General features: G+C 68.2%; 47 protein-coding genes and 2 tRNA genes (1 of these 49 only partly in view). 30 read left to right on the top strand and 19 right to left on the bottom strand.

Annotated elements, in window-relative coordinates:
- Positions 1–352: 352 nt before the first annotated feature.
- The gene (gene mutS, locus AC3DE2_RS08020; protein WP_488425773.1) at positions 353–2,947 is read right to left on the bottom strand and encodes a DNA mismatch repair protein MutS; all 2,595 of its coding nucleotides are present in this window, start codon (positions 2,945–2,947) and stop codon (positions 353–355) included.
- Positions 2,948–3,227: 280 nt separating this feature from the next.
- Positions 3,228–4,583 carry a retropepsin-like aspartic protease family protein gene (locus AC3DE2_RS08015; RefSeq protein ID WP_488425737.1) on the bottom strand — a complete coding sequence of 452 codons (1,356 nt, stop codon included), beginning with the start codon at positions 4,581–4,583 and terminating at the stop codon, positions 3,228–3,230.
- 47 nt (positions 4,584–4,630) lie between these two features.
- Between AC3DE2_RS08015 and AC3DE2_RS08010 the strand changes: the two genes are divergently transcribed.
- From AC3DE2_RS08010 to AC3DE2_RS07945, 14 genes are all read left to right on the top strand, one after another.
- The gene (locus AC3DE2_RS08010; protein WP_488425774.1) at positions 4,631–5,149 is read left to right on the top strand and encodes a hypothetical protein; all 519 of its coding nucleotides are present in this window, start codon (positions 4,631–4,633) and stop codon (positions 5,147–5,149) included.
- A gap of 9 nt (positions 5,150–5,158) precedes the next feature.
- On the top strand, positions 5,159–5,377 hold the full coding sequence (locus AC3DE2_RS08005; RefSeq protein ID WP_295376159.1) for a helix-turn-helix domain-containing protein: 219 nt from the start codon (positions 5,159–5,161) through the stop codon (positions 5,375–5,377).
- A 257-nt stretch (positions 5,378–5,634) separates the two neighbouring features.
- Positions 5,635–8,223, top strand: coding sequence for a TonB-dependent receptor (locus AC3DE2_RS08000; protein WP_488425736.1), 2,589 nt, complete (start codon positions 5,635–5,637; stop codon positions 8,221–8,223).
- A gap of 116 nt (positions 8,224–8,339) precedes the next feature.
- Positions 8,340–8,846, top strand: a complete 507-nt coding sequence (locus AC3DE2_RS07995) for a CinA family protein (RefSeq protein ID WP_488425735.1) — start codon at positions 8,340–8,342, stop codon at positions 8,844–8,846.
- A 31-nt stretch (positions 8,847–8,877) separates the two neighbouring features.
- Positions 8,878–10,563: a 2-polyprenylphenol 6-hydroxylase gene (gene ubiB / locus AC3DE2_RS07990; protein WP_295375515.1), complete on the top strand. Its 1,686-nt coding sequence runs from the start codon at positions 8,878–8,880 to the stop codon at positions 10,561–10,563.
- A 114-nt stretch (positions 10,564–10,677) separates the two neighbouring features.
- Positions 10,678–11,319, top strand: a complete 642-nt coding sequence (lexA, locus tag AC3DE2_RS07985) for a transcriptional repressor LexA (RefSeq protein ID WP_488425734.1) — start codon at positions 10,678–10,680, stop codon at positions 11,317–11,319.
- A gap of 168 nt (positions 11,320–11,487) precedes the next feature.
- A complete protein-coding gene (gene recA, locus AC3DE2_RS07980; RefSeq protein WP_295375519.1) occupies positions 11,488–12,525 on the top strand; it encodes a recombinase RecA in 1,038 nt (345 codons plus the stop codon).
- Positions 12,526–12,587: 62 nt separating this feature from the next.
- Positions 12,588–13,085, top strand: a complete 498-nt coding sequence (gene recX, locus AC3DE2_RS07975; protein WP_488425733.1) for a recombination regulator RecX — start codon at positions 12,588–12,590, stop codon at positions 13,083–13,085.
- A gap of 107 nt (positions 13,086–13,192) precedes the next feature.
- Entirely contained in the window at positions 13,193–15,841 is a 2,649-nt protein-coding gene (alaS, locus tag AC3DE2_RS07970) for an alanine--tRNA ligase (RefSeq protein WP_488425731.1), read from the top strand.
- A 147-nt stretch (positions 15,842–15,988) separates the two neighbouring features.
- Positions 15,989–16,198, top strand: a complete 210-nt coding sequence (gene csrA / locus AC3DE2_RS07965) for a carbon storage regulator CsrA (RefSeq protein WP_141453448.1) — start codon at positions 15,989–15,991, stop codon at positions 16,196–16,198.
- A 75-nt stretch (positions 16,199–16,273) separates the two neighbouring features.
- Positions 16,274–16,366, top strand: a tRNA-Ser gene (locus AC3DE2_RS07960).
- Between the two features lie 336 nt (positions 16,367–16,702).
- A complete protein-coding gene (locus AC3DE2_RS07955) occupies positions 16,703–17,089 on the top strand; it encodes a BlaI/MecI/CopY family transcriptional regulator (protein ID WP_488425730.1) in 387 nt (128 codons plus the stop codon).
- 2 nt (positions 17,090–17,091) lie between these two features.
- Positions 17,092–18,780 carry a M56 family metallopeptidase gene (locus tag AC3DE2_RS07950; protein ID WP_488425728.1) on the top strand — a complete coding sequence of 563 codons (1,689 nt, stop codon included), beginning with the start codon at positions 17,092–17,094 and terminating at the stop codon, positions 18,778–18,780.
- A gap of 248 nt (positions 18,781–19,028) precedes the next feature.
- Entirely contained in the window at positions 19,029–19,589 is a 561-nt protein-coding gene (locus AC3DE2_RS07945; protein ID WP_295375528.1) for a pilin, read from the top strand.
- A gap of 171 nt (positions 19,590–19,760) precedes the next feature.
- Here the strand turns inward: AC3DE2_RS07945 and AC3DE2_RS07940 are convergent.
- Positions 19,761–19,837 (bottom strand) — tRNA-Arg (locus AC3DE2_RS07940).
- A 246-nt stretch (positions 19,838–20,083) separates the two neighbouring features.
- On the opposite strand from AC3DE2_RS07940, the gene AC3DE2_RS07935 reads away from it, so the two are divergent.
- A complete protein-coding gene (locus tag AC3DE2_RS07935) occupies positions 20,084–21,640 on the top strand; it encodes a right-handed parallel beta-helix repeat-containing protein (RefSeq protein WP_295375530.1) in 1,557 nt (518 codons plus the stop codon).
- A 363-nt stretch (positions 21,641–22,003) separates the two neighbouring features.
- Positions 22,004–23,401: a TIGR03013 family XrtA/PEP-CTERM system glycosyltransferase gene (locus AC3DE2_RS07930; RefSeq protein ID WP_295375532.1), complete on the top strand. Its 1,398-nt coding sequence runs from the start codon at positions 22,004–22,006 to the stop codon at positions 23,399–23,401.
- A gap of 28 nt (positions 23,402–23,429) precedes the next feature.
- Here the strand turns inward: AC3DE2_RS07930 and AC3DE2_RS07925 are convergent, their stop codons facing one another.
- Entirely contained in the window at positions 23,430–24,344 is a 915-nt protein-coding gene (locus AC3DE2_RS07925) for a glycosyltransferase (protein WP_295375534.1), read from the bottom strand.
- Here AC3DE2_RS07925 and AC3DE2_RS07920 point away from each other — a divergent pair.
- A complete protein-coding gene (locus tag AC3DE2_RS07920) occupies positions 24,343–25,365 on the top strand; it encodes a polysaccharide deacetylase family protein (protein ID WP_488425727.1) in 1,023 nt (340 codons plus the stop codon). The two genes, AC3DE2_RS07925 and AC3DE2_RS07920, sit on opposite strands and share 2 nt — an antisense overlap.
- A gap of 16 nt (positions 25,366–25,381) precedes the next feature.
- Here AC3DE2_RS07920 and AC3DE2_RS07915 read toward each other — a convergent pair whose 3' ends face one another.
- Genes AC3DE2_RS07915 through AC3DE2_RS07900 form a run of 4 tightly spaced genes read right to left on the bottom strand, consistent with a single transcriptional unit; the run spans position 25,382 to position 29,182 of the window.
- Positions 25,382–26,434 (bottom strand): GNAT family N-acetyltransferase, encoded by a 1,053-nt coding sequence (locus tag AC3DE2_RS07915; RefSeq protein WP_295375537.1) that lies wholly within the window; start codon positions 26,432–26,434, stop codon positions 25,382–25,384.
- 3 nt (positions 26,435–26,437) lie between these two features.
- A complete protein-coding gene (nadE, locus tag AC3DE2_RS07910) occupies positions 26,438–27,418 on the bottom strand; it encodes an NAD(+) synthase (protein ID WP_488425726.1) in 981 nt (326 codons plus the stop codon).
- Positions 27,415–28,923 carry a class I adenylate-forming enzyme family protein gene (locus tag AC3DE2_RS07905; protein WP_488425725.1) on the bottom strand — a complete coding sequence of 503 codons (1,509 nt, stop codon included), beginning with the start codon at positions 28,921–28,923 and terminating at the stop codon, positions 27,415–27,417. The genes nadE and AC3DE2_RS07905 overlap by 4 nt, the downstream gene beginning before the upstream one ends.
- 10 nt (positions 28,924–28,933) lie before the next feature.
- Positions 28,934–29,182, bottom strand: coding sequence for an acyl carrier protein (locus AC3DE2_RS07900; protein WP_295375542.1), 249 nt, complete (start codon positions 29,180–29,182; stop codon positions 28,934–28,936).
- A gap of 139 nt (positions 29,183–29,321) precedes the next feature.
- On the opposite strand from AC3DE2_RS07900, the gene AC3DE2_RS07895 reads away from it, so the two are divergent.
- On the top strand, positions 29,322–30,512 hold the full coding sequence (locus AC3DE2_RS07895; RefSeq protein ID WP_488425724.1) for a PQQ-dependent sugar dehydrogenase: 1,191 nt from the start codon (positions 29,322–29,324) through the stop codon (positions 30,510–30,512).
- Here the strand turns inward: AC3DE2_RS07895 and AC3DE2_RS07890 are convergent.
- Genes AC3DE2_RS07890 through AC3DE2_RS07880 form a run of 3 tightly spaced genes read right to left on the bottom strand, consistent with a single transcriptional unit; the run spans position 30,509 to position 34,702 of the window.
- A complete protein-coding gene (locus AC3DE2_RS07890; RefSeq protein ID WP_488425723.1) occupies positions 30,509–31,450 on the bottom strand; it encodes a methyltransferase domain-containing protein in 942 nt (313 codons plus the stop codon). The genes AC3DE2_RS07895 and AC3DE2_RS07890 overlap by 4 nt on opposite strands.
- A 48-nt stretch (positions 31,451–31,498) precedes the next feature.
- The gene (asnB, locus tag AC3DE2_RS07885; protein WP_488425722.1) at positions 31,499–33,493 is read right to left on the bottom strand and encodes an asparagine synthase (glutamine-hydrolyzing); all 1,995 of its coding nucleotides are present in this window, start codon (positions 33,491–33,493) and stop codon (positions 31,499–31,501) included.
- 24 nt (positions 33,494–33,517) lie between these two features.
- Positions 33,518–34,702, bottom strand: a complete 1,185-nt coding sequence (locus tag AC3DE2_RS07880; RefSeq protein ID WP_488425721.1) for a glycosyltransferase — start codon at positions 34,700–34,702, stop codon at positions 33,518–33,520.
- A gap of 94 nt (positions 34,703–34,796) precedes the next feature.
- Between AC3DE2_RS07880 and AC3DE2_RS07875 the strand changes: the two genes are divergently transcribed.
- From AC3DE2_RS07875 to AC3DE2_RS07865, 3 genes are all read left to right on the top strand, one after another.
- Positions 34,797–35,828 (top strand): acyltransferase family protein, encoded by a 1,032-nt coding sequence (locus AC3DE2_RS07875; RefSeq protein ID WP_295375551.1) that lies wholly within the window; start codon positions 34,797–34,799, stop codon positions 35,826–35,828.
- A 43-nt stretch (positions 35,829–35,871) separates the two neighbouring features.
- Positions 35,872–37,344 carry an oligosaccharide flippase family protein gene (locus AC3DE2_RS07870; protein ID WP_488425720.1) on the top strand — a complete coding sequence of 491 codons (1,473 nt, stop codon included), beginning with the start codon at positions 35,872–35,874 and terminating at the stop codon, positions 37,342–37,344.
- Between the two features lie 78 nt (positions 37,345–37,422).
- The gene (locus tag AC3DE2_RS07865; RefSeq protein WP_488425719.1) at positions 37,423–38,055 is read left to right on the top strand and encodes a GNAT family N-acetyltransferase; all 633 of its coding nucleotides are present in this window, start codon (positions 37,423–37,425) and stop codon (positions 38,053–38,055) included.
- A gap of 15 nt (positions 38,056–38,070) precedes the next feature.
- On the opposite strand, the gene AC3DE2_RS07860 is transcribed toward AC3DE2_RS07865, so the two are convergent.
- The 6 genes from AC3DE2_RS07860 to AC3DE2_RS07835 all read right to left on the bottom strand — a co-directional run bounded on the left by AC3DE2_RS07860 (position 38,071) and on the right by AC3DE2_RS07835 (position 45,077).
- A complete protein-coding gene (locus tag AC3DE2_RS07860) occupies positions 38,071–39,171 on the bottom strand; it encodes a GNAT family N-acetyltransferase (protein WP_488425718.1) in 1,101 nt (366 codons plus the stop codon).
- Entirely contained in the window at positions 39,168–40,340 is a 1,173-nt protein-coding gene (locus AC3DE2_RS07855) for a GNAT family N-acetyltransferase (protein WP_295375558.1), read from the bottom strand. The genes AC3DE2_RS07860 and AC3DE2_RS07855 overlap by 4 nt, the downstream gene beginning before the upstream one ends.
- Before the next feature lie 90 nt (positions 40,341–40,430).
- Positions 40,431–42,491 carry an NAD-dependent epimerase/dehydratase family protein gene (locus AC3DE2_RS07850; protein ID WP_488425717.1) on the bottom strand — a complete coding sequence of 687 codons (2,061 nt, stop codon included), beginning with the start codon at positions 42,489–42,491 and terminating at the stop codon, positions 40,431–40,433.
- A gap of 17 nt (positions 42,492–42,508) precedes the next feature.
- Positions 42,509–43,696 (bottom strand): glycosyltransferase, encoded by a 1,188-nt coding sequence (locus AC3DE2_RS07845; protein ID WP_488425716.1) that lies wholly within the window; start codon positions 43,694–43,696, stop codon positions 42,509–42,511.
- A complete protein-coding gene (locus AC3DE2_RS07840; RefSeq protein WP_295375564.1) occupies positions 43,689–44,300 on the bottom strand; it encodes a class I SAM-dependent methyltransferase in 612 nt (203 codons plus the stop codon). The genes AC3DE2_RS07845 and AC3DE2_RS07840 overlap by 8 nt, the downstream gene beginning before the upstream one ends.
- 27 nt (positions 44,301–44,327) lie before the next feature.
- Positions 44,328–45,077, bottom strand: a complete 750-nt coding sequence (locus AC3DE2_RS07835; RefSeq protein ID WP_295375565.1) for a hypothetical protein — start codon at positions 45,075–45,077, stop codon at positions 44,328–44,330.
- Between the two features lie 168 nt (positions 45,078–45,245).
- On the opposite strand from AC3DE2_RS07835, the gene AC3DE2_RS07830 reads away from it, so the two are divergent.
- From AC3DE2_RS07830 to AC3DE2_RS07790, 9 genes are all read left to right on the top strand, one after another.
- Positions 45,246–46,328 carry a polysaccharide deacetylase family protein gene (locus AC3DE2_RS07830; protein WP_295375566.1) on the top strand — a complete coding sequence of 361 codons (1,083 nt, stop codon included), beginning with the start codon at positions 45,246–45,248 and terminating at the stop codon, positions 46,326–46,328.
- A 22-nt stretch (positions 46,329–46,350) separates the two neighbouring features.
- Positions 46,351–47,646 (top strand): O-antigen ligase family protein, encoded by a 1,296-nt coding sequence (locus AC3DE2_RS07825; RefSeq protein WP_295375567.1) that lies wholly within the window; start codon positions 46,351–46,353, stop codon positions 47,644–47,646.
- Positions 47,643–49,196: a lipopolysaccharide biosynthesis protein gene (locus tag AC3DE2_RS07820; protein WP_488425715.1), complete on the top strand. Its 1,554-nt coding sequence runs from the start codon at positions 47,643–47,645 to the stop codon at positions 49,194–49,196. Before AC3DE2_RS07825 ends, AC3DE2_RS07820 begins: the two co-directional genes overlap by 4 nt.
- A complete protein-coding gene (locus AC3DE2_RS07815) occupies positions 49,193–50,533 on the top strand; it encodes a phenylacetate--CoA ligase family protein (protein WP_488425714.1) in 1,341 nt (446 codons plus the stop codon). Before AC3DE2_RS07820 ends, AC3DE2_RS07815 begins: the two co-directional genes overlap by 4 nt.
- Complete coding sequence (locus AC3DE2_RS07810) at positions 50,530–51,684, top strand: glycosyltransferase (RefSeq protein WP_488425713.1); 1,155 nt, start codon at positions 50,530–50,532, stop codon at positions 51,682–51,684. Before AC3DE2_RS07815 ends, AC3DE2_RS07810 begins: the two co-directional genes overlap by 4 nt.
- A gap of 100 nt (positions 51,685–51,784) precedes the next feature.
- Positions 51,785–52,423, top strand: a complete 639-nt coding sequence (locus tag AC3DE2_RS07805) for a polysaccharide deacetylase family protein (RefSeq protein WP_295375575.1) — start codon at positions 51,785–51,787, stop codon at positions 52,421–52,423.
- A gap of 95 nt (positions 52,424–52,518) precedes the next feature.
- Positions 52,519–53,724 (top strand): hypothetical protein, encoded by a 1,206-nt coding sequence (locus AC3DE2_RS07800; RefSeq protein WP_488425712.1) that lies wholly within the window; start codon positions 52,519–52,521, stop codon positions 53,722–53,724.
- A complete protein-coding gene (locus AC3DE2_RS07795) occupies positions 53,721–54,512 on the top strand; it encodes a glycosyltransferase family 2 protein (RefSeq protein WP_488425711.1) in 792 nt (263 codons plus the stop codon). Before AC3DE2_RS07800 ends, AC3DE2_RS07795 begins: the two co-directional genes overlap by 4 nt.
- A 7-nt stretch (positions 54,513–54,519) precedes the next feature.
- Positions 54,520–55,419 carry a glycosyltransferase family 2 protein gene (locus AC3DE2_RS07790; protein WP_488425710.1) on the top strand — a complete coding sequence of 300 codons (900 nt, stop codon included), beginning with the start codon at positions 54,520–54,522 and terminating at the stop codon, positions 55,417–55,419.
- Positions 55,420–55,449: 30 nt separating this feature from the next.
- Here AC3DE2_RS07790 and AC3DE2_RS07785 read toward each other — a convergent pair whose 3' ends face one another.
- Both AC3DE2_RS07785 and AC3DE2_RS07780 read right to left on the bottom strand, forming a co-directional pair.
- On the bottom strand, positions 55,450–57,408 hold the full coding sequence (locus AC3DE2_RS07785; protein WP_488425709.1) for a hypothetical protein: 1,959 nt from the start codon (positions 57,406–57,408) through the stop codon (positions 55,450–55,452).
- A gap of 244 nt (positions 57,409–57,652) precedes the next feature.
- Positions 57,653–57,671, bottom strand: partial view of a heparinase II/III family protein gene (locus tag AC3DE2_RS07780; RefSeq protein WP_488425708.1) — the 3' end only. 1,853 nt of this gene lie beyond the right edge of the window; only the last 19 of its 1,872 coding nucleotides appear in the window; its start codon lies off the right edge, out of view; the stop codon is at positions 57,653–57,655.

Genomic DNA, 57,671 nt, shown 5'->3' with positions numbered 1-57,671 from the left:
TGCGAGGGGGAACGCCGGCGTCGCGGCCGGAGCGGTACGCATCGGTCAGCGTTGTCGTCGCTGTGCCGCCACGGAGGCGCAGGTTGAGCGGGAGAGCACGGACGTGTTCATGGCTGGCGTTTCCGTTGGCGATGAAGAAGACACGGCCAGACTAGGCAGGCTCGGCGATTAAGCAAAATCGTTTGTGACGAACAATCCGATAGCACGTCTCAATGGTGCGGCGCGCAAACAAGCGGCCCCGGCGGGCCCACGATACCGGGCTCGCGTTACGCCGATGTTGTCGCTGACGACACGGATGCGCGAAGGCGGGCCCGCCGCGATTTCCGCAGCGGGGCAGGGCATCGTGAATGTCTCAGAGCAGGCTCTTGAGCCGATACAGCGCTTCCAGCGCCTGTTTGGGCGTGAGTTCGTCGGGATCCAGTGCGGCAAGTGCTTCCTGGGCCGCCGAGGGGGCCGGGGCAAACAGGCCGATCTGCTGCGGGGCATCCAGCGCCTGCGGGGCCATCGCCGAGGCGTGGCTTTCGCGGCCGCGTTGTTCCAGTTCGGCAAGGCGTCTGCGCGCCTGTGCGACGGTGGAGCGGGGCAGGCCCGCCAGTGCGGCCACCTGCAGGCCGAAGCTGCGATCGGCGGGGCCATCCTTGACCGCGTGCATGAACACCAAGGTGTCGCCACGCTCGCGGTCGTGATGTTCCACCGCGTCCAGGTGGACGTTGGCGATGCCGCTTTCGCCGCCGTCGGCGGAGGCATCCGCCAGGGCGGTGAGTTCGAAGTAGTGCGTTGCGAACAGGGTGTAGCAGCGGTTCTGGCTAGCCAGGTGGCGGGCGACCGCGTCGGCCAGGGCCAGGCCGTCGTAGGTGGAGGTGCCGCGGCCGATTTCGTCCATCAGCACCAGCGACTGCGCGGTGGCGTGATGGAGGATGTAACTGGTCTCGGCCATCTCGACCATGAAGGTCGATTGCCCGCGTGCCAGGTCGTCGCCGGCGCCGATGCGGGTGAGGATGCGATCGATCGGGCCGATTTGCGCGCGCGACGCCGGGACGAAGCTGCCGATATGGGCGAGCAGCACGATCAGCGCGTTCTGGCGCATGTAGGTCGATTTGCCGCCCATGTTGGGGCCGGTGATGATCAGCATCCGGCGCTGTTCATCCAGAGCCAGGTCATTGGGCTCGAATGGTTCGGCGCGGACGGCTTCCACCACCGGATGGCGCCCGCGCTCGATGCGCAGGCCGGGTTCGTCGGCCAGGGTCGGCCGCGACCAGTCCAGTGCCTGCGCGCGTTCGGCGAAGCCGGCCAGCACGTCCAGTTCGCTGAGCGCGCCGGCGCAGCGCTTGAGTGGCTCCAGGTTCTGGTTGAGCGAATCCAGCAGGCCCTCGTACAGCGCCTTCTCGCGCGCCAGCGAGCGCTCGCGCGCCGACAGTACCTTGTCCTCGAAATTCTTCAATTCCTCGGTGATGTAGCGCTCCGCGTTGGTCAGGGTCTGCCGCCGGGTGTAGTGGACCGGCGCGCGATCCGACTGGCCCTTGCTGATCTCGATGTAGTAGCCGTGCACGCGGTTGTAGCCGACCTTGAGGGTGGCGATGCCGCTGTTTTCCCGCTCGCGCGCCTCCAGATCGACCAGGAACTGATCGGCATGGCTGCTCAGGCGACGCAGTTCGTCCAGGTCGGCATCGAACCCGTCGGCGATCACGCCGCCGTCGACCAGCTTGAGCGCCGGATGCGGCGCGACCGCGCGGACCAGCAGCGCGGCGGTGTCGTCGTGTTCACCCAGCTCGGCCGCCAGCTCGGACAGGCGTGGTGATGCGGCCAGGTCCGGCGAACCGGAGGCGGTGCCTGACAGCGTCTGGCGGATATCTGGCAGCAGCGCGAGGGCGTCGCGCAGGGTCGACAGGTCGCGGGGACGCGCCGAGCGCAGGGCGACGCGGGTGAGGATGCGCTCCATGTCACCCAGTGCGCGGAAGCGTTCGCGCAGTGCGGTGTCCAGGCCGTTGCCGATCAGGCTGTCCACGGCCTGGTGGCGCTCGCCGACCACGCGGCGATCACGCAGCGGGCGATGCAGCCAGCGCCGGAGGAGGCGGCCGCCCATCGGGGTGATGGTGGTGTCGAGCACGCCCAGCAGGGTGTTGCCGGTGTCGCCATCGACTCGGCTGTCCAGCTCCAGATGGCGCCGGGTCGCCGCGTTCATGGCGATGGCATCGCCGGCCGATTCGGTGCGGATGGCGCCCAGGTGCGGCAGACGCTGTTTCTGGGTTTCCTCGACGTAGCCGAGCAGGGCGGCGGCGGCGCCGGTCGCCAGCGGCAACTGCTCGATGCCGAAGCCGTTGAGATCGCGGACCTGGAAGAATTGCAGCAGTTGCCGGCGGCCGTTGCCGGCATCGAACAGCCAAGGCGCGCGCCGGCGCAGGCCGTGGCGTCCGTGCAGGAAATCCGGCCAGCCGTCCTCGTCCGGCAGCAGGATCTCCGCCGGCTCCAGGCGCGCGAGTTCCGCCTCCAGGCCGTCCTCGCCCTCGACCTCGTTGACGACGAAACGCCCGCCGGCCAGATCCGCCCAGGCCAGGCCATAGCCCTTGCGGCCGCGCGCAATCGCCATCAGCAGGGTGTCGCGGCGCTCGTTGAGCAGGGCCTCGTCGGTGACGGTGCCGGGCGTGACCACCCGCACGACCTTGCGTTCGACCAGGCCCTTGGTCTGGGCCGGATCGCCGATCTGCTCGCAGATGGCCACCGACTCGCCCATCGCCACCAGCCGGGCCAGGTAGCTCTCGTAGGCGTGGTGCGGCACGCCCGCCATCGGAATGGGGGCGCCCGCCGAATTGCCGCGCTGGGTCAGGGTGATGTCCAGCAGTCGCGCGGCCTTGCGGGCATCGTCGTAGAACAGTTCGTAGAAGTCCCCCATCCGGAAGAACAGCAACAGGTCCGGATACTCCGCCTTGGCGGCGAAGAACTGCCTCATCAGCGGGGTGTGCTCCGCGGCCGCCTGTTCCTGCCTGCGCTTCTGGGTCGAATCGGTGTCTTGCAAGTCTGTCTTCTTCCGGAGGTGGGCGGACCGCGGCCGGTTTCCCTGATGAAATCTAGCGTCGCGCTGCGGTTGCCATGATACGGGCGGCGGTATCGAGTTGCGATGTCGCCGCCCGATGCGCGTTCGCCTGGACCGGCGTGCCTGCTTTCCGCCAGCGCAGGGAAGGCGACCGGCCGACATTCCTTTGCGGAGCCCGCAAGGCGGGCGCGCGCGCTCAGGGGACCGGTACGATCTCGCCCAGTTCCAGGCGCATCCGTTCGAAATCCACGCACCAGTAGCTGAAACGACCCAGCACGTCGCCACCGAGAACGCCGAATTGCCGCGTTTCCACGTCCTCGCTTTCATCCAGGCCGATCGCGATCTGCTCCAGCGGGATCGTCTTTCCATCCAGATCCAGCGTCGCGTCCGGGAGCACCGCCGAGCGTCGCGAAGTGGCGCCGCCGGCGCTGGCAAAGTGCTCCTGCCGGGTGGGCAGGCCGCGGATCAGTTCCGGATGGCGTCGGGCGAACAGCGGCGACAGGGAAGACGAAGAGGCGCCGCTGTCCAGGTGCAGCGCAACCGGCTGTCCGTTCACGTGCGCGCTGACGAACAGGTCGCTGCCGATGACCCGCAGGTTGCCCGGCGCTGCCCCCGTCCCAGGCGCGGCCGGCTCCGGCGCCAGTTGACCATCGCGTTGGAAACGGATCCGGCGCAGTTCGCGCAATACCGGGAAGCCCAGGATCGCCTCGATGCGATAGCCGCCGGGAACGGAAAATTCCAACCCGGCATCGTCAAGGACCAGGAAGACGACGTTGCGGATCCGCAAGCCGGCAAACGCCAGTTCGTCGGCGATACCGATCAGGGTAGGGACCTCGTTGCGGCTCGCGCTGCCGACGCTGACTTCGCTGTCCAGCAGGCGCAGTCCCAATCGGCTGGCGGTCGTGCGCGAAACCACGGACAGGTTGGCGCCGGTATCCAGGACCATTTCCTGCGTCCTGCCATTGACCCGGACATCCGCGCGCCTCAGGCCCACCTTGTCGCGCCGGGTCTGCGCCGGCGACGGCTCGAACGAAGCCACCTGCTGGCGCTGGACACTCGCCAACGGCCGGGCGATCCCGTGCATGCGCGCGGCATCGGCGGCATCCTGCGGATGCGCGGCCGCCGCGGGGTCCTGTTCCAGCAGGGCCCGTTGCCGGGACGTGGCCTCGGCCGCCGCCGCGTAGTCGCCTTCGGCGAAGGCGACGTCAGCCAGCATCGACCAGGCCCTTGCCTGCCGGGCTGCATCCTGCGTTTGCTCCGCCAATTGAGCGGCCAGCACCTCGCGTGCCCGCGCCGTGTCCAGCCGCGACGCGGCGATTCTGGCCTGGGCCAGCGCCCGCCAGCGGGGATCGCGGATGCCGGGAAGGGCCTGCTCCAGGCTGAAGACATCTCCTTTGCCCGCGTCCTCGAGCAGGTGCGCGGGGCCGCGTGGCCCCGCCGGCGGCGCATGCGGCGTGGCATGCGCCATCGGCCACGCCAGCAACAGCCCCAGCGACAACAGCGGGCAAAGGAGCCGGCGGACGACGCTCGGCGTGGGTGGGGATGGTTTCATGTTAGTATCCTTCGAGAGAAATAAATTTCTGTAAAACAGAAATTAATATGAATAAAACAGAAAATACAAGTGCATTATTGCGGCACGCGCGCTGGCTGCGCCGGGGGGTGCTGGCGAGCGCGGTGGCCTGCCTGGTGGTGACTGCCTTGGCGCTGCTGTGGCCGACGCCCTTTCCGGGCGTGGCGGCCACCCTCGATGAAGGCGGGCTTCCATGGGAATGGGCGGCGCTGACCGCCGCGCTGCTGGCCGTCCTGACCAGTTGGGCACTGCTGGAACTCGCGCGCATGCTGGGGCGGTTGCAGTCGTCCGCGCTGTTCTCCAGCGCGGTGACCCGGCATTTCCGCCGGTTCGCATCGCGGCTGCTGGCGGTGGGTCTCCTCAATGCGCTGCTGCCGCCGCTGCTCCAGGCCGCGCTGGCATGGCACGCCGCGCGCCCGGGACCGCTGCGGCTGGACTTCGGCGGCGGCGACCTGCTCGTGCTGCTGATGGGGGCCACCTTCTTTCTGGTGGCGCGGCTGTTCGATGAAGCCGCGCGCCTGGAAGAAGACAGTCATTCCATTGTCTGAAGGACCCCGATGGCGATAGTCGTCCGCCTTGACGTGATGCTGGCCTTGCGCAAGGTGCGCTCCAAGGATCTGGCGGCCCATGTCGGCATCACCGAAGCCAATCTTTCCCTGCTCAAGTCGGGAAAGGTCCGCGGCATCCGTTTCGAAACCCTCGCGGCGATCTGCGACTACCTGCAATGCCAGCCCGGCGATCTGCTGGCCTACCTGCCGGACGAGCCGGAAGGCTGAGCACGCCGCGGCGATTGTTCCGCATGCCCGCGTCCCACGCGTAAGCCCTGTTTTTCAGCACGATCGTTCGCTTCCGTCCGTGCTCGACGGGCGTCGCGCGTATCGACGCGTTGCAGAATGCTTCCGCGCCGAGAGGAGTGCTAGCTTCGCCTCCACAGAGGGGCGCGCAAGCGCCGCATGATTGTCCATACAAGGTGGATGCCGTATCGAAGTCGTCTGAACGTCAACGTCCGACATGACCCGGGGGAGGGGAACACATGATCGTCGCCAAACCGCAGCAACGCGCGCTCGCGCTCGCCGTTTTCGCCGCACTTTCCGCCAATCTGCAGGCACAGGAAGCCACGCCGTCCCAGACCCAGCCCGATGAGGAGGCGACCACGCTGGCGACCATGACGGTCACCGCGCAGAAGCGCGAGGAGGCCATGCAGGACGTGCCGATCATGCTGACCGCGCTGCCGGAGCAGTTGCTGCAGGATGCGGGTGTTTCCGACATCAAGGACGTGCAATTGCTGGTGCCTGGCCTGCATGTCAGTTCGACCACCAACGAGTCGCAGACCACCGCGCGCATCCGCGGCGTCGGCACCAATGGCGACAACGCCGGCCTGGAATCGGCGGTGGGCGTGGTGATTGACGGCGTGTACCGCCCGCGCACCGGCGTGGGGTTCGGCGACCTGGGCGAACTGGAACGCATCGAGGTGCTGAAGGGTCCGCAGGGAACGGTCTTCGGCAAGAACACCTCCGCCGGCGTCATCAACGTCATCACCCGCCGTCCCAGCTACACACAGAGCGCGGAAGGTGAACTGACCTTCGGCAATTACGGCGAGTTCGGCATTTCCGGTGCCTACAACGACGCCATCAGCGATCACGCCGCCTTCCGCATCTACGCGGCCAAACGTACCCGCGACGGCGTTACCGACGTCAATACGGGAACGGGCCCGCGCACCAGCCGCGAGGACAGCGATCGCGACTTCCGTACCCTGCGCGCGCAGTTGCTGTGGGAACCGAACGACGATCTGGACTTCACTTTCATCGCCGACTACACCCGCCGCGACGAGAACTGTTGCGTGGGCGTGACCACCGTGCGTGGCCTGACCGCCAACATCCTCGATGCGCTGGCCGGGGGCGCCGGGCGCGCGATCATCCCGGTGGCGGACCCGGAGCGGCGCCTGGCCTACAGCAACCGCGGCACTGAACAGAGCGTGCTGGACAAGGGGTTCTCCACCCAGATTGACTGGAACACGCCCTGGTTCAACGGGGCGACGCTGACCTCGATAACCGCCGCGCGCGACTGGCAGTCGGTCAACGCGCTGGACTTCGACTTCAGCGGCGCGGATCTGCTGTACCGCCGCAACAACTTCGACGACTCATCGACCAAGTTCAAGACCTTCAGCCAGGAACTGCGCCTGACCGGCAGCACCGACAAACTGGACTGGATGCTGGGATTCTTCTACTCGGACGAGGACCTGGAGCGCCACGACCAGTACATGATCGGCCGGCACTACGAGACCTACCTGTCCACCGCGCTGCTGAGCCTGTTCGCGCGCCAGCTGGCGCCGCTGGGCATCACCGTCAATACCACCAATCCGTTCCTGTTCGCGTCGCAGGCCACCGGGCGGCCGCTCGGCACCGTCTTCCCGGGTGACACCGAAGGCGCGCACGACACCTACAACCAGAACGCCAGGACCGCCGCGTTGTTCACCAACAACACCTGGCACGCCACCGACCAGCTGGCGATCACGCTCGGGCTGCGCTACACCCACGAAAAGAAGGAGCTGGATTCGGTCTACACCAATCCCAATGGCAGCCTGGGTTGCGCCACCGCGCTCGGCAACCCGGCACAGGTGGTGGGCGCGTTGATGGCGCGCGGCATCCCGCAGCCCGTGGCGCAGCAGCTTGCACCGACCGCGATCGGCTACATGTGCCTGCCGTGGGCCAACATCGCCCACAACGGCCGCCATACGAAGCAGGACCGCTCCGAGAGTGAATGGTCGGGCACGCTCAAGTTTGCCTACCGCTGGAACGATCACCTGATGACCTACCTGTCCGGCGCGCGTGGCTACAAGGGCGGCGGCTTCAACCTGGATCGCGTGCAGTCGAACACGGGCCTGTCCAGCGGCACCGCCGGCATCCTGCCGGTCAGGGATACCTCGTTCCCGGGGGAGTTCGTCGACAGCTACGAGCTGGGCGCCAAGTCCACCTGGCTGGACGGCAACCTGCTGCTCAACGGCACCCTGTTCTACCAGGAGTTCACCGACTTCCAGCTCAACAGCTTCCTCGGCACCAGCTACGTCGTGCGCTCGATTCCCGAGGTCACGTCCAAGGGCATCGACGCGGAAGTGCTGTGGCAGACCGGGCTGGACGGGCTGATGCTGCAGGCCGGCCTGACCTACGCCGACACGCGCTATGGCGACGACAAGCCCACCTCGGAATTCGTCGCACCCGGCGGCACCCTGTACAAACTGCCGGGCAACCACATCAGCTTCGCGCCGCTGTGGTCGGGTTCGGCGTCGCTGACCTACCAGTGGGACTTCGGCAACAGCCTGATTGGCCGCTTCAACATCGGCGCCAAGTACATCTCCGAGCACAACACCGGTTCGGACATGGACATCGAGAAGATCCAGGAGGGCTACACCCTGGTCAACGCCCGGGTCGGATTCGGCGCGAAGAACAAGCGCTGGATGGTGGAGCTGTGGGGGCAGAACCTGACCGACGAGACCTACCAGCAGGTCGGCTTCGACGCCCCGCTGCAGAATTTCTCGCCGACGCCGGGGGATCCCACCAACTCGTTCAACGCGTTCCTGGGCGCGCCGCGCACCTATGGCGTGACCTTCCGCGTGACGTACTGAGCGAAGGCGACGCAGTGCGCGCACCCGCCCGGTCCCGGGCCGGGGCGCGCCGACCGCGAGCAGACAGGGGCGCCGAATTCGGCTAAAACGGTGGCTCCTTCCCCCGAGCCTTGCCGATGTCGACCGTGGCCGCTGCAACTCCTACCGACGCCGAACTGCGCGAGCAGGCCGAACGGATCGGCGCCCGCCTGCGCGCCGAACACGATCACCTGGTGACCGCGGAAAGCTGTACCGGCGGCTGGATCGCCAAGACGGTGACCGACATCGCCGGCTCCTCGGACTGGTTCGACAGCGGCATGGTGGCCTACAGCTACGAAGCCAAGCAGGCGTTGCTGGGCGTGCGCCCGCAAACCCTGGAAACCCATGGCGCGGTCAGCCGCGAGACGGTCATCGAGATGGTGTCCGGCGCGCTGGTCAACTCCGGCGCGAGCGTGGCGGTCGCGGTGACCGGCATCGCCGGCCCCGGCGGCGGCAGCGAAGGCAAGCCCGTGGGCACGGTCTGGATCGGCTGGAAACGCCGCGGCGGCTATGCCCGCGCGGAAGTGTTCCTGTTCGACGGCGACCGCGACGCGGTCAGGCGGCAGACGGTGGCGACCGCGCTGAGCGGACTGGAAAAGCTGTGATGCGACCGACCGGCGGGAAAGGGCGACGCTGATGTGGGAGACCCTGGGAGCGGTGCGCGATCTGGGGCGGTTGCAGGAAATCGCCTCGGTCCTGATCCGCAACGGTTTTGGCGACATGGTCCGGCGCATCGGCCTGGCCGGAGCGCTGGAGCGGGCCGGCAGGCTCCTGCACTGGCAGCATGCGGAAGACGCGCTGCGGATGGAGCCGCCGGAACGACTGCGGCGCGCGCTGGAAACGCTGGGACCAACCTTCGTCAAACTCGGCCAGGTGCTGGCCACCCGCATCGACCTGCTGCCGCCGGAATGGATCGCGGAGTTGAGCCGGCTGCAGAACGCGGTGCCGGCGGTGCCCTACGAGGTGATCCGCCCACAGCTGATCGAGGATCTCGGCGACCTCCCGGAAAACATCTTTGCCCGGCTGGATCCGGAACCGTTGGCCGCCGCCTCGCTGGCGCAGGCGCATCGCGCCTGGCTGGAGGACGGTCGCGCGGTGGTGCTCAAGGTGCGCCGCCCCGGAATCCGCGAAGTGGTCGAGGCGGACCTGCGCCTGCTGGCGCGACTGGCCGACATCATCCAGACGCAGGTGCCGGATCTGCGTCGTTACCATCCCGTCGGCATCGCCCAGCAATTCGCCGCGTCGTTGCGCGCGGAACTGGATTTCGCCGGCGAATGCCGCAATGCCGAGCGCATCGCCCTCAATTTCCAGGATCATCCCGAGGTGATGATCCCCGCGGTGCACTGGCAATGGACCAGCGAGCGCCTGAGCGTGCAGGACTGGGTGGACGGCATCCCCGGCTGCGATCTGGCGGCGGTGGACGCGGCCGGACTGGATCGCCATGCGCTGGCCCGCACCGGCGCGGCGATCGTGCTGAAGATGGTGCTGGTGGACGGGTTGTTCCATGCCGATCCGCATCCGGGGAACATCTTCTACCTGCGGGACGGGCGCATCGGCCTGATCGATTTCGGCATGGTCGGCTGGGTGTCCGAACAACGACGCTTCCAGGTCGCGCGATTGCTCAACGGGCTGGTCGGCGAGGATCCCGAGGCCGTCACCGACATCCTGCTGGACTGGACCGAAGGCGACGCGTCGGTCGACGAGACCCGCCTGCAGGCCGACGTCGGGGTGTTCACCGATCGCTATCGCGGCGTGCCACTGAAACAGCTGCGCATGGGCGCCATGCTCACCGACGTGGCCGCGCTGCTGCGCCGGCACGGCCTGAGCCTGCCGCCGGACCTGGCCCTGATGATCAAGGCGTTCCTGACCCTGGAAGGCCTGGGCCGGCAACTGGATCCGGACTTCGACATGGCCAGCGAGGCGCGTCCCTACCTGGAACGCGCGATCCTGGAGCGCTACTCGCCACGCGCGGTCGCCCGGCGCGGCCGCCGCAGCCTGTCCGGGGCCCTCGATCTGGTCGGCGACATGCCGCGCGATCTGCGCCGCCTGCTGCAGGCCGCGCGCCGGGGCCGCCTGCGCGGGCAACTCGACATCACCTCGCTGAAGGCCTTTGGCGACCAGCTCAACAGCGCCGCCAACCGGCTCACCATCGGCGTGGTCACCGCCGCGTTGATCATCGGCTCGTCCATCGTGATGAACAGCGTGGGCGGCGGCACCTCCAACCGCTGGCTGATGGCGATGGGCGTGCTGGGCTTCGTGTTCGCGGCCATGACCGGGGTCTGGATCGTGCTGTCGATCTGGCGGAGCGGGCGCAAGCGCTGAGCCGCCGGGGCGCCGTCATCCCTCCGGCCGGCGGAGACGGCAGGACGGCGAGGGAAGCGCGCCGCGGGAACCTGGGCTTGTCAAGCGGGTTTGTTAGTAGTAATACTACTAACCATGGACCTGACCGATACCCAGCAAGCCATCCTCGCCCTGATTGCCGAGCGCATCGAAACCGAGGGCGTGCCGCCCTCACAGACCGAGATCGCCCGCGCGCTGGGATTCAAGGGCGTGCGTGCGGCGCAATACCACCTGGAGGCCCTGGAACAGGCCGGCGCCATCGAGCGGCTGCCGGGCCGTGCCCGGGGAATCCGGTTGCTGAGGGCACCGGTGCAGGCCCAGCCCGAGCTGGGATTCCCGCCCGCCAACGAGGACGGACTGCGCCTACCGGTGCTCGGGCAGGTGGCGGCCGGCGCGCCGATTGGTGCCGATGCCGGCCATCACGATTACGTCCTGCTGGATCGGGCTTTCTTCGCCCCGGCGCCGGATTACCTGCTGCGGGTCAAGGGCGATTCGATGCGGGACGAAGGTATCTTCGATGGCGACCTGATCGGGGTACACCGCACCCGCGACGCGCGTTCCGGGCAGATCGTGGTGGCCCGGATCGACGAGGAGATCACGGTCAAGCTGCTGAAGGTCGGCAAGGACCGGATCCGGCTCCTGCCACGCAACCCGGACTATTCCCCGATCGAAGTCCAACCCGACCAGGATTTCGCCATCGAAGGCCTGTACTGCGGCCTGGTGAGGCCCAACCGGTGACGCGCCCACACGTTCGCGCGGGTTTGTCCGACGCCATGGTGTCGGATTTCCTGATGGTCCATCCGCGGTCGCCGGCCTTAATTTCTGATTTCCCGGGACAGTCGCAGCCTGTGCGATCCGCCCCCGCTAGCCTTGCATTCAACGATTGATTCTTCTGAGGAACCGATGATGGACGAGAACAAGAAGCGCGCCCTTTCCGTGGCCCTGACCCAGATCGAGCGCCAGTTCGGCAAGGGCTCGGTGATGCGCATGGGCGATCGCGTGATCGAGCCCGTGGAAGTGGTGCCGACCGGCTCGCTGATGCTGGACATCGCCCTCGGCATCGGCGGCCTGCCGAAGGGTCGCGTGGTGGAAATCTACGGGCCGGAATCCTCGGGCAAGACCACCCTGACCCTGCAGGCCATCGCGGAGTGCCAGAAGCAGGGCGGCACGGCGGCCTTCATCGACGCGGAGCACGCACTGGACCCGATTTACGCCGCCAAGCTGGGCGTCAACGTGGACGATCTGCTGGTGTCGCAGCCGGATACCGGCGAGCAGGCGCTGGAAATCGCCGACATGCTGGTGCGTTCGGGCTCCATCGACATCGTCGTCATCGACTCGGTCGCCGCGCTGACCCCGAAGGCGGAAATCGAAGGCGAGATGGGCGACCAGCTGCCGGGCCTGCAGGCCCGCCTGATGAGCCAGGCCCTGCGCAAGCTGACGGGCAACATCAAGCGTTCGAACACCCTGGTGGTCTTCATCAACCAGCTGCGCATGAAGATCGGCGTGATGATGCCGGGCCAGAGCCCGGAAACGACCACCGGCGGCAACGCCCTGAAGTTCTATGCCTCCGTGCGCCTGGACATCCGCCGCATTGGCGCGATCAAGAAAGGCGATGAAATCATCGGCAACCAGACCAAGATCAAGGTCGTCAAGAACAAGCTGGCGCCTCCATTCAAGCAGGTCGTCACCGAGATTCTCTACGGCGAAGGCATCAGCCGCGAAGGCGAGCTGATCGACATGGGCGTGGAGGCCAAGCTGGTCGAGAAGGCCGGGGCCTGGTACAGCTACGGCAGCGAGCGCATCGGTCAGGGCAAGGACAACTCGCGGACCTTCCTGCGCGAGAACCCGCAGATCGCGGCCAAGCTGGAAGGCGAACTGCGCGAGAAATTCCAGCCGGCCGAAGCCTCGCGTAACGAGGGCGAGGACGCGGACCAGGATGACTGAGTCATTCGGCAGGGAGAACGGTCCGGAACGGGTGCCGGTCTCCCGGCTTGGCGGATGGAATGATGAGCAGGGATGAGGAACCGGGTACGCCGCCGCGACGGCGGCGAGTCCGGGCCGAGCAGACCCCGGTCCAGCGGGCGCTGGGTCTGCTGACCCGCCGGGAACACTCGCGGCGGGAACTGGAACGCAAGCTGGCCTCCCGTGGCGTCGCTCCGGAAGAGGCCAGGACGGCGGTGGAGCGGCTGGCCGGAGAAGGCTGGCAGGACGACCGCCGGTTTGCCGAATCGCTGGTCCGCAGCCGGGCCGGCAACGGCTATGGGCCGCTCCGCATTCGTGCGGAGCTGGCTACCCATGGGCTGGATCGCGAAACCATCGCGGCGGCCATGGACACTTTTGATGGCGACTGGACCGAAACGGCGTGCGACCTCGTCCGCCGCCGTTTCGGTCCGGGCGGCTTGATTGACCTGGCGGGGCGGCGCAAGGCCGCCGACTTCCTGATCCGGCGGGGATTTGACGGCGGCAGTGTCAGCGCCGCGACCCGGCTGGACCGGGAGGACTGAACCCGGCGGGCCTGTTAATCTAAGGCATTGGGTTGCTTCGGCCGGCCCGCGCCCGCATCTGTGGGGGACGCGGCGTCCGGATGCGCCCGTCAGCCAATGCCAGCCAGATGACCAGTTCCCCCAAAATCAGCACCCGCCAGATCCGCCAGGACTTCCTCGATTTCTTCCACAGCAAGGGCCATACGATCGTGCCGTCGGCGCCACTGGTGCCGGGCAATGATCCGACCCTGCTGTTCACCAACTCGGGCATGGTCCAGTTCAAGGACGTGTTCCTGGGCGCGGAGAAACGCAGCTACGTGCGCGCCGCCGATGTGCAGCGCTGCCTGCGCGCGGGCGGCAAGCACAACGATCTGGATTCGGTGGGCTACACCGCGCGCCACCACACCTTCTTCGAGATGCTGGGCAACTGGTCGTTCGGCGACTACTTCAAGAAGGAAGCCATCGCCTGGGCCTGGGAACTGCTGACCGGCGTCTGGAAGCTGCCGAAGGAACGTTTGCTGGTCACGGTCTATCACACCGATGACGAAGCCTTCGAAATCTGGAACAAGGACATCGGCATCCCGGTCGAGCGGATCGTCCGCATCGGCGACAACAAGGGAGCGCCGTTCGCGTCCGACAATTTCTGGCAGATGGCCGACACCGGCCCCTGTGGTCCCTGCACGGAAATCTTCTATGACCACGGCGATCACATCGCCGGTGGTCCGCCGGGCTCGCCCGACGAGGACGGCGATCGTTTCATCGAGATCTGGAACCTGGTGTTCATGCAGTTCGACCGCCAGCCCGACGGCACCCTGGTGCCGCTGCCGGCGCCCTGCGTGGATACCGGCATGGGCCTGGAGCGCCTGACCGCGATCCTGCAGCACGTTCATAGCAACTACGAAATCGATCTGTTCCAGGCGCTGATCGAAAAGGCCGCCGAACTGACCGCCACGCCGGATCGCGAGAACAAGTCGCTGCGCGTCATCGCCGACCATATCCGCGCCTGCAGCTTCCTGATCGTGGACGGCGTGCTGCCTTCCAACGAAGGACGCGGCTATGTGCTGCGCCGGATCATCCGCCGCGCCCTGCGCCATGGCTGGATGCTGGGCGTGCGCCAGCCGTTCTTCCACAGGATGGTGGGCACGCTGTCCGAGCTGATGGGCGAGGCCTATCCCGAGTTGCCGGCCGCGCGCGAACTGGTCGAGCGCGCATTGAAGGCCGAAGAGGAGCGTTTCGCCGAGACGCTGGATTCGGGCATGCGCATTTTCGACGACATCGCGTCGCGCGCGCAGGGCGTGATACCGGGTGTTGAAGCTTTCCGCCTTTATGACACCTACGGATTCCCGGTGGACCTGACCGCGGATATCGCCCGCGAGCGTGGCCTGACCGTGGACATGGCCGGCTTCGAGGCGGCGATGGAGCAACAGCGCGAAACCGCGCGCGCCGCCGGCAAGTTCGCTTCCAGTGCCAGCCTGCCGGCCGATCTGGTGGCGCAGTTGCAGCCCACCGGATTCCTTGGCTACGAGCAACTGGACGCGTCCGATCTGCGCATCGTGGCCTTGTTGAAGGACGGCCGCCCGGCCGAGTCGGTCAACCTTGGCGACGAAGCGGTGATGCTCCTGGATCGCACACCCTTCTATGCCGAGTCCGGTGGCCAGGTCGGCGACGTGGGGCGCCTCGCCGGAGCGGATTCCGAATTCGCCGTATCCGACACGCAGAAACTCGCCGGCCAGTTCCATGGTCATGTGGGCCGGGTGACCCGCGGCACCCTCAAGGTGGGTGATCGCATCGCCGCGTCGGTCGACGCGGCGCGGCGCGCCGCGACCATCCTCAACCATTCGGCGACCCACCTGCTGCACGCCGCGCTGCGCGAAGTGCTGGGCACCCATGTCCAGCAGAAGGGCTCGCTGGTGGCACCGGACCGCCTGCGTTTCGACTTCTCCCATTTCCAGGCGATTACCGCGCAGGAACTGGCCGAGGTCGAGCGCAGGGTGAATGCCCAGGTGCGGGCCAATCATCAGGCCGAAGTCCACCACATGGGCATGCAGGAGGCGCTGGATTTCGGAGCCATGGCGCTGTTCGGCGAGAAGTACGGCGAGCACGTCCGCGTGCTGCGCATGGGTGACTACTCGACCGAACTGTGCGGCGGCACCCATGTGGGCCGGACCGGCGACATCGGGCTGTTCAAGATCGTCAGCGAAGGCGGCGTCTCGGCGGGCGTGCGCCGGATCGAAGCGGTGACCGGGCAGGGCGCGCTGGATCATGTCGACGCGGAGGAGCGTCGACTGGAGCAGGCGGCCGAGTTGCTGGGTGGCAACGCCCACGACGTGGTCGAGAAGATCCGTGCCCTCACCGAACGGCAGAAGAAGCTCGAGCGTGAAGTGGAGACCCTCAAGGCCAAGGCGGCCTCGGGCGCCACCGCCGATCTGGCGGGCTCGGCGCAGGACGTCAACGGCGTCCGTGTGCTGGCCTCGCGGCTGGAAGGCTTCGACGCCAAGGCACTGCGCGACGCCATCGACCGGCTCAAGCAGCAACTGGGCGACGCGGTGATCGTCCTGGCCGGCACCAGCGACGGCAAGGCCGCCCTGGTGGCGGGGGTAAGCGGCGCCGCCGCCGGCAAGGTCAAGGCGGGGGAACTTCTGTCCCACGTCGCCGGTCAGATCGGCGGCAAGGGCGGTGGCCGTCCGGATCTCGCCCAGGGTGGTGGCGAGGACGGGCCCGCCCTTGTGTCTGCCCTCAAGGGCGTGAACGACTGGGTCGCCCAACGCCTGCAATGAGCCCGCCCGGCCGCGCCCGCGCTTGCGGGCGCGTGCTCCGGCCCGTACCATGATTCACGACGATGAACCTATCTGGAAGCTTCCTCGCGTCCAGCGATGCAGGAACGCTGCCCCGGCTTTAATCTTGCCGGATTCAGGAGAAGAAACATGCTGATTTTGACCCGCCGAGTCGGCGAAACCTTGATGATCGGTGATTCGGTCACGGTGACTGTGCTCGGCGTGAAGGGCAACCAGGTGCGCATCGGTATCACCGCGCCGAAGGACGTTGCCGTGCACCGCGAAGAGATCTACCAGCGCATCCAGCGCGGTGAGGAAGCGGGTTCCGCTTCCCACAACGACGATTCGTCCTCGAGCTGATTTCCGTTTGCCGCCGAACCGGTCTGCCGTTATCCTATGCGGCCGCCGTCGTTTGATTGCGGCGGAACATTTCCCGGAGTGATGCCCGAGAGGCCGAAGGGGCTCCCCTGCTAAGGGAGTATAGGGTCAAAAGCCTTATCGAGGGTTCGAATCCCTCTCACTCCGCCAGTTGTACCAGAACCCCGCTTCGGCGGGGTTTTTGGTTTTTTTTCCGCCGGTGAACACGATGCGTTGCCGCAGGAACGCTGCCGACGTGCGGAGACGACACAAGCGCGCAGGGGCGACTACCGGTTGGCAGGTCGCCCGTCATCATGTCCGTTGCAATCGCGATTTGCCGTGCGCGGGCAGGCAAGCTCGGGACCTGTCCGTTACCGCGCCCCTCTGATGAATCCCGGCGCATGCCCGGACGGCGGAGCATGGGCTACCCCTGCCATTGGTCAGGCTTGACTACAGGTGTAGTCAGATCTAGTTTGACTACATCTGTAGTCACCCGGGAGGGGAACGATGGCACGCAAGAGCATCGGGGACCAGGAATTGGCCCTGCTCCAGTACGTGGGGCAGCAGGGTGACGCCTCGGTCGGGGAGGTCGCCGCGGGTTTCGGCGAGGCGCAGGGCCTGGCGCGCTCGACCGTGCTGACCATGATGGAGCGGCTGCGGGCCAAGGGCTACCTGAAGCGGCGCCATGCCGGCGGGGTCTACCGCTATTCGGCCACCACCGGCGAGGACGACGTGGTGCAGGGCGCGGTGGCGACCTTCGTGGAGAAGACCCTGCGGGGTTCGGTCAGCCCCTTCGTGGCCTGGATGTCCAAGCGTGGCGAGGTCAGTGACGAGGAACTGGCCGAACTGGAAGCGTTGGTCGCGCGCCTGCAGTCCAAGCGGCAGGAGGAGTGACCATGGACGCGCTTATTTCGGCGTTGCTGGAACGCGTGGTCGCGACCAGTGTCCAGACAACGGTCCTGGTGGCCATGGTTTGGGGTCTCTGCCGCTGGGTGCCGCGGATGCCGCTGGCGACCCAATGCTGGCTATGGTGGCTGGTGGCCCTGCAGTCGCTGTCGGGATTGATCGCGCCACCGCTGGAATTGCCGTGGCTGGCACCGGCGGCTCCCTTGGTCGAGCGCCTTCCGGCCGCGGCCGGGCTGGCGGCGGCACCCGCCGCGATGGCCGTTCCGGCCTCGACCTTCGAGTTGTCGTGGCAGACCGGACTGGCAGTTCTGTGGCTGTCCGGCGTACTGGTGGTCGCCAGCGCGACGCTGCGGGACTGGCGGCGCAGCCGCGAACTCCTGAAGCAGGCCGCCCCGTGCACCAATGGCGCGCTGGTGCGGGCAATGGCGCTGGCCGCCGAGGCGCATGGACTTCGCGGCGCACCGCGCCTGCGTGTCTCCGATCGCATCGCGTCACCGCAATTGGTGGGGCCGTGGCGCCCGGTCCTGCTGCTGCCGGCGGGACGGGTGCTGGACGGCGATGACCTGGACATGGCGCTGACCCATGAGCTGGTGCATCTGCACAGACGCGATCTGTGGTGGGGCTGGGTGCCGACCCTGGCCCGCCACCTGTTCTTCTTCCATCCCCTCATCCACCTGGCGGTGCGCGAATACGGCATCGCCCGCGAAGCCGCCTGCGACGCGGTGGTGGTGGCGGGTGACCGTCGTTGCCGACAGGACTATGGCCGCCTGCTGGTGCGGCTGGGGACGTCGACCTCGTTCCGCACCGGCCTTGCCAGTGCTTCTCCCACCTTCCTCAGCCTCAAAAGGAGATTGACCATGCTGCAGAACACCGCCTACTTCCCGCGCGCCGGTTCATTCATCCTGCTCGCACTGGTCGCCGCCGCCGGAGTGATGCCGCTGCGGCTGGTGGCCGCCTCCAGCGATGCCGCCGCGGTCGCGGCCGCGGCCAGCCGGGGCGTCACCGGGTCCGGGACGACGATCATCCAGGCGAGCACGTCGCTGGTCAGTACCCATAGCGGCGAGAGCGAGGTTTCCGGACAAATCCATCTGTCCGATTCAGGGCCGGACCAGGCCTATGTGCGCATCAATGGCCGTGACGAACGCACCGTGATGAATGGTTCCACCGACGATCTGGAAGAAGCGCGCCGTGCCGTGGCCGGCCAGGGACAAGCGCTGTGGGTGCGACAGGGAAGCGCGCGCTACCTGATCCGGGATCCGGGCACGCTGCAGCGTTTCGATGCGCTGATTGCGCCCGTCCGCCAGTTGGGCGAACAGCAAGGGGAACTGGGGGAGCGCCAGGGACGACTGGGCCTGCAGCAGGGCAAGCTTGGCCAGGAGCAGGGCGAACTGGGGCAGCGGCAGGCACGTCTTGCGCTGGCCGCGGCGCAACGTGCGCTGGAGGGCGCTTCCCGTGATGAATCACCGACGGAACAACGCGAGCAGGCCGAGATCAATGCCCGCCAGAAAGCACTGGGCGAACGCCAGGAGGCGCTTGGCCGCCAGCAGGCCGAACTGGGACGGCAGCAGGGTGATCTTGGTACCCGCCAGGCCGAAGCGAGCCAACGTGCCGATGAGGGATTGAAGCGTTTGTTGAAGACCGCGCTCGCCAGTGGCGTCGCCCAACGCATCGGCAGGTGAGCAGGGGCGGCGTTCTTTTCCCCCCCTCGCTCGGGTCATGAGTCGAAAAACCTCGCTGTGGCGAGGTTTTTCGGTTTACGGGCCGTCGTTGGCCGTGCTCCTGGCGCCGCCGCCCCGCGCTGCGGGCTCGGGTCGGTGCCGATACCCCGTATCTCGATCGCCGCAAGCGTCGAAATAGGAGGAATCCGATTTCCCGCGCGTCCCGGGCTTCCCAGACTGAGCTGTGCGGAATCGAAAAGGTCTGGACGTTGGACAGCAGGCATCGCGTATCGGGGCTCACCTTGATCGAACTTATGGTCGCTCTCGCCGTATTGGGGCTTCTGGCAACCTTGGCCGTCCCGGCCTATCGGGATTTCATGGTCCGGGCGCGCATGAGTGAAGCCCTGTCGATGGTGGGGCCTCTCAAGTTGGCGGTGGCGGAGACCGTCATGGTCCAAGGGGATCCGGCCGCATTCATGGCCTCCCTGCCGATTAAGGGCAAGCATTCGACGGAGGTCTTCGGCTATACGCCGATCGGCTATTTTCCGGGAAGCCGGGGAACCCGTTACGTCAAACAGGCGGTGGTCAGTGAGACGGGGGTCATCATCATTCAAGCCCAGGACACGGGTTGCAAGGGATACCTGTCCCAAGACGGCAGCGATCTCACCCAGCTTTGGCTGTATCCGAAGCTCAACGGCAGCAAGTCCGGCCTGGACTGGATGTGCGTCTCCGCGACCTACCATTGGAATGCCAAGGACCGCGTCTACAAATGTGTGCCCGCCGTCTGCCAGCATGACGACAACGATTTGCGGAAATGGCTGAAGGAATGATGGCCATGGCCCGGGCAGACACCAGCGGAAGCTGGACCCGAAGTTCGCCCGCGTACCACTGCATTCGCCCACGTTCCTGCTTCTGAGGAGAAGGCGGGCCCGCGCGGCAGGTTTTTTCCATGCCCAGGACATAAAAAAACAGGCAGACCGAAGTCTGCCTGTTCTTGCAAATGGCGCGCCCGGAGAGATTCGAACTCCCGACCGCCTGGTTCGTAGCCAGGTACTCTATCCAGCTGAGCTACGGGCGCGTTGCGTTAGAGGCGGAATTCTGCACGATTCGATTTCGGGCGTCAATCATTTTTCCGTAACGAATTTCCCTGGCCGATATCCTATGGCGCGGGCACGCGGTCCCGGTGGACGTCCAGGGGCCGGGAAGCGCTGCCTGCATCCCAATTCCGGGATCCGGGAAGGGCCTGTTAGCGGGACTTTCACGGTCCGCCCGTGACAATACCGGCCACAGGGGGAACATCCAGTATTCCGGGAGTTCCATTTCAATGCGTTTTTCCAAACCCTTGCTCGGTCTGGGGCTGCTTGTGGCCGTCCCGCTGAGCGCGGTGGCCGCCACCTATACGGTGGGGCCGTCCGGGCGCCAGTACACCCAATTGTCCACGCTCCTGCGCAACGTCGATCTCGCGCCGGGCGACATCGTCGAAGTGGACGGCAACGCGACCTACAGCGGGGACATCGTCATCGGTGACGATGACAGTGGCACCGCCGCCAATCCGGTGACCATCCGCTGGCGGCGGGTGGCGGGCGCCAGCCGTCCGATCCTGCGTGGCGGCACCCATACGATCAAGTTCGAACAATCCAACCACGTGGTGCTGGAGGGTTTCGAAATCACCGGCGGCAGTACGACCTGCGTTTTCAGCGAGGCCCACGGCGCCACCGTGCGCGATGCCTACATCCACGACTGTCCGTCGCACGGCATCCTGGGCGCGGATCAGAACTCGGGATCCTTCACCCTCGAGTACAGCGAGGTGGCGCGGGCCGGGCAGGGCGATCGCCGCCATGCCATCTACATGCAATCGGACGAGGTCGCCTACCCGGACACGGTGTTCCGGATGCGCCACAACTACGTGCATGACGCGACCGGCGGCGTGCTGGTGCGCGTGCGCCACCAGCGCGCGGAGATCTACTACAACTGGATCGAGGGCTCCGATCTGCATGAGGTCGAGCTGATTGGTCCCGACTGCGAGACCCAGAAGTCCGGCTGGACCGCGGACCTGCGCCGCGAGGACGCCGACGTGGTCGGCAACGTGATCATCCATCGCGCCAGCAGCCGTTCCGGCAATGCGTTCCGCATCGGCGGTGATCTCAATGGTCGCAACCAGGGCCGTACCCGCCTGGTCAACAACACGATCATCCTGGATCGCGGCGGCAGCGCCAACGCGGTGCTGGTCCAGTTGGGCCAGGGCTCGCTGGAAATGCACAACAACGCGATCTACCAGAATGGCGGCAGCACGCCGGCGATTGTGCGCGAGAACCCCGCCAGCGATGTGGCCACGCCGTATTGCGGCCCACAGGGCCGCGAACCGTGGTCGAACGGGCGGAAAGTGGCGGGCAGCAACAACTGGGTGCAGACCGGGGCGACCCTGGTGCCGGCCGAGTGGAGCGGCACGGTGCGAGGCGCGGATCCCCTGTTGACCAATGTCGCCCAGCGCAGTCTGCGTCCGCGCACGGGCAGTCCGTTGCTGGCCGCCGGCAACAACACCCCGGCGACTCCGGCGGCGTTCCCGTTCCCGTCACCGCAACTGCTGCCGGCCTATGATCCGCCGCTGCGGGTCAAGTTGGCCATCGGCGATGCCCACGCGCGGCTGGTGCCCAGCCGGATCGCGATCGGCGCGCTGGAACTCAGCGACATCGACAACCGCATCCGGGTCAATGGCGCGCAGCCGTTGATTCCCGGACAGGGGCCCGCCGCGAGCCAGCCGGCGGCCGGCGCCCAGGCGCAGCCGCAACCGGTGTCCAGCCGGCGCGGCGTCTACCTGGGCCGCTCGCCCTATCGGCAGGCGCCGGCCGCGCGTTACCGGCGCTCGGTGGTCAAACCCTGAGGAACGGACGGGCGGTCATCGTGCCGCCCATCCAGCCACCCATCCAGGCCGGGGCAACCCGGCCTGTTTTTTTTGCGCCGGGGAGGGCGCGCCGCGTACGGCAAGGACGACCGTTCGTCCCGGGCGCGGTCGGATGTGGCCGGGTAGCGCCTGAAGTCGCGTTGATAGCGGTGTTGCCAATGCAAGCGCAGGCCGTGGGTATCCGCGAATGACCTTAGTACAGGCAGGCCGCAGGAACGCCAGGGAACCGGGGGCCAGGACAGGGGGAAACATGCAGGACGGGTTGAATGCGTGCAGCCAGCGCTGCGCGCCGCAAGGGCCGCACACCGGCCGGCCGCGTGCGTCGCTGGCGGGAGTGATGCCATGAAGTCCAGTCAGGCCAGCCGCAAGGCGCGCGCCGCCCGCATCCTGTGGATCGCGGAAGTCATCGTGCTGATGGCAGCGGTGATGGCCGCGGCGTGGATCCGTTTCCACAACGAACCCGAGTACCACGTCGTCTTCGCCCAGCAGGCGCCGATCCGGGCGGTGCTGGTGGCGTTGTTCCTGACCGGCGCGATGGCGGCCTTCGGCCTGTACCAGGTCCATGTCCGCCACACGCGGCTGGATTTCGTGCTGCGCCTGACCCTGTCGTTCGCGTTCGGCGGCATCGGCCTGGTGGTGCTGTATTACCTGATTCCGGCGACCTACATCGGCCGCGGCGTGCAGGCGATGTCGCTGGCGCTGGGCCTGGTCGGCGTCTGCCTGGTCCGGCTGGCCTGGATGCACATCTACGGCTCGGACGTGCTGAAGCAGCGGATCCTGATCTTCGGCGCCGGCAAGAATGCGGACCTGATCAATTCGCGCATGCGCCGCAAGTCGGATCGGCGCTCGTTCCTGGTGCTCGGTTTCGTGCCGGTTCCCGGCCAGCCGGTGCTGGTGCAGGAGGATCTGCTGGTGCGCCCGGGCGAGGAAGGGTTGTCCGAACTGGTCGAGCGCCTGCAGATCGACGAACTGGTCATTGCCCCGGACGAGCGCCGCGGCGGCCTGCCGATGGAAGAGATGCTGCTCTGCGTGCAGCGCGGCGTGTCGGTCGTGGACCTGTCCAGTTTCTTCGAGCGCGAGGCCGGCATGGTCCAGCTCAACGTGGTCGATCCGTCCTGGCTGGTGTTTTCCGGTGGTTTCGATTATTCGACGCCGCGGCGGTTGAGCAAGCGCTTCTTCGATCTGGCCGCGGCGCTGGCGCTGCTGTTGATCGCCTGGCCGCTGATGCTGCTGGTCGCGCTGGCGGTGTGGGTCGAATCGGGCGGGCCGATCTTCTACAGCCAGACACGGGTGGGCGAACGCGGCCGCCATTTCACCCTGACCAAGTTCCGCAGCATGCGGGTCGACGCCGAGAAGGACGGCGTGGCGGTGTGGGCGAGCAAGGACGACGATCGCAGCACGCGGGTCGGCAAGATCATCCGCAAGACCCGCCTGGACGAACTGCCGCAGCTGGTGGCGGTGATTCGCGGCGACATGAGTTTCGTCGGGCCGCGTCCGGAGCGCCCGCACTTCGTCGACATGCTCAATGACGAGATCCGCTACTACGGCGTCCGCCACAGCGTGAAGCCCGGCCTGACCGGCTGGGCGCAGTTGCGCTATCCCTATGGCGCCTCGGTGCGCGACGCCGAGGAGAAGCTGAAGTTCGATCTGTTCTACGTGAAGAACCACGGCCTCGTTTTCGATCTGATGATCCTGCTGCAGACGGTCGAGGTCGTGCTGTTTGGACGTGGCGCGCGCTGATCGCGCTCCCGGCACGCGGCAACGCGGCTCAGCCGGGAAGCAGGTTCCTCGCCGCGCGACGCGCGGCGAACGGTACCAGCCGCAGCAGTTCGCGGCGGATCACCGGGTCCGGCGTCAATCGCCAGGCCTCGCGTGCCAGTCGCCAGCCATCGCCCCAGCGCCCACGGATCAGCATGCCGCGGGCGTTGCGCGCGTAGGTGCCGGCGAGTGCGCGATCCAGTTCCGCGTCGGCGACCTCGCCACGCGCGGCGCGTACCGCGCGTTCGACCACGCGCACGTAGTCGTCGTAGGTGCTGGCTTCGGCCGAGAGGCCGTCGTGGCCGCGCATGGCGCGCACCAGCGATTGTTCGACCACGCCGATAGGCCAGCGCTGGGCGATGCGCAGGTGGAAGTCGATGTCCTCGGCGGTGCGCAGGCTTTCGTCGAAGCCGCCGATGTCCTCGAACACTTCGCGGCGCAGGATGGCCGAAGCCGGCGCCAGCGCGGGATTGTGGATCACCCAGCGCAGCACGCGGCCATCCTCGCGGATCACGTCGCGGCGGCGGAACACGTCGATCAGCCGACCCTCGCTGTCGACCCTTTCGACGTCGCACAGGACCATGCCCGCGTCCGGATGCGCCTCCAGCCAGGCCAGTTGCCGTTCGGTCTTCTCCGGCAGCCATTCGTCGTCGCTGTCCAGCAGGGCGAAGTAGCGGCCGCGGGCCAGGCGCATGCCATGGTTGCGCGCCGCGGACACGCCGGCGTTGGCCTGCCAGACGTAGCGGATGCGATCACCGTAGCGAGCAGCCAGCAGATCGCCGGTACCGTCGCTGGAACCGTCGTCGACGACGATGATTTCATCGATCGTGCGGGTCTGCGCGAGCACCGTGTCGATCGCGCGCACCACCAGGTCCCGCCGGTTGTAGGTGGGTATAATCGTTGAAACCTCGATAGCTGGCGCCATGCTGAAGGATCTCTCCAAGAAGCTTCTATACGTCAGTGGTCTGCTGGGCCTGTACCACCGCGTGCGCAACGCGGACAGCCTGACCGTGGTGATGTTCCATCGTACCCTGAGCCCGGAGGATCCGCGCTGGCGGACCTGCGACCCGGATTACACCCTGGCGACCCGCTGGCTGGCCGATTCGCTGGCGTTCTTCCGCCGGCACTACCACGTGGTGTCGCTGGAGCAGGTGCTGGCTTCGCGCCGCGCGGGCACGCCGCTGCCGCCGCGTGCGCTGTTGATCACCTTCGACGATGGCTGGGCCGACAACGCCGACTACGCGCTGCCCGAACTGCGCAAGGCCGGCCTGCCCGCATTGATGTTCGTGGTGTCGGACGCGGTGGGCACGCGCCAGCCGTTCTTCCAGGAACGCCTGATCGCGGCGCTGCGCCGCGGCGCGCTGAAGCTGGCGGATCTGGGCGCGGCGATGCAGCCGCACCTGGACGAACCCTGGCAGCCCCGCGACGAATCGCTGGGCGAACTGCGCGAGGCCATCGCGCGGCTGGAGCGCATGCCGGCGGCGCAGCGCGAGGCGGTGCTGGCGCCGTTCATGGCCGCGCTGGACGACGGCCAGCGGCACATGGTGACCGCCGCGGAACTGGAACAGCTTGCCGCCGGTGGCGTGGCTTTGGGCCTGCATGGCAAGACCCACACGCCGATGAAATTCGCGGCGGATCTGGATGCGGAGTTGTCCGGTGCACGCGCCGCGCTGGCGCGGCACCTGGGACAGCCGGCGCCCAGCGCCGAATCGATGTCCTTCCCGCATGGTTCCTTCGACGACGCGATCGCGCAACGCGCGCGTGGCGCCGGTTACGAACTGATCTTCACCAGCGTGCCGGTGCTCAATCCGGTCGGCGACGGGGTCGGCTGGCTGCTTGGACGCACCGGTTTCGAGACCGATGCGGTGGTCGATGCGCGCGGGCGCTTCCGTCCGGACTGGCTGGCGCTCTACCTGTTCCGCAAACCGGCGCAGCGGCTGGCCTGAGGCCTCGCCGCGGCGGTCATTCGTCTTCATCCGCCGAGGTCAGGAACCAGATCGGTTCGGTGCCGTTGGCAAGATTCCAGCGCACGAACACCGGTCGCCGGCCGCGCTCGCTGAAGCCGCTTTCGCGCCACGCCTGCAACTGGCATTCCGGCCCGGTGATCTCCACCGAGACCGAACCATGCCCGGCGGCGCGCGCAGCGGCGAGCAGGGCCAGCACATAGGCCTGCGGAAGCCCGTGCGCGCCGTTGTCGGACCAGAAGTCGCGCACGTGCAACGCGCTGTCCTCGACCTGCACCGCGAACCAGGCCTTCAGTTCCTTGCCGTCAGGCGAGGTGATCCAGAGATAGCGGGTGGTCGCCAACGGGGAATCGTCGAAGCGCCACTTGGCGTGCAGGCTGTCGCGCACCGCGAGCACGCCATCGCCCTGCGACGAGGCCGACCACAGGGCGTCCATGCGCGGATCGACGCGATTGCCCCATTCGCTGCGCAGGCGCGGACCGTGCCAGCGGCGCCAGCCGTCACGGCAGGCCACCGCGAGATCGAGCAGCCAACCGGCGGGCGAGGCGAGCCATGCGGCCGGCAGGCGCGTGCGCAGGTAGCGGGCATGGCGCAGCACGCGCGCATAGCGCACCAGATCGGTCGGGTGCTGGTAGCCCATGCGCTTGAACACCGCGGCCGCCTTCGGATTGGGAAATCCGTACAGCACGTCCACCTGCTCCTTGCCGGCGTCGATCAGGCCCTGCTGCAGCATCAGCGCGGGGCCGAGCGAACGGTGTTCGGGCAGCACCGCCAGATCCACCAGCACGCCGGCGCCCAGATCGCGGCCGCGATGGCGCATCCGGCGGCGGCCGGCGCAGGCGGTGCCCACCCATTGTCCGCTGCGGGTTTCCTGCAGCAGTTGCAGCAGCGGCGGTCCGTGCGGACCGGCGAGGTAGAACCAGTCGTACTTGGCGGCGATCCGGTCGGTGCGGCCCAGATTGCCCCACCAGATCGACAGCACGGTGTCCCGGTCGCGCAGCGGATCGCCGGTGCGGACGAGATACTGGGGGGAGGGCGGGGCCTGGTTCACGGGTCAGTCCAGTTCCGGTACGTCGCCGGCCAGCACGGGCGGCATGTGCAGGTAGCGGGTGGTGCGGCGCTTGTTGCGGATGTCCTCGTAGACCGCTTCGGCCTGCGCCGGGCTCAGGCCCAGCGCGGTGGCCAGCTCGCTGGCCGGGCGATCGTGGTTGAGCGCCCACAGCGCCAGATCCATCTGCTGGTAGGGAAGGGCGAAATAGAACTCGTCCTGGCCCTGGCTGAGGCTGTAGGTATCGGTGGTGGGAATGGCGGCGCACACGCGCTCGGGCAGCCCGAGGTGGCGGGCCATGCCGTACACCTGCGACTTGTACAGGTGGGCGATCGGCTTGACGTCGGCGGCGCCGTCGCCGTTCTTGACGAAGAAACCCTGGTCGTACTCGACCCGGTTGGGCGTGCCGACCACGCCGTAGTTGAGGCGGTCGGCGTGGAAATACTCCAGGTTCTTGCGGATGCGCTGCTTGAAATTGGTGGCCGCCACGATGGTCAGGTAGTCGGCCAGGGCCAGTTCGCGCTCGTGGCGCTGGCCATCCGGCGATTCGGCGATCAGGCGGAAGCGGTTGATGCGACCTTCGGTGCCACCGTCGATCACGATCTTGAACTTCCAGCCTTCGCCATACTCGGGCAGGGTGTTGCGCACCGCCTGGTCACGGGCGCGGTAGCAGCCGATGGCCTCCAGCGCCGGGGCGATGTCGACCGTCTCGGTGCGCACGCCCAGGTGCTCGGCGAGCAGGCGCGCGCGCACCGCGCTGTCGTCGGAGGAATCGCGTTCCGGCAGGATCAGGGTGAACACGCGATCCGGTCCGAGCGCGCGCACGGCCAGCGCGGCGCTGACCGAGCTGTCGATGCCGCCGGAGATGGCCACGACCAGCCCGCGGCGATGCAGTTGCCGCGCGGTGATCTCGCGTAGCCGCGCGGCGATGCGGTCGGCTTCCTGTTCGTAGTCGATATCGAGGACGTGGCGGTCGAGGCTGCTCATGGCGTTGCGGTCTGCTCCATCAGTTGGAAGCGTCGCACCTTGCCCGAAGCGGTCCGGGGCAGGGTGTCGACGAAGGTGACTTGGCGGGGAATCTTGTAGGGGGCGAGGCGGGCGCGGCAGTGCGCCTTGATGCGGTCCTCGGCGCGGGGCGGAAGCTCGCCGGCGGCAACGACGAACGCGCGGATGACCTGGCCCATCACTTCGTCGTCCACGCCCACCACCGCGACTTCGCGGACGACGGGCAGTTCGGCGATGACTTCCTCGACGTCGGTGGGATGCACGCGATGGGCGCCGGTCTTGATCATGTCGCTGCGGCGGCCCTGCAGGAACAGGAAGCCGTCGGCGTCCAGATGGCCGAGATCCCCGGTGTGCAGCCAGCCCTCGCGCAGCACCTGCGCGGTGGCCTCGGGATTGTTCCAGTAACCGGCCATCACGTTGGGGCCGCGCACGCAGACCTCGCCGCTTTCGCCGGGCGCGGCGGCGCTGCCGTCCTCGCGCTGGATCCGCCACTGCACGCCGGCCACGGGAATGCCGACCGAACCGAGCTTGTCGTCCAGTCGTTCCGGCGGCAGCCAGCTGATCCGCGAAGTGGCCTCGGTCTGTCCGTACATCACGTACAGGCGCGGCGTGGGCAGCCGTTCGCGCAGTTGGCCGGTCAGCGCGGGCGACATCGCGCCGCCGGCCTGGGTGAGGTAGCGCAGCGAGGCCAGCGGGCGTTCGCGCTGCGCGAGTGGTTCCAGCAACAGCGCGAACGTGGAAGGCACACCGGAAAAACCGGTTGCTTCGGCCTGTTCGATCGCGTCCAGCACCAGGTGCGGGAACATCAGGCCGGGCCCGAGCACCACGCAGCCGCCGCTGATGAGATGGGTGTGCAGGACCGACGCGCCGTAGGCGTAGTAGAACGGCAGCACGCTCAGAACCCGATCCGAGGCGTCCAGCGCCAGGTAGTCCACGATCGCCTGCGCGTTGGCCAACAGGTTGGCATGGGTGAGCATCACGCCCTTGGGCGCGCCGGTGGTGCCGGAGGTGTACAGGATCACCGCCAGATCGGATGCTTCGGGCAGCAGCGCGGCCGGCAGCGGTTCGTCCACCGCGTCGTCGACCAGCGCCCGGCCGTCCTCCAGCACCGTCGTCGCGGCAATGGAGGGCAGTTGCGCGACCGCGTCGACGGCATCGCGATGCGCGCTTTCATGCACGACGTGGCGCGCACCGCAGTGCTGCAGCCACGGCAGGAAATCGCGCAGGCGCGCCTGTGCGTTCAAGGGCACCACCACGCCGCCGGCCAGCCAGGCGCCGTAGCAGGCGACCGCGGCCTCGATGCGGTTGGGCAGGATGATCGCCACCCGGTCGCCGGTTTGCAGGCCGCGGTCGCGCAGGTGCGCGGCGAACCGGCGCGCCTGCCGCCAGAAGCCGGCGTAGTCGACCCGGCGTTCGCCGTCGATCAGGGCCAGGCGGGCGGGCGCATCGCGTGCGACGCGTTCGACCCGGGTGCAGAGGGTTTCCATCGGCGCGGGATCAGCCGGCCCGCTTGCGGGTGACGAAATCGTCGACCGTCTGGATGGTGTCGAAATTGGCGGGCGTCATTTCCTCCGGGACGATCTGCAGCTTGAATTGATCTTCCAGGAAGAAAATCAGTTCGTGGATGCCGGTCGAATCGATGATGCCGCCGCGGATGAGCGAGTCCTGATCCCCGATGGCGGAGGGATCATCCGAGAACAGGAAATTCTCCAGGATGAACTGCTTGATCTGTTGCTTCTGTTGCATGGGGATCCCCTGTGGCTGTTTCGCTTGCTGCCATTGAAAACGCAAGCCCCGTGGGCATCCGGCCAGTCCGTACGGCGGCGTTGGCGGAGCGGGTGGCGGTGTTACCATCGCGCCCGTCGCCATGCCGGGGAAGCCCACGATGCGTCGTCTGTCACTGGTCCTGCTGCTGGGAGTGGCGGCCTGCCGCCAGGAGGCGCCCGCACCCGCCGTGCAGCCGCACGTGGTCCGCGACGCCGCGCCGGTGCAGTACGCGTCCGAGAAGGGTGCTTACACCGTGACCGAACTGGTGACCGGCCTGGAACACCCCTGGGCGCTGGCCTTCCTGCCCGACGGCGGCCTGCTGGTCAGCGAGCGCCCGGGCCGCCTGCGCCGGATTGGCGCGGACGGCCAGGTGTCGCCGCCCATCGCCGGGTTGCCCGGGATCTTCGTCGACGGCCAGGCCGGCCTGCTGGACGTGGCGCTGTCGCCGCAGTTCACCCGCGACAAGTGGGTCTACCTGGCGTTCGCCGAGCCGACCTTCCGTGGCAACAAGGCCGGCACCGCGGTGGCGCGCGGGCGGTTGGAAGGCGACGTCCTGAAGGACGTGGAGGTGGTGTACCGGCAGGAGCCCAAGCTCTCGCATGGCACCCATGTCGGCGCGCGGCTGGTGTTCGACGACGCCGGCCACCTGTTCGTCACCCAGGGCGACAACCGGGTGGCCGCGGCCGCCGCGCAGGAACTGGACAAGCTGCAGGGCAAGCTGGTGCGGATCTGGCCGGACGGGCGGATACCGGACGACAACCCGTTCGCGGGCAAGGCCGGCGCGCGCCCGGAAATCTGGTCCTACGGCCATCGCAACATGCAGGGCGCGGCGTTGCATCCGGTCACCCGCGCGCTGTGGACCAGCGAACACGGCCCGCAGGGCGGGGATGAAATCAACCTGCCGCAGGCCGGCGCCAACTATGGCTGGCCGCTGGCCACCCATGGCATCGACTACAGCGGCAAGCCGGTGCCGGGTGCGCGCGGACGCAGCGTGCCGGGCATGCAGGATCCGCATTACGTCTGGGAGAAGTCGCCGGCCGTGAGCGGGATGGCGTTCTATACCGGCGGCCTGTTCCCGCAGTGGCAGGGCAACCTGTTCCTGGGCGCGCTGGCGGCCAAGCAGCTCATCCGGCTGGAACTGGACGGCGACAAGGTCGTGCACGAGGAGCGGCTGCTGGGCGAACGCAACCAGCGCATCCGCGACGTGCGCCAGGGGCCGGATGGCGCGTTGTACGTGCTGGTGGATGCGCCGGACGGCAAGCTGCTGCGGATCGCGCCGCCGGCGAGCACCGCCGCACCGGGCGGCTAGACCGCGGCGGCCACCGCCGGTACCGCCGCCGCGGCCGGCTTGCGGGCGATGAAATCCACGCTGGTGATGCACAACTGTTCCGGCGGGATGGCGGCGAACTGCGGATGCACCGGGGTCGCGGCGAGCTGGCGCAGGCGTTCCGGGCGCGCGTTCGAGGTGTCCAGGACGATGGCGAATCCAAGGTCGCGGGCGTCGTCGACGAAGCGATGCGCGCGCAGCCGGTTCTGGTAGAGGAAGGCGTTGTTCCAGCGCTGCCATTGCCGATCCGAATAGCGCAGGTAGTGCAACTGGTGGATCTCGCGATCCACGTAGGCGTAGTGGTCGCCGCAGTTGACCGAATGGAACATGACCCCGCCGGGTGCGAGGATCCGCATCGCCTCGCGGTACATCGCGCCGATCACTTCCGGCGGCACGTGTTCCAGCACGCTGTTGGAGAACACCACGTCGACTTCGCCGTCGCCCAGGGTGGTGCGGGTGGCGTCGGCCGGCGCGCGGTACTGGACCACGCCGTCGGTGGCCGTTTCCAGCGAATCGCCGGCCAGCAGGCGGTTGCGCAGGCGCAGGTAGCGCTCGCGCACCGCGTGGGGATCGGCGCCGCCGGCTTCGGCGATGCGCGGCAGGAATTTTTCCAGGGTGGCGACGCAGCGTTCGGTCAGATCGCGGCGCAGGTGGGTGTTCAGATCGTAGGTGGTGACCCGCGCCGCGCCGGCCAGGTAGCAGGCGAACGGGAACGTGGGATACCAGCCGGTGCCGATTTCGAAGCCGCGCATGCCGGCGAAGGGATGGCCGGCGTCGCGCAGGTGCCCGGCCATGATCGCCCAGTCGTCGATCTTCACCGACAGTTCGCGCTCGAAGTCCTGCAGGCCGCCGAACTGGCGCTGCAGGTGGAAATGCAGGGTATGGCCGCCGGGCAGGTATCCCAGCACCTTCTGGACCATTCCTTTGACTCGCCAGTGCATGTCGGCTCCGTGATCGGGTGTGGGCGCTCAGGCCGCGGGGACCGCCAGCGGCGCGTCGGCGTCGCGATGGGCGGTGGGGGCGGTACGCGCTTCGTTGAGCTGGCGATGCACCAGCAGGGTGGAGAGGATGCCGACGAACGCCTGGTTGTCGGCGAAGCCGGTGGCGCGGCCCTGCCGGCATTTTTCCACCAGCCGCGAGACCGCCTGCGGTTCGAAGTAGCCGGCGTCACGGACCGACGCGGGCGCCAGCAGTTCGGCCACGTAGTCCAGCGGTTTTCCGTCGAAGAAGAAGCTCTGGCTGTCCGGCGCGCGATAGGGCTGCTTGGTCCGCTGCACGATGTCGGCCGGCAGCAGATCGGCAAGCGCGCGACGCAGCAGGTACTTCTCGGTCATGCCGCGGATCTTGAAGCTGGGCGGCAGCCGGTTGGCGAATTCGATGACCCGGTGATCCAGGTAGGGGAAGCGCCCTTCGATGGAGTTCGCCATCGCCACCCGATCCCCCTGCGAGGACAGCAGGTAGCCGGCCAGCAGCGACTTGGCTTCCACGTACTGGTCGCGGGCCAGCGGGCTCCAGTCCATGATGCCCGGTGGCAGGGTCTGCTCGTAGGCGTCCAGCGGATCCCAGCTGGAGGAGGCCGCGCGCAGATCCGGCGACAGGAACGCCAGCGCGCGCTGCGAGGTCGTCCAGCGCGGCACGTGGGCGAACACCGGGCGGTGCAGGTGTTCCATGCCCTGGCCGAAGAACGACTGGGCGAAGCCCGGATGGCTGACCGGCGAATTGCGCAGGTATCCGTACAGGCGTTCCAGCAGGCGCGGGCGCAGGCGCGAATCCGGTTGCCGCGCCCAGAACCGGCGCACCTTGGCTTCCTTGAACAGATCGTAGCCGCCGAACACCTCGTCGGCGCCTTCGCCGGTGAGCACCACCTTGTAGCCGTGCTCGCGCACGCTGCCGGCCAGCAGCATCAGCGGCACCGGCGCGGTGCGCAGCACCGGGGTCTCGGTATGGCGGATCAGGCGCGGGAAGGCTTCGCCGATGTCGCGGCGGGTGCAGCGCAGGGTGGTGTGATCGGTGCCGAGATGGCGGACCATCGCCTGCTGGTGTTCGCTCTCGTCGAACTCGCCGTCCTCGAATGCGACCGAGAAGGTGCGTACCGGCGTGTCGGTGAATCCCTTGATCAACGCGACGATGCCGGAGGAATCCAGGCCGCCGCTGAGGTAGGCGCCAACCGGCACGTCGGCGCGCAGTTGCAGGCGAACGGCGTCGACCAGCAGGTCGCGCAGTTCGGCGGTGGCCTGTTCCACCGACAGCGGATAGCGCGAGGGCGAGGTGTCGGCGGCGTCGGGGAATTCCCAGTTCCAGTACGTGCGCAGGTGCTGGCTGCCGTCGGCCTCGATGCTCAGCAGGCAACCCGGCGGCAGGCTCTGCACGCCGTCGTACAGGGTGTCCGGATCCACCGGCGCCCAGTAGGTGAGGGTCTGCATGAGCGCGCGCGGATTGAGCTGCGCGCATTCGGGCAGCACCGCCAGCAACGATTTCACTTCCGAGGCGAACCACACCCGGCCGTGCCGGTGCGCGTGGTACAGCGGGCGGATGCCGGCGCGGTCCCGCGCCAGCACCAGCCGCCGGCGTTCGCCGTCCCACAGGGCGATCGCGAACTGACCGTTGAGATGCTGGACGAAATCATCGCCGTAGCGGTCGTACAGATGCACGATCACTTCGGTGTCGGAGTGGGTGTAGAAGCGGTGGCCGCGCGCTTCCAGATCCCGGCGCAGTTCCACGTAGTTGAAGATCTCGCCGTTGAACACCGTCCACGCGGTGCGGCGCTCGTTGTGGATGGGCTGGTCGCCGGTGGCCAGATCGATGATCGACAGCCGCGCATGCGCCAGCGCCGCGCCGGGCTCGGCGTGGAAGCCGAAGCCGTCCGGGCCGCGATGGGCCAGCGGGTGGATCATCCGCTCCAGCGTGGCGCGCGCGCCGTCGGGCCTGACATCCGCGCCGCTGAAGCCTGCGATTCCGCACATCGTCCGGGTCTCCTGGCAGCGGGATCAGGTGGAGCCGGCGGCGTACAGCGCGCGCTCGCCCCGGGCTTCGGCCAGCACTTCCTCGCAGGCCAGCAGGGTGTCCTGGGCCACCTGGCGCCAGTCGCGCGAGAACCGGCGGGCCAGCGCGGCCTCGTCCCATTCGCGCTCCAGCGCCTGGCGCAGGCCGTCGGCCAGCGCGGCCGGATCGCGCACCGGCACCAGGACGCCGCTGGCGTCGTCGACCACTTCGGGAATGCCGCCCACCGGGGTGGCGACCACCGGCCGGCCACAGGCCAGCGCCTCGACCAGCACGTTGGGGTGGCCTTCGGAATAGCTGGGCAGGGTGACCAGATCGGACGCGCACATCCAGCGCGCGACCTCCGCCGGCGGGCGGGTGCCGGCGAAGCGCACCGGCAGATCGCCGGCCGCGGCCAGCGCCGCCAGTTCCGCATGCATCGGGCCTTCCCCCACCAGCACCAGTTGCAGGCGCGGGCGGGAGGCGCGCAGCTGGCCGGCGGCGACCAGCAGCTCGCGCAGGCCCTTCTCCGGAACCAGCCGGCCCACGTAGGTGACCACCTCCGCGTCCGCCGGCAGGTCCAGGGCCTGGCGCGCCTCGGCGCGATCGGCCGGATGGAAAATGGCGGCGTCGCAGCCGTTGGGGATGGCGCGGATGCGGTCCGGGTCTGCGCCGTAGTCGCGCTCGGCGACCCGGCCCAGGTCCTCGCTGACCACCAGCAGGCGGCGGGCGGCGTGCAGCACGGGGCGGGTCAGGCGGCGGCTGATGGCGTCGCGCACGCGCAGATCCGAGCCGCGCGCGCCGACCACCAATGGCGCGCCGATCCGGCGCGCGGCCAGCATCGCGCCGTAGGCGTCGGGATACAGCCAGTAGGACAGCACCAGGTCCGGGGCGAAGGCGCGCATGGGCGCGGCGATGGCGCGCGCGCACAGGCGGCCGTTGAACGGACGGCTGACGGCGGGCAGGGCGGGGTAGCGCACGTACTCGACATCGCAGCCGGGCACGTCATGGTGCTCGTCCGAGGCCCGGTACAGGTAACTGCGCGGTTGCGCCCAGCGCGGGTAGCTGGCGACCGGGCTGATCACCCGCACCTGCGCCAGCCGCGAAAGCTCGCGCACGGTCTGGTAGATCGGGCGGCCGCGGTTGGGCTCGCCGGCAATCGGGAACTGGGAAGTGACGATCAGCAGCCGCATGTCGCCCCGCCTCGGCCGGATGCCGGGAACTGGCCTGTTGCGGGACTCGCTAGCGTTATATCGACCATGCAGTGAACCGGTTCCGGGAGTTGAAGTGGTCCGCGAAAATTCGCCTTCCGTGCGCGTGGTGGAGCTGGACGCCCTTCGGGGCATCGCCGCCGTGGCCGTGATGGCTTACCACTACACAACGCGGTACACGGAACAGATAGGCCATGCGGGGGGCATGCCGCTGGACCTGCTGCCTGGCAAGTACGGCGTGCAGCTGTTCTTCCTGATCAGCGGCTTCGTCATCTTCATGACCCTGGAGCGGACCCGCACCGCGATGGATTTCGTGGTCTCGCGCTTCTCCCGGCTGTTCCCCGGCTACTGGTCGGCGCTGGCGATCACCAGCCTGGTGGTCTATTCGATCGGCCTGCCGCTGCAGCAGTTGCCGCTGCACGACTGGGCGCTGAACCTGACGATGGTCCAGGAGTTCCTCGGTGGCGAGCACCTGGACGGCTCCTACTGGACCCTGCAGATCGAATTGTTCTTCTACGCGCAGATGCTGCTCTGGTACATGCTGGGGCTGCTCAGGCGGATCCACTGGATCATCGCCGGCTGGCTGGTGCTGGCCGCCATCGAGGGCGTGTTCGAAAAGCACGGCTGGCATTTTTCCTACGTGCTGCGCGAGCTGCTGATCCTGCGGTTCATCCCGTTCTTCGCGATGGGCATCCTGTTCTACCGGATCCGCCAGCATCCCGGCGAGCGGCCCTTGAACATCGCGATGATCGCGTTGTGCCTGTTCGCGATCGGAATCGGCGAGCGCCCGGTATTCCTGCTGGTGGGCACGGTCTGCTGCGCCATCTTCATCGCCTTCACCCTCGGCTGGCTGCGCTTCCTCAACGTGCGCTTCTTCGCCTGGCTGGGCACGCTGTCCTATTCGCTGTACCTGATCCACCAGGCCATCGGCTTCGCGGTGATTTACCGGCTGGAACAACGGGGCGTGCCCAGCCTGGCCGCCTGCGGGGTGGCGGTGGCGGTGGCGTTCGGCCTGGCCATGCTGCTGAGCTACGGCGTGGAAAAACCGGCGATGCGCTGGATCCGCTCGGAATGGAAGCGGCGCGGCATGCGCCTGGAGACCGCGTGAGCACGTACGATGGCGCCCACGCGGGGCACGGCAGGGAGCGGTTTTGAAGGACAGGCAGAAGATCGTTTCCGCGGCGGCGTGGAGCATCGGCGCGGGTTTGACCGGCCGTGCGGTGGGCCTGCTGGGCACCCTGTTGATCGCCCGCCACCTGAGCCCGGAGATCGTGGCCGAGGTGACGGTGGCCACCATCATCGCGTTGACCGGCAACTGGATCGGCGCCTGGGGCTGCGGCCAGTACGTGATGGTGCGTGGCGGCGAGGGGCGAGAGGCGATCTTCACCGCCAGCGTGTTCTACCTGTTGGCGGGCTCGCTGGTGATCGCGCTGACCTGGTGGGCGACGCCGTGGCTGGCGGGCTGGCTGCAGGCCCCGAACCTGGCCACCTACCTGCCCGGCGCACTGCTGGGCATCGGCATCCGCCGGCTGGGCGCGATACCGGACAAACTGCTGGCGCGTGAACTGCGGTTCGGACGCATCGCGATCGCCACCGCGCTGGGCGACGTCGCCTATGCCACCGTCGCGGTGACGCTGGTGAGCACGACCGACCTGGGCGGGCGCGCGATGATCCTGGGTTTCATCGCCCAGTCCTGCGTGATCGCGGGAGTGACCATCACCGGCACCGGTTGGCGCAGCTGGCTGGCGCCGGCCCGTCTGCGCTGGGCGCGGGTCCGCGACATCGTCCGTTTCGGCGCGCCGATCACCGGCGAGATCACCCTCGCCGAGGGCGGGCGCTACTGGGACAAGCCGATGATGCTGCGGCTGGTCGGCGCGCATGACGCCGGTGCCTACGGCATGGCCTTCAATCTGGCGCAGCTGCCGGCGGTGTACGTCGGCGGCCACATCGGTACGGTGATGGTGCCGGCGATCGTGCGCGCGGAACCGGCGGCGCGCGCGCCGCTGATCGTCAACGCGCTGGTGGTCGCGGCGGTGCTGCTGTGTCCGATGGCGGCGGGACTGGCGGTGGTCGCGCCGACCCTGGTCGCCGCGCTGCTGCCGCCGGACTGGGCGATGGTGGCGCCGTTGTTGAGCATCCTGGCGTTCATGCTGCTGCTGGGGCCGGGCAGTTACATCCTGTCCTCGTTCCTGACCTCGCTGGGGCGCAACGCGATCCTGATGTGGATCGAGGTGGCGACGATGGTGGTGCTGGTGGCCGCGTTCGCCGTGCTGGCCCGTTGGGGAGTGATGGCGGCGGCCTTCGCGGTCGGCGCGGCGATGCTGGTGCAGTGGATACTCACGGTTCAGGCCTGCCATCGCGATGGCGTGCGGCTGGGGCGCCTGTGGCCGCCGCTGGCGCGGGTCGCACTGGCCTGCGCGGTGATGGCGCTGTCGGTGTGGGGATTGCGGCTGCTGGTCGCCGGCCAGGCGCCGGCACCGGCGCAGCTGTTGCTGGAAGTGGGAACCGGCGTGCTGGTGTACCCGCTGGCGCTGGCCATATGCGGCGGCGGCCTGCTGGGGAACCTGTTGCAGTCGGCGGGGTTGGGACGCCTGCCGTTGCTGGGACGCTGGCTGCGCGGTTGAGAGGTGGGGAAGGCGCGGGCGCGCGACTGCCACGCGGTGCGAATGAGGGCTCACGGAAGCCAAGGGGGAAGGAAGGGGATGTTCGATTTCAATGCCATCGTGCTGTTGCGACGCGAAGCGGGCAGTCCGGGCGACAACCCGCTGGCGCCGGGGCAGCAGTTCGTCGAGCTGGAGATGGGCGACGAGGCGCGGCTGTCGAAGGTCTACCGGCAGCAGGGCCGCACCGGCGATCCGGCACGCCTGCGCCGGCGCTTCGAGCATGGTTTCCGCTGCTTCGCGATCGAGGAAGGCGATGAAGTGATTGCCTGGTTCTGGGCGCTGCACGGGATACCGCGCTACTTCGACGAGCTGGGCTGGCTGTTCCCGCTGGACAAGACCCAGGTCTGGCTGCGCGATGCCTATGTGGTGCCGCAGCGACGCGGACGCCGGCTGCTGCTGGCGATGATGGCGATCGGCAGCACGGTGGAATCGGCGCCGCTGGAATACCTGTCCGACGTCAGCTACATCAACCGGCCCTCGCTGCGCGCGCACCGCACCATGGGTTTCAAGCCCTTCGCGACCGTGTATGGGCTGATGCTGGGAGGCCGCCTGCTGTGGCGGAGCCTGCCGCCGCCGGCGCTGCGGCCGGAACCGACCGCGTTGCATCCGCACAAGCGCCTGCTCTGGCTCAGCGCCGAGGAGCGCGCCTGGCATCGCACCCAGATTGCCTGACCGGCGCCGCGCGGCTCAGTCGTCGTGGCCGAGCCGGTAGGCCAGCGGCCGCAGCGCACGTGCCGCCGACAGCCAGCGGTTGGCCGTGGTGCCCGCGGCGAGGATCCCGGACACCATGATCTGCTGATCCGGCAGCAGTTCGGCCAGGTAGGAATTCTCCCGCGCCTGGCTGTCGAACTGGCGCAACTGCGGCCAGCGCGCGTTCATCGCCTCGAACAACTGCCACTCGTTGATGCGGCCGGGGCTGGCCTGGCGGTATTCGGGATCCCAGCCGGTCTTGAAGCCGCTGAGCACCTGGCCCGACATCAGGTTGCTGGTCGAGGCGATCACCCGTCCGGCGCACAGTGTTTCCACGAACACCAGCGTACCGGTCGGCGCCAGCCGCGCCGCCATCTCCAGGAAGAATCCGCGCTGGGCCGGACTGGCGTGCAGGGAACTGCCGGCGTCGCCCTTCCAGCCGGCGTGTTCGAGGGCGAGATGGCGCTCGGCCGCGGCCTGATCCGCATCGGCGCCCTGCAGGATGCGGGTGGCCACCTCGCCCTGATCCTGCAGGCGGCGCAGGCGCCGGCGCAGATCCTTGAGCACCGAACCGCGCATGCGCGCGGTGGTGGAGACACCGGCGCGCGTGCGCAGCACCGGACGCTGGAAGCGCCGGGTTTCGTGCCATTGCAGGCGCGGATCGCGGGTGGCCCACAGCGCGGCCGACAGCGGACATTCGGCGACCAGGTTGTGCAGCAACAGCACCGGTGCGGGGGAGCGTGGCTGCGCCATCAGGTCGATCACCGTCGCGGCCACCGTCTCGGCGGCGCCGGGCGCGTGCAGCAGGCCGGACTGGAAGGCATGCGCGTGCCGGTAGGCGCGCCAGTGCGGCAGCGGCACGAACAGGTTGGGGCGCCGATGCTCCAGGCAGGCCAGGCCGATCAGCGCATCATCCTCGCCGCGCACGCGCAGCAGCGACGGCGGTGCCTGCGGCGTCAGCCAGCGCACCGCCGCCTGCACGAATCCCGGCATCAGGAAGGGATTGGACGACGCGCTGGCGCGGGCCAGCGTTTCCCATTCCGCGAAGTCACCGGCCTGCAGGCTTTTCCAGTCATCCAGGGTGACCGTCGCGGTCATGCCGGCACGGTCCCGTGCCGGCGGCCGCGCATCGCGTCCATCAGGCGCGTGCGCAGACCCACGCGATCCACCGACAGCCAGGCCATGCGCCCCTCGGCCATCGCCAGCACGCGCTTGTAGTCCATCTCGCCGGCCATCAGTTCGTAGCGCCGATGGCCTTCCTGGACGGCGTTCTGCACGGCTTCGGTCAACAGCAGCAGGCCGGGGCTGCCGCAGTCGCCGATGCGCGGATAGTCGATGCCCGCCTGGTAGAAACAGACCACGCCGCGCGAGATCAGGTGATAGAGATAGCCTGCCACGTGCCCACCGGCCTCGAAGCGCAGCAACTGCGCGCCGTGGTCCGGTTGCGAGGCGGCGATCAGCCGGCGATGGAAGGCGATGATGCGGGGATCGGCGAACGCGCCCTGTTCGCCGGCCTCGGCGGTCCAGTGGGCCTGGTGCAGCGCGACCAGGCCATCGAAGAACGCCAGGCGTTCTTCCGTCGTGGTGGCCACGTCGATTTTCAGTTCGCCCCAGCGCTCGCCCAGCTTGCGCGCGGTACGGCGCACGCGGGCACGGGTGTTGCGTCCCAGCACGCTCGACAGGTACAGGCCGTGGTCCTCGCGCAGGCCGGTCAGGTCGATGTAGGGCGTCGGCCGTTTGAACATGCGCAGGCGCAGGTTGGGCGCGCGCAGTTGTTCCAGCGGAATGCGATCGACCTCGATGCCCGGCAGGAACAGGGTCAGCCAGTGGCGTTCATGACGATGCAGGTGATCCACGAACGCGACCAGGGTTTCGCTTTCCAGTCCGGTTTCGCTGAGCAGGCCGTTGAACTCGATGGTCAGGCTGTCGAGCGCGCGGTCACCGACCTGGTGCAGGCGCAGGTGGGTCGGACCCAGGCCCAGGAAGCGCCGGCGCGCCGTGACGATGCCCAGGCCGACCAGGCGCTTGTCCAGATAGACCGAGGCCAGGCGTGCGTTCCGGCGCGGGCAGATCATCTCCAGCCAGGTGCCGATCCAGATCCAGCTGAGGAACACGCTGCATTGCGAGCGGCTTTCCAGTTCTTCCCAGCGTTGGCGCAGGAGATCCAGATCCGGCAGTGGTTCCAGGCGAACGTCGAACGAGCGGGTGGCGGGCGAGAGCATCGGCGGTTTCTCGTATCCGTTGGCGGGCGTGGTCACGATGGGCACGCGCGGCCGCGCGTGATCAGGGCGGAGGATGCAAGCGCTGTGCCACGGGAGCGCACAGCGGGGGGAGCGGCGGGAAGGAGGGCGACATGATCAACCGAAGGTCGCATCCAGTCCCTGCTCCACGCCCACGCGCGGCGTCCAGCCCAGCTGTTCGCGCGCGGCGGTGGTGTCGAAATTGGCGAGCGGGCGCAGCGAACGCACGCGGTAGCGGGTCAGCGGCACGTCGCGCTTGAGCACCTTGCCCAGCTGCTCCACGCCCCAGCCCAGCAGCAGGAAGGTCCAGACCGGCACGCGCAGCCGTTTCAGTTCGCCACCGAGTTTGCGCTGCGCGCGCTGCAGATAGGCCTCCTGGGTGACGGCCGAGGTGTCCACGATGTTGAACAGCTTGCCCACCGCCTGCGGCGCGTCGGCCGCCTGCACCAGTGCGTCGACCACGTCGTCGATGTAGACCAGCGGCAGGGTCTGCGCGCCGCTGCCCACCGCCACCCAGCGGCCGGCCAGGCCGATGACGCCATTGGGGGTGACCTTTTCGGCGCCGGGCCCGAAGATCTGGCCGGGACGCAGGATCACCGCGGGCAGGCCATGCTGTTCGATCGCGTCGCGCACGTGGCGTTCGGCGTTCAACTTGGTCTGGGTGTAGGCGCCGCGCCATTCCGGATGCGGTTCGTAGGAAGAGGCTTCGGTCATCACCGCGTCGGCGGCGCGCCCGGCGTGATCGAACACGCTCATCGAGCTGACGTAGACCAGCCGGCGGTTGCGGTGCGCCAGGCAGGCCTCGACCACGTTGCGCGTGCCCCAGACGGTGCCGGCTTCGAAATCACGCGGGCCACCGCGCATCGCGGCGCCGACGTGGTAGACCACGCCCACGCCCTGGACCGCGTGATCGACGATGCGCGGATCGCCGAGATCGCCGATCACCGTCTGGATGCCGGCGTCCTGCGCATACGCGGCGACCGGGCGGCGCACCAGCACGCGCACGCTGCGGCCTTCGGCGCGCAGGCGCGCGACCAGGCGGCGGCCGAGGAAACCGGCGGCGCCGGTCACCAGCGCGTCGGCCGGCGGCAGGTCGGCGTAGCGGCTTTCCAGCAGCGCCAGGCGCTGGCGGTCCGGCTCGGCGCACAGCGGTTCCAGCAGGCGGGCGATGCGCAGCGCGTCCTCGCCGGTGAACGGCGGGGCGGCGCCGTCGCGCGCGGCCTGTGCGAACGCCTGTGCGCCATGCTGGATGCCGGGCGAGGGCTTGAGCATGCCGGTGGCGAAGCGGACCACGTTCCAGGGCACGCGGAACACGTCCTTGAGCGCGCTGAAGAACGCGTTGGCGACGATGCCGATGAACTTCGGGCCGGGCAGCACGCGATGGATGCGGCAGGTCTGCAGGAAGCGATCGACCTCGATGGTGCCGCGGGTACCGCGCACGAACACGCGGTTCTCCATCGGCCGCGCGTTCCAGGACAGCAGCAGGCGGCCGATGCCGCGCTCGGCGCGGATGTTGGCCTGCCACTCGTCGAAGTGCAGGTTGGGGTCGGTGCCGCGGGACTGGAAGGCGACTTCGGCGTGGCCGATTTCACCCAGGAACGCTTCCAGCGTGTACAGGCCGTGCACGCCCAGATCGCGGAACGGGTACGAGCCCTGGGTCACCGCGCCGGGCAGCGGGCCCCCGGCGTAGGGCGGATATTCCGAATTGCGGATGATGTCGACCGACACCACCTCGCCGATGCGGCCGTCGCGCACCGCCTGCAATGCCTGCATCAGCACCGGATCGAACAGGTCCGAATGGTTGACGCCGAGCAGGCGCCCGCGGGCTTGCGCGCGCGCGATCATCGCTTCGCAATCGGCCACGCTGTCGGCCATCGGCTTCTCCACCAGCACATGGCAGCCCATGTCCAGCGCGGCCAGGGCAATCGCCGGATGCGAGGACGGCGGGGTGAGCACGTACACCGCCTGCGGCTGCGCATCGGCCAGTTCCTCCAGGCGCGCGACCGCGCGGGCCACGCCGAAGCGCTTGGCCAATGCCTGCGCCGCCGGCAACTGGCTGTCGCAGACGCCGACCAAGTCGACGAAATCCAGGCGCTTGAGCGCGGACAGGTGATGGGTGGCGACATAGCCGGCGCCGACGATGGCGACGCGCAGCCGGGAGGAAGCGGAAGCGGGCATGGGGGTATTGAGCATGATCAGGAAAGGGGGCGTTGGCGTTGCAGGGCCTGGGCCACGGTGTCCAGCACGCTGTCCACGCGGCTGTCCCAGGTCTGGTCGGCGACCGCGGCGATGCGCTCGGCGGCGGCCTGCGGGGTGTCTTCGGCCAGCGCGCTTTCCAGCGCGCGCAGGTAGCCCTCGCGGTCATGGGCGATGCGCACCCAGCGCGAGAACTTCTCGATTTCGGGGTTGTAAACGCTGACCACCGGCTTGCCGGTGGCCAGGTACTCGCGCAGTTTGAGTGGATTGGAATTGGCGACCTGGCGATTCATCCGGTACGGGATGATCGCCACGTCGAACGCCTTGGCCCACTGCGGCAGGGTGGGATAGGGCTGGGCCCCCACCAGGCGCACGTTGGACAGCGCACGCAATTCGCTCACGTCGGCGGCGGCGTGGCCGACCAGCAGGAAGGTCCACTGCGGGCGCTGGCGGGCCAGCCAGGCGATCAGGTCCAGATCGATCCACTCGTGCAGCGAACCGATGTAGCCGACCACCGGACCCGACAGGTCGCGCGCGGCGGCGGGGATCTCGGTGCCTGCCTCGCCGGCCTGGCGGAACAGCGCCACGTCCACGCCGTGCGGCGAGTAGAACGTCCGCGGATTCAGTCCGCGCTTGCGTTCCAGCAAGGCCGGCGGAGCGACGAACTGGAGGTCGGCCGCGCGGCTGAGCGCGTCGTCGCGCTGGCCGATCAACTCGGTGTCCACGCCGGGATGCGCGGCATAGTCGTCGATGCAGTAGTACACGCACAGTTCCTCGCCCAGGCGCCCGGCCAGGAAACCCGGGTGCGGGACCGCGAACCAGGAAATGCGCCGCTGGATGCCGATCGCGCGCAACGCACGACGCACCGCCCAACGGCCGAACAGGCGGTTGAAGGCGTCGACGCCGGGAATCCGCCGGAACGGCAGTTGCGGCACGGTGCAGCGCCAGAAGCCGTCGCGGATGCGCTCGGGCCGGCGCAGCGCCGCGCTCAGTTTGCGCCACGCCTTCTTCAGGTCGCGGCCGGACGCGTTGGGCGCGCGCATCCCGGGGGAATCCACGTACAGCACCGGCATGTGCCCGGCCAGGCGGGTGGCGATGTGGTGGCTGCTGGTGCGGTTCTCCGCGTTCCAGTCATTGCCGAAATAGACCACGCCCAGCCCCTGCAGGGTCGCGTTGGCATCAGGCATCGCGCCACCATGCGATCAGCCAGGCGGTCGCGCCATGGTGGATCCAGTCCTTGTGCACGCCGGGAATGGCTTCCACGTGCGGGCCGATGCGGCCGCAGGCCGGGGCGAAGAAGGTCACCAGGCCGTTGCGGCCCAGATGGCGCATGCGCGCCACCGTCGCGGCCGGATCGCTGAGGTAGTAGAGCACCTCGCAGGCGGTGACCAGGTCGAAACGGTGGCGTTGCTCGCCCCAGGGCTGGTGGAACAGGTCCGCGGCCGCGAAGTGCGCCCGTGGCAGCCGCGCCTGCGCGCGCGCCACCGCGTGGGCGCTGACGTCCAGGCCGTATTGTTCATCGCTGAGGCGGGCCAGGTATTGGGTCTGGTGGCCTTCGCCACAGCCGATCTCGAGCACGCTGCCGACCCGGCCGAAGGTCTGTTCGATGACCCGGTTGGTGGCCTCGAAGCGGGTCCGCTCCATGGCCGAATCCATGTTCCAGGGGTCTTCCATGCGGTAGGCCAGATCCAGCCGCGCATGATTGTCGCTGCCGCCGACGCCGCGCAGCGCGTACTTCATCCACAGGCGGCGCTGTGCCTTCTTCAGCAGTCCGGCGGTGCCAGCAAACATCTCACTTCCCCCTGAATCCATCTTCCTTCAGCAGTGCGGCACCTCCGTGGTCGCCGCACGCGCGCTTTCTTCGTCCACCCGCAGCGGTCGCAGCGGCGAGCTGTACCAGCCGACCACCTGGCCGCAGCGGAACTCGACCCACGACGGGCCATAGTCCCAACGCGCGGCGTGTTCGCCGTCCGGCTCCCCGAGGATGCGCCGGACCTGCTTGCCGTCCATGCCGACGGTGAGCCGGCTGGCGACTTCCGGCGTTCCCAGTCCCGGCGAAACCGCATCACCGGGACCGGCGGGATCCAGCGACGGGGTCGCGGTCTTCTGCGCACCCCACCAGTACAGCACCAGCGCAAGCAGGGCCAACATCAGCAGGTAACGGCGACGACGGGGAAATCCGGTCACCGGCGCGGGCTCAGAATCTATCTCGAGGTCGTTGGCCGGTTCCGATTCGCGCGCCCAGGCGCGCGCCGAGGCGGCGAATGCGGGTGTCGCCGCGGGCGGAAGCGTCTGCGCCAATGGCGCGGTGTCGAACGCCTCGTCCGCGGCCGCCGGGGTCGGACGCGAGGCGCCCGGGAGCCGGCCATGCACGCGATGGAACTCCAGCGCGGCCGCGTACATGCGGTTGAGCCGTTGCAGTCGCGCGACATCGGCGGGATGGCGCTGGTGATCCGGATGCAACTGCATGACCCGGCGCCGGTAGGCATGCTTGAAATGCAGCATGCTGCATTCGGCATCGAGTCCCAGTTCGTTGTACAACGCGACAAAGTCGGTATCGTCCGACATGCAGAACACGCCCCTGATATATCCCGCCCACGTTAGCGCAGTGCGTCCGGATTCGCCTGCCAGACGGCAAAGCGGCGCGGATGCGGCCACCGGCCGGGGGGATGGCCGGATTTGTCGGCAATCCGCGTATTCAGGGCATCGGGCATGGTTGCCGGATGCGGATGGATGATGGCCAGGGGAGCATCGAAACAGGCAAGGGAACGGGCAGGGCGCAGGCAGCTGCTGGCACGCTGGTGCCACCGCGCCGGTGTGCTGCCCCTGCTGGGCCGGATGCGACTGGGATCGGGCGACGCGGTGCGGGTGCTGGCCTATCACCGCGTGCTGGAATCGGCCGACCCGGACGACTTCAGCTTCGACACCGACCTCATCAGCGCCTCGGCGGATGCGTTCCGCGCGCAGATGGCCTATTTGAAGCGGTATTTCGTGCCGATGACCTTCGCCCAGGTGCTCGATCAGCTGGACCAGGGCAAGCGGCTTCCGCGCGGCGCGGTGCTGGTGACCTTCGACGACGGCTACGACGACAACTACCGGATCGCCTTCCCGATCCTGCGCGAGTTGGGGATGTCGGCGATGTTCTTCGTTTCCACCGGTCATATCGATTCCGGGCGGCCGTACGCCTACGACTGGCTGGTGCACATGGTGTGCTCGACCGAGGCCCGGCGCCTGCAGGCGCCCGAGCTGGGCGTGGACTGGCCGCTGGGCCAGGGCCTGGGCGAACGCCGCGTGCAGGCATCGGAACTGCTGGACCGGCTCAAGTCGCTGGATGACGAGGGCCAGAGCGCGCTGATCGCCCGGCTTGAGCGCGAATGGAACCTGCCGCGCTCGCAGGGCCACCCCCATTGCCGGCCGATGACCTGGGACCAGCTGCGCGAGATGCGCGCGGCTGGCATGGAAATCGGCTCGCACGGGGTCGACCACCGGATGCTGGCCAAGCTGCCGCGGGATCGAATGATCGCCGAGGTGCAGGGATCCAAGCAGGCGCTGGAACGCGAGCTCGGTGGCGCGGTCGCGGTGCTGTCCTATCCGGTCGGCGGGCCGGACGCGTTCGACGGCGATACGGTCGAGGCGGTGCGGGCGGCCGGGTTCCGGATGGCCTGCAGCTACGTGGCCGGGACCCGCGCGATCGAGGCCACCACGCTGTATTCGGTGCCGCGTTTGCCGGTGGAACGGCAGATGGACCGGGAATGGTTCGAGGCGATGGTGGCGGTGCCGGAGGTGTTCAGCTACACATCAAGGTTGCGCACAGGTTGAACGAGCGGAGCGACAGGGGCTGATGTTCTTTTTCTTGTTGGTGTATCTGGCGCTGGTGATCATCCGGCCCCAGGATTATCCGGCGATTGCCGAAAACCCCGGACCGCCGTTGCAGTCGATCGCGCTGCTGGCGGCGGCCGGCCTGTGGGTGTTCTCCGCGCGCAAGTCGTTCTCCGCGCCGCAGTACCTGCTGATTCCGTGCTTCCTGCTCGTGGCCATGTTCTCCAAGGTGGTGAACGGCTGGCCGGGTGGCGCGCTGTTCGTGTTCTTCATCTTCGCCCCGGTGCTGTTGGCCTATGTGTTGCTGGCCAACGCCGCCAGCACCCGCGAGCGGCTGGAGACGGTGATGGCGGTGCTGACGATCTGCGCGGGCGTGCTGGCGCTGCACGGCGTGGAGCAGGCAACGATCGGGATGGGCTGGACCGGAGTGGAGCTGTCCCAGGGCACCCGCATCCAGTACGTCGGCATCTTCAACGATCCCAACGACCTGGGCCTGCTGTTCGTCATGTGCCTGCCGATGGCGTTCTACCTGGGCGCGCGCGGCGGCTTGATGGGGTTGCGCCGGCTGTTCTGGCTGCTGGTGGCGGGCCTGCTGATCTATGGCTGCTACCTGACCAATTCCCGTGGCACCCTGCTGGCGCTGGTCGCGCTGCTGGGCGTGTACGTATGGCGCAAGCGCGGCATCTTCACCGCCGGCCTGCTCGGGGTCGCGGCGCTGGGCGGGCTGATGATGCTGCCTTCGCGCCTGCAGGACATGGAGGTGTCCGAAGCCTCGGCGATGGGTCGCGTGGATTCCTGGTACGAAGGCATCCAGATGTTCATTGGCAATCCGGTGTTCGGCATCGGCGCCGGCGGCTACTCGGACCTGCACGAGCTGACCGCGCACAATTCCTTCGTGCTGGTGCTGGCCGAGCTGGGCATCATCGGTTTCACCCTGTGGCTGGCCATCGTCGGCTACAGCTTCCGGATGATGCTGGCGCCGCTGCGGCGCGGCGACGACATCATCAACGACGTGCCGCCCGAGGTGCCGGACGAGGTGGCGCTGGCCGAGTGGCACAAGGACCGGGCGCTGACCCTGACCCTGCTGATGTCGCTGAGCGGCTTCATCACCGCGGCCTTCTTCCTCAGCCGCAGCTACGTGATCATCCTGTACCTGCTGATCGCGATCGTGGTCGCCCACTACACGCGCCTGCGCGAGGTCTATCCGAGCCTGCCGGCCTTCAGCCTGGACAAGGACCTGCTGCGCTGGCCGATCTATTCCGTAATTGGCGTTATCGGCCTGTACGTGATGGTCAAGGTCCTCCTGGCAATGGCATGAACAGTCGGTCGCGCACCCTCAGCAACACCCTGTTCTCCTCGGTAGGCACCTACACCGAGTACGTGCTGGGCATGCTCACGTCCATCGTCATCGCCCGGCACCTGGGGCCGGACGGTTTCGGCACCTACAGCCTGGTGATCTGGCTGGTGGCGATGGGGGTGGCGATCACCAACTCCGGTACCGCCAGCGCCGCGATCAAGTTCGTCGCCGAACTGCGCGGCACCGAACACACCGAGATGATTCCGTACCTGCTGGACTACCTGCGGCGCGCCCAGCGGATCTTCCTGCTGGTGGTGCTGCTGGCCGGCGCCGCGGTGTTCATCTTCGGCGGCGACCACATCGCGCCCGGCATGAACCACAAGCTGCTGCTCGGCTTCCTGGTGCTGGCGGTGGCGCTGCGTTCGTCCTACATGTTCAACATCGGCGTGGCCAAGGGCTTCGAGAATTTCCGCGCGACCGCGATGGTGGCGCTGGTGTCCACCCCGATCAACCTGTTGCTGGTGTTGCTGGCCTGGCGGCTGGACGCGCCGGTGGAATGGCTGCTGGCGGTGTTCGTCGTGTCCAGCTTCGTGTTCTTCGGCATGTCGTTCCGCCAGATCGCCCCGCTGGTGCCCGCGCGCCAGCCCGGCGTGCAGCTGCCGGCGCCGTTGCTGGGCCGGGTGCGCAGGCACATGGGCTGGACCGCGCTGACGGTGTCGGTCGGCTTCATGGCGGCCAGCGAAGTGGAAGTGATGTTCCTGAACATGTACGCCGACAGCCATGCCGCCGGCCAGTTCAAGGTCGCCTACCAGTTGGCGATCGGCGCGGCGATGCTGGTGCCGGGCGTGTTCGGCGCGCTGCTGCTGCCGATGATGGCCAACGCGCTGAGCCGTGGACGCGAAGTCGCCGCGCAACGCTTCGTCGCCACCACCGGCTACCTGGTGCTGCTGGCCGCGCCGCTGGCGGCATTCGGCGTCGTGTTCTGCAACGACGTCATCCACCTGCTGTATGGCCGCGAGTACTACGCCGCCGGACCGGTGTTCGCGGTATGCCTGGTCGCGGCCTGCCTGACCACCATGACCCAGGGCGGTTCCAGCCTGCTGGTCAGCGCCGATCGCCAGCGCAGCATCCTGGTGCTGGTGATCATCTGCGCGTTGCTGAAGGTGGTGCTGGACGCGGTGCTGATCGCCCACTTCGCGCTGAAGGGCGCGGTGGTGGCGTACATCACCGTGGCCACGCTCAACGCCGTGGTCTACATGACCCTGGCCACCCGGGTCAGCCATGCGCATCCGGAATGGGGACGGCTGGCGCGGATCCTGTTGGCCGCCGCGCTCGCGGGCCTGCTGGCCTGGCCGCTGCGCGGATTGCTGCCGATCGCCTCGGTGCTGAGCGGCGGCGCCGTCCTGGTACTGGCCTACATTCCGTTGACCCTGTTGCTCGGCTGCTGGAGCCGGGGCGACATCGAGCACCTTCAGCATCTCCACCAGCGCTTCGCCGCGGGTCGGCCGCGGCTGGGCGCGCGTTTCCTGGCGTGGGCCTACCAGCGTGCGCCGGGTGAGGGCACGCCATGAGCCTGTATGCGCCGCTGTTCCGGCGGGTGCTGTTCCCGCTGTACGAATCCGGCCTGCGCGGGCGCAAGACCCTGCGCTATCTCGACGAATACGAACGCAACCAGTCGCTGGACGAAGACGCGCTGCGCGCGCTGCAGTGGCAGAAGCTCCAGCGCCTGCTGCGCCATTGCTGGGAGCAGGTGCCGTTCTACCGTCGGACGTGGGGCGAACTGGGCATCGGCTCGCACGAGGACATCCGCGGACTGGACGACTACGCCCGCCTGCCGTTGCTGGACAAGCCGACCATCCGCGCGAATTTCGAGGCGCTGATCGCCGCCAACCAGCGTCCCGGCCTGCTGTACAAGACCACGGGCGGCTCCACCGGCGAGCCGTTGAGGTTCGGCTATACCCACGAGAGCTACGAACGCCGGATGGCGATCATGTGGCGTGGCTACGGCTGGTCGGGCGCGCGCCTGGGCCAGCGCACGCTGTATCTGTGGGGAACCCCGGTCGGCGCGCAGAAGCGCAAGGACCGCCTGTACCACGCGGCCTTCAACCGCTACATGCTCAGCGCCTTCGAGATGAGCGATGCGCGCATGGCGGAGTACGCCGACGCGTTCGATCGGTTCCGCCCGGAGAGCGTGGTGTCGTACGTGGCGCCGATCGTGAAGATGGCCGAGTGGCTGATCGCCAACGGCCGCCGCGTGCACCGCCCGCAGCGGATCCTTGGCGCGGCCGAAACCCTGCACGAAAGCCAGCGCGCCCTGATCGAGCAGGCGTTCGGCTGCCCGGCCTACAACACCTATGGCTGCCGCGAGTTCATGCTGATCGCCGCCGAGTGCGAACATCGCAAGGGCCTGCACGTCAACATGGATCACCTGCACGTGGAACTGGGAGCGGGCGTTGGCGACGACGTCGCGGGGCCGCGCGAGATCATCGTCACCGACCTGCACAACCTGGGCATGCCGCTGCTGCGCTACGTCAATGGCGACCTGGCCACGCCGGGGCAGGGGCGGTGCAGCTGCGGACGCGCGCTGCCGCTGCTGGCCAGCGTCGACGGCCGCAAGCTCGACGCCCTGCGCACGCCGGACGGCCGTTACATTCCCGGCGAGTTCATCGTGTACGCTTTCCTGGGGGCGACCGGCATCCGTCGCTACCAGGTGGTGCAGAAACGCCTGGATGCCTTCGAGATCACGCTGGTGCGCGATCACGACTTCGAACCGGCGGTGGTCGAACGCATGGGCGCGGAGCTGCGCAAGGTGATTGGCCAGGACGTGGCGCTGGATTTCCGCTTCGCCGACGACATTCCACTGACCGCGACCGGCAAACAGCGCGTGACGGTATCTGAACTGACATGAAGGGTATGGAAGTCATCCACTTCGTCGAGAACCTGGAGCGCGGCGGGCTTGAGCGCACGGTCATCGACCTGATCGCCGCCCAGCGCGATGCCGGCCACGATTGCCGGGTGATTTGCCTGTTCGAGCCCGGCCAGCTGGCGGACGAGCTGACCACGCAGGGCGTGGAAGTGGCGGCCTGCCACAAGCGGCAGGGCATGGACTGGTCGGCCGTGCGCCGCGCCCGGGCGCTGCTGCGGCGCCACCCCGGCGCGGTGCTGCATACCCACAACGCGACCGCGCATTACCACGCGGTGCTGGCGGCGCTGGGCCTGCCGCTGGCGCGGGTCATCAACACCCGCCACAGCATGGGCGCGTCGAATCCCGCCAGCCGCAAGGAGTGGTTGTATCGCCGCAGCATGCGCATGACCGACTACGTGGTGGGCGTGTGCGAGGCCGCGCGCCAGTGTTTCGAAGACCAGGGCGTGCGTCCGCGCCAAAGCCTGCTGGCGGTTCCCAACGGCATCCGCCTGGAGCGCTTCCAGGCCACCGGCGCCGCCGGACGCGCGGCGCTGGCGGCGGAGCTGGGCTGGGCCCCTGACAGCCGCATCATCGGCACGGTGGGACGCCTGCAGCCGGTCAAGAACCAGCAGGTGCTGCTGCGGGCGTTCGCGCAACTGCGCGCCGGGATGCCGCAGGCGGTGCTGGCGATCGTGGGTGACGGCAGCCTGCGCGAGTCGCTGGAGCGGCTGGCCGGTGAGCTGGCGCTCGGCGATGCCGTGCGTTTCCTCGGTGATCGCAGCGACGTGCCGCGGCTGCTTGCCGGGATGGAGGTCTTCACCCTGCCTTCTTCGAGCGAGGGCTATTCCATCGCGCTGCTGGAAGCCTGCGCCGCGGCGCTGCCGATCGTGGCGACCGATGTCGGCGGCAACCGCGAGATCGTCCACGAGGGCCGCAACGGACGGCTGGTGGCGGCGGGCGATCCCGCCAACCTCGCCGAGGCCCTGCGGGCATTGCTGGCCATGCCGGAGGAGGCGACGCGGATGGGCCAGGCAGGACGCGACTGGGCGCTGGCCGAAGGATCATTCCGCACGATGGCCCTGCGTTACGAGCGGCTGTACGCGGGCCACCCGGTGAGCGCGGGCGAACTGGCCGCGCTCACGGAAACCGCCTGATGCGCGTGCCCGCATGCCCGTTCGTATGGAACCTGCGTGACCCGCACGCCCGTGCGCGTGATCGCACGCTTTCCCCCCCTGAATCCGGATCCCCCGTCGCATGAATCCCCGGCCGCGCCGACTGAAAATCCTGCAATGGTTGCCCAATGCCTGGCTGACCACGGCCGGGCCCGCGGACGAACCCAGCCTGTACCTGACGTTCGATGACGGCCCGCATCCCGAGTACACGGCGCCCCTGCTGGATCTGCTCGCCGAGCACGACGCCAAGGCCAGCTTCTTCCTGATCGGCCAGCAGATCGAACGGCATCCGGAGCTGGCCCGGCGGATCGCCGAGGAAGGCCACACGCTGGGCAACCATTCGTTTTCCCATCCGCGTTTCGAGACCCTTTCGTTGCGGCAGCAGTTCGAGGAAATCCAGCGCACCGACACGCTGTTGACCGCGATCAACGGCCGCGATCGGCATGGCTTCCGCCCGCCGCGCGGCGTGCTGTCGCTGCCGATGATCGCCCGCTGCATCCGCGAGCGCCGGCGCATCCTGTACTGGTCCTACGACAGTCTCGACTACAGCCGGCGGCCCGCCACCGAACTGCTGGACGCCATCGGCCGGCATCCGGTCCGGGCCGGCGAAATCGTGCTGATGCATGACGACAGCCGGCTGTCGTTGGAGCTGCTGCAGGAGCTGATTCCGCGCTGGAAGGCCGCCGGGTTCGCGCTGCGCGCGCTGCCCTCTCCGGGCTGAATCCGCGCCGGCGCCGGCACTGGCCGGATTCCCCCCCGTCCCGCGTTGTTGGAAGTGGCGGCAGACGCCGGAGCAGGCAAAGACGGGGGGAAAGCTTGAACGTTCTGATTGGATTGGCCGTGCTGGCCGCCGTCGCGGCGATCGGTGCCTTCGCCATCTGGCGCCTGCTGCGCGCGCGCAACATGGAAATCTGGATTGGCAGCTACCTGCGCCGCAAGCCGCCGCAGGTCACCGATCGGCCGGTCCATGTGATGTTCTGCTTCGTCGACCATTTCGAACCGATGTGGCGGGGCGCGGACCTGGCCACCCAGCGCACGCGGGTGGATCGCTGGTGCCGCGAGTACCGGGACATGGCCGCGCGCCACCGCGACGCGGACGGGCGACCGCCGCAGCACAGCTTCTTCTATCCGGAAGAGGAGTACGCGCCGGAACACCTGGAGAAGCTGGCCGAACTGTGCGCCGACGGCTATGGCGAGATCGAGGTGCACCTGCACCACGACAATGACACCGAAGCCAACTTCCGCCAGAGCATCACCCGCTTCTGCCACATCCTGCACGAGCGCCATGGCGCGCTGCCGCGGGATCCGGCCAGCGGCGAGCTGCGTTTCGGCTTCATCCACGGCAACTGGTGCCTGGACAATTCCCGTCCCGATGGTCGCTGGTGCGGCATCGACAACGAACTGATCCTGCTGCGCGAGCTGGGCTGCTATGCCGACTTCACCATGCCCTCGGCGCCCAGCGACACCCAGACCCGCATCATCAATTCGATCTACTACGCCACCGACGATCCCCTCGCGCCCAAGTCCCACAACGAGGGCACGCCGGTACGCGTGGGAGGCACGCCGAGTGGTGACCTGATGCTGCTGCAGGGCCCGCTGGGCCTGAACTGGCGCGACCGCCGGATGGGCATCATCCCGCGCATCGAGAACGCCGACGTGCGCGGCGGCCAGCCGCCGACCGCCGCCCGCGTGGATGCCTGGGTGCGTACCGGCGTGCACGTAGAAGGCCGTCCGGACTGGGTGTTCATCAAGATCCATACCCATGGCACCCAGGAAGCGGACATGGACACCCTGCTTGGCGCGCCGGTGGACGCCATGCATCGTCACCTGGAAACCGCCTACAACGATGGCAAGCGCTTCGTGCTCCACTACGTCAGCGCGCGCGAGGCCTACAACATCGCCAAGGCCGCCGAGGCCGGACGCGAGGGCAATCCCAACGAGTACCGCGACTTCGTGCTGCCGGCGCCGCGTTCGTCGTGGGCCGGCTCCGGTCGCAATGCCGCGACCCGGGATGCCGCGTGAACGGCGTTGCCGCCACGCCCGGGCCGGAGGAAACCGACACGCGGGTCAGCGTGATCATGCCGGTCTACAACGCCGAGCAGACCCTGCTGCGTTCGGCCGAGTCGGTGCTGGCGCAGACGTTCGGGCGGGTGGAGTTGATCCTGATTGACGACGGCTCGCGCGACGGTTCGGCGGCCATCATCGCGGAACTGGCCGCGCGGGATGATCGCGTCGTCGCCATCCGCCAGGCCAATGCCGGCGTCGCGGCCGCGCGCAATGCCGGCCTGCGCGCCGCGCGTGGCACCCACATCGCGTTCCTGGACAGCGACGACTGGTGGGTGCCGCGCAAACTGGAACTGCAACTGGCGCGGATGCGGCAGACCGGGGCCCGGATCTGCTATGCCAGCTACCAGCGGGTGGCCGAGGATGGCCGACTGCTGTCCAAGGTATCGCCGCCGCTGTCCGTGGACTACCGGCGCATGCTGGGCAGCAACCACATCGGCAATCTCACCGGCATCTACGAACGCGGGCTGGGCGAAGCCTCGTTCCAGCGGATGGGGCACGAGGACTACGTGTTCTGGCTGGAGCGCGTGCGCCAGGCCGGCAGCGCGGTGCGGGTCGAGGACGACGAACCATTGGCCTACTACCTGGTGCGCAACGGTTCGGTTTCCGCCAACAAGCTGCGCGCCGCCGGCTGGCAATGGCGCATCTACCGCCAGGTCGAGGGACTCAGCGCACCGCGCGCGGCCTGGTACATGATCCACTACATCCGCAACGCGCTGTGGAAGCGCAAGCCGATGCCGACCTGACGCGACGATGACGAACCGTTCCCCCACCGTGGCGGCGTCGTACGCCGTCGTGATTCCCGCCTACAACGCCGCCGCCACCATCGCCAGGGCGCTGGACAGCGTGCTGGCCCAGACCGTTCCCGCCACGCAGGTGATCGTGGTGGACGATGGTTCGCCCGATGGCGGACAACTGGCGGCGGTGCTGTCCGGATATGGCGACCGGGTCCTGCTGCTGCGCCAGGCCAACGCCGGTCCGGCCGCCGCGCGCAACACCGGCGCCAGGCGTTGTGAAAGCGAATGGATCGCTTTTCTCGACGCTGACGACAGCTGGTTGCCGCACAAGATGGAGCGCCAATTGGCGCTGGGCCGCGATCCGCGTGCCGGATTGCTGCATGGCTCCGCGCGCGACCGACGGCCCGCGCTCCCGCGTGAACTCGACTTCGATGCGTTGTGGGAATGCAATCGCGTCTGCACCTCGATGACGGTGGTGCGCCGGCAGGCCTTCGAGGCGCTGGGGGGCTTCGACGAGTCGCCGCGACTGATCGGCGCCGAGGACTATCACCTGTGGCTGCGCATCGCCCATGCGGGCTGGAAGGTGCTGGCCTGCCAGGATCGGATCGGCCACTACACGCCCGCCAGCGGCAGCATCACCAGCCGGATCGAGCGCTGCGCCCGCGCCGAGTTGCACAACGCGGCCACGCTGGGGCAGTCGCTGGGCGTGCCGCAGCCCCAGGTGGAAGCGAAGCTGAGGGCGATCCGCACCGATTTCGGCCAGCACCTGCTGCACGCGCGCAACCTGCGTGGTGCGCGGGCGCTCCTGACCGAGGCACTGACCAGCCGGATGTCGCTGCGCGGCCTCGGCCTGTGGACGGCCACCTTCGTGCCCACGCCGCTGCTGGATCTGCGCCGCCGCCTGCGCAATGGCTGAGCATCGCGCAGGCGGGGCGTCAGGCGAGGGTCAGATCTCGCTCAGCTCCACCACATAGCCGGTGGTGCTGCCGGTCACGTCGATGCGGTAGCGCGCGCCGTCCTCGACATACTTGCCCGAGCTGAAATTGCTGTTGATCGTCGCATTGGCGGGTGAAAGCACCCGCACCCGCAGGCGCCCGGCGGTGGCTTCGCGACTGTTCACCAGGGTCGGCGCCACCGGCACGTTGACCTGGAAGGTCGCGGTGGTGCCGCTGGTGACGGCGAATTGATCGCTCACGGTCAGGCGGCGGTTGGCGAAGGCGAACTGGCGCTGCCAGGACGTCACCGCCGTGTTGTCGCAGAACGAGGGCGTCAGGTTGGCGTTGGCGGTGAAGGAACCGCCGGATCCCGGGTTGACGTCAAGAGTGGACGCGCGACTGTTCGATTCGCACTGGCGAGCGATCGTGCCATTGCGCGCGAACCGCACCAGGTTGTGCACGTCGGTGCCCTGGTTGATCCCGCTGCCGCTCCAGATGTTGGCCGTGACCGCCAGCCAGTCACCTGCAAACAGGGTGAACGAACCCTGGTCCTGGTGGGCGTGACTCTCGTTGTAGGGGCCGGCCACGATCGCCACCCACATCGCATTGCGATCCCAGCCGGTGCGGGCGAACAAATGCCCCACGCCCTTGGCGTGATAGACCAGCTCGCTGGGCTGCACGGGAGTGGTGCCCGCCGGCAGCAGGTCATAGCGATAGTTGAAGCCCGAGGTCATCTGCGACACCGAGATGTTGCGCAGCCACCAGGTCGCGACATTACGTGCTTCATTGCTGAGGGCCAGATCGCGTGCCTCCAGCATCAGCCGGCGATGGTAGTCGTACAGTTCGGGGACGGAATTGCGTGCCTGGTCGCCGATGGGCGCGAAGCGATCCATCGTCGGCACGGTGGCATTCACCCAGTAATAGATGCTGTCGGTGGCGTGCGGACTGGCCAAGGCCAGATTCGTGCCAGTGGCATCGCGCCATACTTCGTACAGCCAGAACAGCCGCATGTGCGAGGTGCCATAACCGGTACCTTCGCTGCTGCCGCCGCCGGGCAGGCGGGCGAAGTACTCGCGTAGGGCGGGCAGCTTGTTGGTCTGCAGGAAGGTCATCCAAGTAGTGCTCCGGCTGGCCAGCGCCCAGTACATGGTCGCTTCCAGGAAGCTGTAGTAGTAGTTGTTGCCCGGGTTGCTGATCGACCAGCCCGACCACGGGAACGAACGTCCGCCCCATTGCGCGCTGCCGTAGTTCCAGATGTTCCATACGGCCTGCTCCGCGTACGCGGACCAGCGGTTGCGCTGGCTGGCGGTAATGAACGCACCACAGGTGTCCAGCGTGGTTGCGACGTCGGCGATCATGGTGCCGACTTCCAGGTAGGAATCGTTCGACACGGCTGGTCGGCCGCCGCCTGCGATGGCGGTTTCCGCCGCCGCCACCTGGCGCTCGGCGATGCTGATGGCGAGCGTGCAGTAGCGGGTTTCCGGCGACAACTGATACATCATCACCGCCTCGCTGGCGGTGAATCCGTAACCGGTACCGCCGTTGCCGACTGCGGCGTCGACCCAGTTCTTGAAGCGGGTATAGGCGGCCGAACCGCGGTCGGCATACAGCCGCGCCGAAGGCAGGGCGACCAGGCGCGGGGGCGCGGAGTTCTGGGAGGCGCCGCCATCGCCGGTGACCGGCGTCTGCACGGGCGGCCGGTTGGCCGAGTTTCCGGCGCTGGCCGGTTTGCGGCCGGTGAGACTGACGAAACGGCTGCGGGTGAAACTGCCGACCTGGGCGGCGGCGGTGCGCACGTCGGTCCAGGTGCGGGCGGTGATCCACTGTGCACGTTGGCCCAGCAGACCACTGGCACTGGCGGCGCCAAGGCAGGTGAGCAGGGGAACCGTGACGGAAAGCGAAAGGAGGAAACGGCGCCAGCGGGCGGACCGCGGCAGGCGGGGGGAACCGGAAAACGGGATGCGCGACAAGGGGATCTCCTGGCAAGGAAACCGCGCGCAGAACAGAGAATCACGACCTGTGATGATCGCCCGCTGCGGCTCCCCCTAGCCACATACGACCCGCGCAACGGCGTGCGCATCATAGCTGTATAACGGGCTCGGCCGCCCGTGGCGGCCTCCACTGAACAGGTTTGTTCAGCTTGGAGATGGCTTGGTGGTGAAGGCGTGAGGATGGCCCGGCCGGCGCGGGCACCGAACCATGACGAATGGCCGGTCACTGCTCGCTGAGCTCG

It is taken from the genome of Pseudoxanthomonas sp. 68-E7, from assembly GCF_057773145.1.
Note: the sequence above shows the minus strand (reverse complement) of the source record. Positions and strands in the feature narration are given on the sequence as shown.

Coding starts and splice junctions, on each gene's coding strand:
- AC3DE2_RS07920 (WP_488425727.1), top strand. CDS start 24,343: ATGCTGAAGGATCTCTCCAAGAAGCTTCTATACGTCAGTGGTCTGCTG.
- AC3DE2_RS07930 (WP_295375532.1), top strand. CDS start 22,004: ATGAAGTCCAGTCAGGCCAGCCGCAAGGCGCGCGCCGCCCGCATCCTG.
- AC3DE2_RS07845 (WP_488425716.1), bottom strand. CDS start 43,696: ATGCCTGATGCCAACGCGACCCTGCAGGGGCTGGGCGTGGTCTATTTC.
- lexA (WP_488425734.1), top strand. CDS start 10,678: ATGGACCTGACCGATACCCAGCAAGCCATCCTCGCCCTGATTGCCGAG.
- AC3DE2_RS07895 (WP_488425724.1), top strand. CDS start 29,322: ATGCGTCGTCTGTCACTGGTCCTGCTGCTGGGAGTGGCGGCCTGCCGC.
- recX (WP_488425733.1), top strand. CDS start 12,588: ATGAGCAGGGATGAGGAACCGGGTACGCCGCCGCGACGGCGGCGAGTC.
- alaS (WP_488425731.1), top strand. CDS start 13,193: ATGACCAGTTCCCCCAAAATCAGCACCCGCCAGATCCGCCAGGACTTC.
- asnB (WP_488425722.1), bottom strand. CDS start 33,493: ATGTGCGGAATCGCAGGCTTCAGCGGCGCGGATGTCAGGCCCGACGGC.
- mutS (WP_488425773.1), bottom strand. CDS start 2,947: ATGAGGCAGTTCTTCGCCGCCAAGGCGGAGTATCCGGACCTGTTGCTG.
- nadE (WP_488425726.1), bottom strand. CDS start 27,418: ATGAGCAGCCTCGACCGCCACGTCCTCGATATCGACTACGAACAGGAA.
- AC3DE2_RS07830 (WP_295375566.1), top strand. CDS start 45,246: ATGGCCAGGGGAGCATCGAAACAGGCAAGGGAACGGGCAGGGCGCAGG.
- AC3DE2_RS08015 (WP_488425737.1), bottom strand. CDS start 4,583: ATGAAACCATCCCCACCCACGCCGAGCGTCGTCCGCCGGCTCCTTTGC.
- AC3DE2_RS07900 (WP_295375542.1), bottom strand. CDS start 29,182: ATGCAACAGAAGCAACAGATCAAGCAGTTCATCCTGGAGAATTTCCTG.
- AC3DE2_RS07820 (WP_488425715.1), top strand. CDS start 47,643: ATGAACAGTCGGTCGCGCACCCTCAGCAACACCCTGTTCTCCTCGGTA.
- AC3DE2_RS07790 (WP_488425710.1), top strand. CDS start 54,520: ATGACGAACCGTTCCCCCACCGTGGCGGCGTCGTACGCCGTCGTGATT.
- AC3DE2_RS07865 (WP_488425719.1), top strand. CDS start 37,423: ATGTTCGATTTCAATGCCATCGTGCTGTTGCGACGCGAAGCGGGCAGT.
- AC3DE2_RS07840 (WP_295375564.1), bottom strand. CDS start 44,300: ATGTTTGCTGGCACCGCCGGACTGCTGAAGAAGGCACAGCGCCGCCTG.
- AC3DE2_RS07860 (WP_488425718.1), bottom strand. CDS start 39,171: ATGACCGCGACGGTCACCCTGGATGACTGGAAAAGCCTGCAGGCCGGT.
- AC3DE2_RS07890 (WP_488425723.1), bottom strand. CDS start 31,450: ATGGTCCAGAAGGTGCTGGGATACCTGCCCGGCGGCCATACCCTGCAT.
- AC3DE2_RS07810 (WP_488425713.1), top strand. CDS start 50,530: ATGAAGGGTATGGAAGTCATCCACTTCGTCGAGAACCTGGAGCGCGGC.
- AC3DE2_RS07955 (WP_488425730.1), top strand. CDS start 16,703: ATGGCACGCAAGAGCATCGGGGACCAGGAATTGGCCCTGCTCCAGTAC.
- ubiB (WP_295375515.1), top strand. CDS start 8,878: ATGTGGGAGACCCTGGGAGCGGTGCGCGATCTGGGGCGGTTGCAGGAA.
- AC3DE2_RS08000 (WP_488425736.1), top strand. CDS start 5,635: ATGATCGTCGCCAAACCGCAGCAACGCGCGCTCGCGCTCGCCGTTTTC.
- AC3DE2_RS08005 (WP_295376159.1), top strand. CDS start 5,159: ATGGCGATAGTCGTCCGCCTTGACGTGATGCTGGCCTTGCGCAAGGTG.
- AC3DE2_RS07950 (WP_488425728.1), top strand. CDS start 17,092: ATGGACGCGCTTATTTCGGCGTTGCTGGAACGCGTGGTCGCGACCAGT.
- csrA (WP_141453448.1), top strand. CDS start 15,989: ATGCTGATTTTGACCCGCCGAGTCGGCGAAACCTTGATGATCGGTGAT.
- AC3DE2_RS07835 (WP_295375565.1), bottom strand. CDS start 45,077: ATGTCGGACGATACCGACTTTGTCGCGTTGTACAACGAACTGGGACTC.
- AC3DE2_RS07905 (WP_488425725.1), bottom strand. CDS start 28,923: ATGGAAACCCTCTGCACCCGGGTCGAACGCGTCGCACGCGATGCGCCC.
- AC3DE2_RS07995 (WP_488425735.1), top strand. CDS start 8,340: ATGTCGACCGTGGCCGCTGCAACTCCTACCGACGCCGAACTGCGCGAG.
- recA (WP_295375519.1), top strand. CDS start 11,488: ATGGACGAGAACAAGAAGCGCGCCCTTTCCGTGGCCCTGACCCAGATC.
- AC3DE2_RS07815 (WP_488425714.1), top strand. CDS start 49,193: ATGAGCCTGTATGCGCCGCTGTTCCGGCGGGTGCTGTTCCCGCTGTAC.
- AC3DE2_RS07925 (WP_295375534.1), bottom strand. CDS start 24,344: ATGGCGCCAGCTATCGAGGTTTCAACGATTATACCCACCTACAACCGG.
- AC3DE2_RS07880 (WP_488425721.1), bottom strand. CDS start 34,702: ATGCGGCTGCTGATCGTCACTTCCCAGTTCCCGATTGCCGGCGAGCCC.
- AC3DE2_RS07935 (WP_295375530.1), top strand. CDS start 20,084: ATGCGTTTTTCCAAACCCTTGCTCGGTCTGGGGCTGCTTGTGGCCGTC.
- AC3DE2_RS08010 (WP_488425774.1), top strand. CDS start 4,631: ATGAATAAAACAGAAAATACAAGTGCATTATTGCGGCACGCGCGCTGG.
- AC3DE2_RS07805 (WP_295375575.1), top strand. CDS start 51,785: ATGAATCCCCGGCCGCGCCGACTGAAAATCCTGCAATGGTTGCCCAAT.
- AC3DE2_RS07825 (WP_295375567.1), top strand. CDS start 46,351: ATGTTCTTTTTCTTGTTGGTGTATCTGGCGCTGGTGATCATCCGGCCC.
- AC3DE2_RS07850 (WP_488425717.1), bottom strand. CDS start 42,491: ATGCCCGCTTCCGCTTCCTCCCGGCTGCGCGTCGCCATCGTCGGCGCC.